The sequence below is a fragment of the Okeania sp. SIO3B5 genome (assembly GCF_010692555.1).
Lineage (GTDB): Bacteria > Cyanobacteriota > Cyanobacteriia > Cyanobacteriales > Microcoleaceae > Okeania.
In genome coordinates this window covers 1-57,671 of sequence record NZ_JAAHHG010000004.1, presented here as the reverse complement: position 1 = coordinate 57,671, position 57,671 = coordinate 1, and the positions used below count along the sequence as shown (strand labels likewise).

Below are 57,671 nucleotides of genomic sequence, written 5' to 3'. Positions count from 1 at the left end.
ATACTGTGGAAAAAGTCATTTTATGTCTACAAGAGCGCTATTGATGGTGTTCTTCCATGGATAGTGGCGGTTGAAACACCGGTTGCTTCCCATTTGGTCAAACTTGAGGGATTTTATACCAAAAGCTTCGCTATTCTGATAGCGATCGCTATCCTGGCACCTCTTTTAGCAAAACCCATTAGTAGCAGTCTAGTCAAACCTTTACTGCAACTTGCAAATCTCACCAGCAATTTACCGGATAAACTCACAGAACATCAATCTCTACAAATTCCAGGCAGTTCAATTACTGAAATTGAAACTCTGTCTAGTAATTTTCAACTCATGGCCAGTGTTCTGCAAGATAAATTTCAGGAAATTCAGGAAGCCAGTTTGGAACTTCAGCAAGCAAAAGAAAATGCTGACAGGGCCAACCAAGCCAAAAGTGAATTCCTTGCCAACATGAGTCACGAGTTACGCACTCCACTCAATGGTGTTCTTGGCTACGCCCAAATATTAAAACGCAGCGAACCTCTCACCCAAAAAGGGCAAAACGGCATCGATATTATCTACCAATCAGGTTATCACTTGCTGAACCTAATTAACGATATATTGGACCTCGCCAAAATCGAAGCCCGAAAATTGGAACTGCATCCTACAGCTATTCATCTGCCTTCCTTGTTGGAAAGTGTTGTCGAAATCATCCGCATTCGTGCTGAACAAAAAGGGATTACCTTTAATTTTCAAGTCAGCTCTCAATTACCTACGGGTGTTTGGGTTGATGAAAAACGTTTGCGTCAGGTTTTGATCAACCTTCTGGGCAATGCCATTAAATTTACTGATCGCGGTAGCGTGACTTTTCAGGTTGAATCCATCGGGGTTCAAGAAGGAGCCAGGAGTCAGGAGTCAGGAGTCAGGAGCGGTCAGACCCCGCGTCGCCGCCAGGCGCAAGCGGTCGGACCCCGCGACGACGCCAGTCGCAAGGGAACGCCGACCAAGAGAGGGAATGCTGACCAAGAGAGGGAAAATTGCATGGGGATTACTTCCCCAAACAATTTTGAGCACCGTGTAGACGGTGGGGTATTAAACCCGCAAAAAAAAGATAAAATTCGCTTTCAGATAGAAGATACTGGGGTGGGGATGACTCCAGAACAAATTGAAAAAATCTTCTTGCCTTTTGAGCAAGTTGGTGATAGTAAAAAGCAAGCAGAAGGCACAGGACTCGGACTAACGATTACCAATCAAATTGTGGCGTTGATGCAAAGTGAAATCCAGGTTCAAAGTGTTTTAGGTGAAGGTAGCACCTTCTGTTGGGAAGTAGAACTGCCTGAAGTGGAAAATTGGGCAGACACTTTGAGAGTCATGCAACAAGGCGTAATTCAGGGTTACGAAGGCGAAAAACGCAAAATCTTGATCATTGATGATCGTTGGGAAAATCGTTCCGTATTAATTAATCTTCTTGAACCCATCGGCTTTGAAATTATCGAAGCTAACAATGGAAAAGAGGGTATCGAACAGGTACTGAAAACATCGCCGGATTTAATTATTACTGATTTATCCATGCCTGTAATGAATGGGTTTGATTTTTTACATAAGTTGCGTTCAGGAACTGACTCCGAAGGGGTATCCCATCCCCAACTGCAAAACCAAACTGTTCTCGTCTCTTCCGCCAGTGTTTTTGATATTGATCGCCACAAAAGCCTAGATGCCGGGGGGAATGATTTCTTACCCAAACCAGTGCAAGCTGAAACTTTACTAGAACTCCTGCAAAAATATCTGCAATTAGATTGGATTTATGACACCAATAACACTGAAAAACAGAATCTTCAGGTTGTTGTCAGTGAAATTCAGCCACCTGAAACAGAAATATTGCAGCAAATCTGGGAATTAGCTCAAGATGGAGAACTTGATGGCATCATCGAAATCGCTGAACAACTTCAGGATACTAATACTACTGCCTTTAGCCAAGAATTGACCCGCCTGGCAGAAGCTTGCGAAATCAAACAACTGCGGGCATTTATCCAACGCTACCTAGGGGACTGACACACCTTAAATGGTGCATTAGGGAGTAGGGGAGTAGGGGAGTGGGGGAGTGGGGGAGTAGGGGAGTGGGGGAGTGGGGGAGTAGGGGAGTAGGGGAGATAAAGACACCTAGAAATAAAAATAAGAGTGCACAGTTTTAGCTGTGTCAGTCTACCTTAGAAAACCTTATGCCTCCTGCCTCCTGCCTCCTGCCTTCCTTAGAAAACCTTATGCCTCCTGCCTCCTGCCTCCTGCCTTCCTTAGAAAACCTTATGCCTCCTGCCTCCTGCCTCCTGCCTTCCTTAGAAAACCTTATGCCTCCTGCCTCCTGCCTCCTGCCTTCCTTCCACCAAAGTCTAATTATTCAACCGGACATGATATCAATGCTTTGATATTTAATCAGCAAGCCTTACCTAGTTTAATCAGGAACAGAAACCAATGCCAAATCCAACCCAACCATTTATTTTGATTGTGGATGACAACTCCACTAATTTGTCTGTGTTGTCAAAAGCCTTGAAAGCTGAGGGCTATAAAGTACGCATGGCAGCTGATGGTGAAGATGCTCTATCCCAAGTGCAACGCCACCATCCAGACCTGATATTGCTGGACATTGAGATGCCGAAAATAGATGGTTTTGAAACCTGTAGTCGTCTTCAGGCAAATCAAGCAACTAAAGGAATTCCAGTCATTTTTATGACGGCTCTAGCTGATACTGAAAGCAAAGTCAAAGGTTTGTCATTAGGTGCAGTCGATTACATCACCAAACCCTTTGAAGAAGCGGAAGTTTTAGCTCGCGTCAAAGTCCACTGGCGATTGAAGCGACTGACAGATACTTTAGAACAACAGGTCAATGAACGCACTCAGGCGCTGCAAAAAGCTCAAGTGCAATTGGTACAACAGGAAAAACTCTCGGCACTGGGACAATTAGTGGCTGGGGTAGCCCATGAAATTAATAATCCTATTGGTTCCATTGTCGGCAATGTCAGTTTCACACAAGATTACATTAACAATCTATTCGGTATAATAGATCTCTATCGCGATAAATTTCCTCAACCTGGTGCGGAAATTGAAGAGGAACTCGAAGCGAGCGACCTAGACTATATACGAGAAGATTTGCCCAAGTTAGTCAATTCCATGAAAGATGCTAGCGATCGCATTAAATCAATTAGCAAAAGTCTTCGCATTTTCTCCCGCGCTGATAGCGATACAAAAAGACCTTTTAACTTGCATGAAGGCATTAATAGTACCATCCTAATTTTACGCCATCGCCTCAAAGGTAACAAAAATCGTTCCGCCATTGAAATTTTTACCGACTACGGCAATATTCCGGAAATTACTTGTTTTCCTGGGCAACTCAATCAGGTGTTTATGAATATTCTAGCTAATGCCATTGATGCTTTAGATGAATCTGAAGGGGGAAGAGATACAGAAATTCAAGCCGCTCCTCATCGAATTACCATTAAGACACAATTGGTAGATGAACAGGTGCAAATTACGATCGCTGATAATGGCAAAGGAATGTCTGAAGAAGTAAAAGCCAAGATTTTTGAACATCTATTTACGACTAAAGGAATAGACAAAGGAACAGGATTAGGGTTAGCGATCGCTCGTCAAATTGTTGTAGAAAAACATGGTGGTATAATTAAAGTTAACTCTAAATGGGGAGAAGGAACAGAATTTATCATTACTTTACCAATTAAGGAAAAGTGAACTTTCCCATGGCCTTCAGACTCATCAAATCTCAAACCAAAATAGCCATGAATAACCCCACCCAAAACAATTATCTTAATCCCAAGCAGAAAATTCTTAACTATCAAATTAGACAAACAATTTATGATGGAACTCGCACTTTAGTTTATCAGGTAGTCTGTACTAATGACCAATTACCTGCGGTCATCAAACTAATGAAAAATGAGTATCCCACCTTCAGCGAGTTAGTACAATTTCGCAATCAGTATACCATTGCCAGAAATCTCAACTACTCTGAAATAATTAAAACCTATAGCCTAGAACCCTATCATAATAGCTATATCTTGGTGATGGAAGATTTTGGGGCAATTTCTCTAAAAGAATGGATTCAACAGAAAGATAGAAGCTATTTAGAAGATTTTTTAGAAATAGCGATCGCTCTGTGCAATGCCTTACATATTCTCTACCGCGAACGAATTATTCATAAAGATATCAAACCAGCCAATATTTTAATTAACCCTAAAACTAAACAAGTTAAATTAATCGACTTTAGCATTGCTTCTCTATTACCAAGAGAAACTCAAACCCTATTTAATCCTAACGTATTAGAAGGAACCCTAGCTTATATTTCTCCTGAACAAACTGGTCGAATGAATCGAGGCATTGACTCTCGGACAGATTTCTATTCCTTGGGCATAACATTTTATGAATTACTGACAGGAGAACTACCATTTCAGTCAGAAGAACCCATGGAATTGATACATTGTCATCTAGTCAAACAGCCAAAATTAGTTAATCAAATCAATCCAGAAATTTCCCCAGTTATCGCAGAAATTGTCCAGAAATTGATGGCGAAGAATGCAGAAGACCGCTATCAAAGTGCTTTGGGATTAAAATTTGATTTAGAAACTTGTTTGACTCAACTACAAGAAACAGGCAGTATTAAGAGTTTCCCTATTGCTCAAAGGGATTTGTGCGATCGCTTTACTATTCCTGAAAAACTGTACGGACGAGAAAATGAAGTTAAAACTTTATTAGCAGCATTTGAAAGAGTCAGTAATCCCCCCCAGTCCCTCCTTAGCAAGGGAAGAGCAGAAATGATGCTCGTCGCAGGTTTCTCTGGCATTGGTAAAACAGTAGTTATCAACGAAGTTCACAAACCAATTGTCCGAAAGCGTGGTTATTTCATTAAAGGTAAATTTGACCAATTTAATCGCAACATTCCCTTTTTTGCTTTTGTCCAAGCTTTCCGAGATTTAATAGGGCAGTTACTTAGTGAAAGTGATGCCCAGTTACAAACTTGGAAAACGCAGATTCTTAATGTAGTTGGTGATAATGGACAAGTCATTATTGATGTCATTCCCGAGTTAGAACGGATTATTGGAGTGCAACCTCCCGCCACAGAATTATCAGGAAATGCCGCCCAGAATCGGTTTAATTTGCTATTCCAAAAATTCATTCGATTATTTACGAAACCCGAACATCCCTTAGCGATATTTTTAGACGATCTTCAGTGGGCAGATTCAGCATCATTGAACCTCATGCAACTGCTGATGTCAGACTCAGAAATGGGTTATCTGCTACTCATTGGTGCTTACCGGGATAATGAAGTATTTGCTGCGCATCCGTTGATACTGACTTTGGATGCAGTGGAGAAAGCTGGAGCAACGATTAATACACTTACGCTACAACCTTTAAGTAAAGATAGTCTCAATCATTTGGTAGCGGATACCCTAAATTGTGCAGTTTTATTGGCGCAACCATTGACGGAGTTGGTAATTCAGAAAACTCAGGGAAATTCATTTTTTGCGACGCAGTTTCTCAACGCATTACATCAAGAAAAACTGATTACCTTCGATCTGCAAGCAGGGTATTGGCAGTGCGATATTGTCCGAGTAAGAGAAGCAGCGTTGACGGATGACGTGGTAGAATTTATGGGGTTGCAGTTACAGAAATTGCCAGTAAGTACGCAAAATATTCTCAAATTAGCTGCCTGTATTGGCAATCAGTTTGATTTAAATACCTTGGCGATCGTTTCTGAGCAGTTACAAACAGAGGTAGCAACATCTCTATGGAAAGCATTACAGTCAGGATTAATTTTGCCCCAAAGTGAAATTTATAAATTTTATCTAGGACAGTCAATTCAGGAGGCGGAACAAGAGTCACAAACTGTCAATTATAAATTCCTCCACGATCGCGTTCAGCAAGCAGCTTATTCTCTGATTCCTGAAGATAGAAAACAAATTACTCATCTGCAAATTGGGCAACTTCTTCTGCAAAATGCGTCACCAACTACGCGGGAAGAAAAACTTTTCGATATTGTCAATCATCTCAATGTTGGAAAATCCCTAATTACCTGTCCCAAAGAACGAACTGAACTGGCACAACTCAATTGTGAAGCAGGGCGTAAGGCTAAGTTGGCAACAGCTTATGGGGCAGCATTTAATTATTTCACAACAGGTATTAGCTTATTGTCTAATTCCTGTTGGCAAAGTCAATATAATCTAAGCTTATCACTTTATGAATCTGCCACAGAAACAGCCTACCTAAGTGGTCAATTTGAACAATTTGATTACTTCTTTGAAGTTGTTTCACAGCAATCTCAAACACCTCTAGAACGAGTAAAAACAATTGATGCTAAAATTCAAACTCATGGCGCACAAGGCAATGCTACGAAAGCGGTAGAGACTGCATTAGTTTTCTTAAAAGAACTAGGAGTAGAATTTCCCGATAATCCTGATGACAAATATGTAGAAGAGGCATTAGAAAAAACTAAAGAACTACTGGCAAACAAACCAATTGAATGTATAATTGACTTGCCAATAATGCAGAAAGAAGAACAGCTTTCCATCATGCTAATTTTGTCAAGCGTAATGACACTTGCCTATCAAAGTAACCCAAATTTATTTTTGCTCATGCCTTTGAAACAAATTGAATTATCTAATCAATATGGCAATGCTCCTTTATCTTCTTTTGCTTATGTAATCTATGGGTTTATTTTGTGTACTATCACAAAAGATATTGATTCTGGTTACCAGTTTGGCAAACTAAGCATTAATCTATTAGAAAAATTTTATACTAAAGAAGTGGCAGCTAAGGTTATTGAAACTTTCAACGGCAATGTTCGACACTGGAAAGAGCATACTAAAGAATCACTTGACCCCTTTTTAGAAACTTATTCTATTGCTTTAGAGTCAGGGGATTTAGAATTCGCATCTTTTTCATTATATTTTCATGGTTATTATTCATATTTTTTGGGGGCAAATTTATCAGATTTAAAACAACAACTTCAAACATCAACACTTACTTTAAAAAAAATAAATCAAAATAGATTTGTAGTTTATAATAATATATATTTAAAGTCTATATTGAATTTATTAGGACAAAAAGAAGAGAATCATCACTTTGTTTATACAACCTATAATGAGGATCAAATGTTATCAATTCATCTGAAAAATAAGGATGCTATTTCATTACTAAATATTGCAGTTATTAAACTTCAATCCTATTGTTTTTTTGACAGTCCCAGTCAAATATTTGACTATATTTATATGTCAGAAAAATATTTATATGCAGGTCTAGGTCAGTTAATTTTTCGGCAAAGTCACTTTTACAATTCTTTGGTCAGATTAGCTGTCTGTCACACTATTTCAGAGGAAAAACAAGCAGAATTCTTAGAAAAAGTGGTGGAAAATCAGAAGCAAATGCAGGTTTGGGCCGATCATGCCCCAATGAATGTATTGCATCAATATCAATTAGTTGAAGCGGAGCGTTGTCGAGTCATGGACTGTAAGTTGGAAGCAATTGACCTCTATGACCGCGCGATCGCCGGAGCAAAAGAAAATAGTTATATCCAAGAGGAAGCTCTAGCGAACGAACTAGCTGCTAAATTCTATCTGAATTGGGGGAAAGAAAAAGTTGCGGCTGGATATATGCAGGAAGCATACTATTGCTATGCCAAATGGGGAGCTAAAGCTAAAACTGCCGATCTAGAATATCGTTATCCCAATTTACTGCGCCCTATTCTCCAGTGCAACACCCAACCCTTGAATGTACTAGAAACTCTAGCAAGCATCTGTAATGCTAATAATTCAAGCTATACCTCAATGAAAACCAATTCATCCGGTACAAGCATCAATACAACTCTAGATTTTGCTGCGCTCCTCAAAGCTGCTCAAAGCATCTCCAGCACCATTGATTTTCACGATCTATTGCGTCAACTCACTCAAATTATTTTGCAAAACTCTGGTGGCGATCGCTGTGCCTTAGTATTACCTAATTCTAAGGGTGTATGGCAGATTGTCGCTACTGCAACATCGAATGTGACTGAGATTTGTGCAGATTCTCTGGATGCCAATACTAACTTGCCCATTCATCTAATTCGGTATGTCAAAAATAGCCAAGCAATGGTAGTCATTAATGATAGTAAAACCAATTTGCCCATAGTTGATGAATATTTGAACCAACAACAACCAAACAGTGTCTTGTGTTTACCTCTGATTAATCAGGTAAAATTGATTGGTATACTGTATTTGGAGAATCAATTTACCAGTAAGCTCTTTACGAGCGATCGTATTCTCATGCTTAACTTCCTTTGTACCCAAGCAGCTATATCCATTCAAAATTCTCATCTTTATCAAGAAGTCAAGGATTTTGCTACAGAACTGGAATGCTCGCTCCAAAATGCCCAGCAAAAATCTCAAGAGTTAGCAGAAATTATTGCCCTCTCCAATGGTCAAAAACGAATTTTGGAATTGATTACTCAAGAATTGCCTTTAAACAAAGTGTTAGAAGAAACTGCACTGTATATTGAAGAACAATCTCACCATCCAGCTTACTGTTCTTTTTTATTTCTTGATGCTGAAGGACGATTGCGAAATGCTGCGGCTCCTAGTCTCCCAAATGCCTACAACACTTTAGTAGATGGAATTAAAATAGGTCCAAATGTAGGTTCCTGCGGTACAGCTGCTTATTACAAAGCCTCTGTAATGGTTGAAGATATTGCTACCGACCCCCTGTGGGCAGACTATCGTGTGGCTCTAGACTACGGTTTGCGGTCTTGTACATCCACTCCAATTTTAGGTGCAGAGGGACAAGTATTAGCTACTTTGGCAATGTATCAAACTCAACCTAGTAGTCTGACTCCCCACGACCGCAAACTGATAGAAGTAGCAACCTATCTAGCTCGAATCGCCATTGAATGCCATCAAATTCAAGCTGAAAAAAAAGCTACGGAGGTCTACAATGCTCGCCTGTTCAACGAAGTTAAACAAGCAGAAATGGAATTACGGCAAAATAAAGCTTTCCTAGAAGCACAGCGGGAATCTTCTTTAGATGGAATTTTAGTAGTCAGTCATAACTACGAAATTAATTATTATAATCAGCGATTTCTAGATATATGGAAAATTCCACCAGAATTACAAAATGTTGGCGACTATCCTTCGATGCTTGCTTATTCAATGAATCAAACGGTAGAACCAGATGCTTTTTTAAATAGAGTTTTGTATCTATACGAACATATCAATGAATCCAGCCACTGCGAACTCCATCTTAAAGATAACAGAGTTATCCAAAGGACATCATCTCCAGTCAACTCATCTGATGGAGAATATTGGGGACGAATTTGGTATTTTCGAGACATCACCTGTCGCAAACGGTCTGAAACTGCCATCAAGCAAAAATCTCAAGCACTCGAACAAGCTCTTCAGGAATTGCAACAAGCACAGTTACAAATCGTGCAAAGTGAAAAAATGTCAGCATTGGGCAATTTAGTAGCAGGGGTTGCCCATGAGATTAATAATCCTCTGGGTTCCATTGTGGGTAATATTAGTACTGTCGAAGATTACAGCAAGGATCTGTTGGGGGCGATCGCTCTCTACGAAAATAAATTTCCCCATCCGGGGAAGGAAGTTCAGAAAGAACTAGAAGAGTTCGAGCTAGAATATGTACGAGAAGATTTACCCAAATTAGTCAGATCTATGAAAGATGCAGGCAATCGCATTAAATCAATTAGCAAAAGTCTCAGTACTTTCTCCCGTGCCGATAATAATCAAAAACAGAAATTTAACTTACATCAAGGGATTGAGAGCACCATCCTAATTTTACGCCATCGCCTCAAAGCTAACCAACATCGTCCGGCCATTGAAGTTGTCACAGACTACGAAAATCTGCCAGCTATTAATTGTTTTCCGGGGCAATTAAATCAGGTATTTATGAATATTCTCGCTAATGCTATTGATGCTTTGGATGAATCTAATCAAGGACGAGATTTTGCTGAGATTAAAACCAATCCTAATCGAATTACTATTAAGACGCAACTGGTAGATGAACAGGTGAAAATTACGATCGCTGATAATGGTAAGGGAATGTCAGAGGAAGTGAAAGCCAAGATTTTTGAGCATCTATTTACGACTAAAGAAATAGGAAAAGGGACAGGTTTAGGATTGGCGATCGTTCGTCAAATTGTGGTAGAAAAACATGGTGGTATAATTCAAGTTAATTCAACACTAGGAGAAGGAAGTGAATTCATCATCACCTTACCCGTGGGGGGGAGGTAGGGAGTAGGGGAGTGGGGGAGTGTGGGGAGTGTGGGGAGTGGGGGAGTGTGGGGAGTGTGGGAAGTGTGGGAAGTGTGGGGAGTGTGGGGAGTGTGGGGAGTGTGGGGAGTGTGGGAAGGGTGGGAAGGGTGGGAAGGGGGGGAAGTGTGGGGAGTGTGGGAAGGGTAAACTCACCATCCCCCCTTTGGAAGGGGGGAGACTGAGCAAGTATTTGAAGATTCAAAACTCAAGGGTTATGTAGAATTGAGGAATATTACATTTGGCTATTCACAGGTAGATCCACCTTTAGTCATAGATTTGAATTTGTCGTTGCAACCAGGGCAAAAGATAGCATTAGTTGGTGGCAGTGGTTCAGGAAAATCGACGATCGCTAAATTAATTTGTGGTTTGTATCAACCGTGGGAGGGAGAAATTTTGTTTGATGGTGTTCCCAGAGAGGATATTTCGCCTACAGTATTAACTAATTCTCTGTCGATGGTGGAACAAGAAATATTTTTATTTGGTGGCACGGTGCGGGATAATTTAACTTTGTGGAACCCGACAATATCAACGACTCAACTGATGAAAGCTTGTCAGGATGCTGTTATCCATGAAGCAGTGATGGCTATTCCTGGTGGATATGATGGTGAGTTATTGGAGGGAGGTGGAAACTTAAGTGGGGGTCAAAGACAGAGGTTAGAAATTGCTCGTGCTTTGGTAAATAATCCCACAATATTAGTAATGGATGAGGCAACGAGTGCTTTGGATGCGGAAACAGAGAAAATAATTGTTGATAATTTGCAGAGTCGGGGGTGTAGTTGTATTATTGTGGCGCATCGCTTGAGTACTATTCGTGATTGTGATGAGATTATTGTTTTGGAATATGGCGAGGTGGTGCAGCGCGGCACTCATGAGGAAATGTTGGAGGAAGAGGGAGTGTATCGGGAGTTGATTAGTTCTGAGGGGTAGTTTGGGGAGATGGGGGGATGGGGAGATGGGGGGATGGGGAGATGGGGGGATGGGAGGATGGGGGGATGGGGAGATGGGAGTATTAATGATATAGCGCTACGCATTAAGGTTAGGACATTTCTACAGCCTGAAACCCTTTAAAAGCCAAGGATTGAAATCCTTGGCTGATAGCTTAAGTCATCTAAAGATGACTAGGTTATCTATCACCGTCTTTTTGTATTATGGTTAATTAATGCGACCTAATATACAACGCTTCCCGTTGCCCATGAGGTACACCCCGAAGCGGGCAAGATGCCCGCACTACAATATTTTCATCATTTAATCTGGACCTCATTTGCCTGAAATATGCTGTCACTTCTGCCTTCTGCCTTCATTTTAATTAGCCATAATAAATCAGCTATCTTTAGTCATCTTTAGATGACTTCTGCTGTGAGCCAAGAAATTTATTTCTTGGCGGATTGGCGGATAACAAAGCCACACAACTTTATACCTGATGGCTCGCCAACCTCCCCAAGCCAAGGATTGAAATCCTTGACTAATAGCTTAAGTCATCTAAAGATGACTAGATTATCTATACTGTCTTTTTGTATTGTGGTTAATTACAGCGTTTTTCATTTCAGTAGATCATAGTAGGGGCGAATGGCATTTGCCCTTACAGGGCTAACTACTGAAGCCGAAAATCCTGAAACACAGCGATCGCTTTCTGTTCACAGTAATAACTATTGGACAATAGATCAATAGTAATAATCGCCAAACACAGCGATCGCTTTCTGTTCACAGTAATAACTATTGAACAATAGATAAAAGAATATCAATAATCGCGAATCGGCAGAGCAATAACTGTTGGACAATAGATAAATAAAATATCAATAATCGCGAAACACAGCCTTTTTCAGCAAACCCTAATTAATGCAACCTGATATACAGCGCTTCCCGTTGTTATGAGGTACACCCCGAAGCGGGCAAGATGCCTAAACGCAGGCAAGATGCCCACGCTACATGATTTTCATCATTTAATCTGTACCTCATTTGCCCGAAATATGCTGTAGCTTCTGCCTCCTGCCTCCTGCCTTCTGCCTCCAGCATAGCTGCCTTTTTCCCTAACCACGAACTAAACCACTGAAACCTGCTACCCAAAGGGATGTTAATATCCAACCAAAGATTATGTGAACCCATAAATACCATCTTAATAAGCGACCTGCTTTTACTTTGAATAATATTAATGGAATTTCTTGACCTTTTTGAGAATTTGGCAGCCAATATGTTTGTTGATGTAGGTCAACTATGGGGATAAATGTGTCTAATGAATATAACCAGAAGTTAAATTCTGGATAGTCTATATCAATGGTTTTATTGTTAGTTTCTTCAGTATATGGACTAATTTCTGAAGCTGGTGAAAATAGGCATTTATTATTGGATATTGAATTTAAACAATTCTCATAACCTGTACTAAATAAATAAAAACCAGTGAATATAAAAATACTACTCAAAAGCAAAGCTCTTGTAGGTTTATAGCCATAGACAATTGTGATATCTAAAAAGTAATTCCAAAATTTACTTAATCTGTTGAGTTTTGGTCTAATATCTCTTTCTTTATGGATTAATATTTCTGTAGCGGCATCTGGATCGCCTTCTTTTTTTAATACTTCGGCTAGTTGTTCATAGGTTTGAGGAAAAAAGTCTGGTTGCAGTCTCAGCCATTTGAGGCGGGTTTTTGCATCTTTAAGAACTTTAATATTATCGTCTGTTCCAAGTTTCTGATAAATGAAACCATCAAGGTTGAGATTGTTTTTTTGAGGCCAGCTTTGTTCGTCGTCTCTGAGGCGACCTATTCTGGCAAATTGTAGGTCTATTTTCATATAGTGAGATTCTATTCTTTGATATTCTTCTTGAAGTAGTGATGCAATTGTATTATTTTTTATATTTTTAATGAAAGGATGTAGGAGACGTAGATATAGGGGAAAAGTTACTTTTTTTTGTTTAATTTTGACCATACTTAATGTGTCGTCTACTCTGGCACTAACTAAGTGAATATTTCCTTCAAAAGTTCCTTTATCTAATAAAATATCTCCGTCAACATTGATTCCTTCGGCAGATAAAACATTACCTTTTTCGTTGGAAAAGTTGCCATTAGTGCAGTCAAGATTTCCTTTGATATTTGCTGCTGTTAAATCTACTTCACCCTCAGCTTTGAAGCCATTAGTTAGACTGATATTAGTTTTAACTTCTATATTCTGAGCATCGAGGGCATTTTTTTCTGGATTAGAGAAATGACCTTGATTACAATTAAGTTTACCCCCAATAGTAGCTCCAGATAGACTTACCTCACCCTCAGCCTTAAAGCCATACCCCAGAAAGACATTAGTTTTAACTTCTATATTATGAGCATCGAGGGCATTTTTTTCTGGATTAGAGAAATGACCTTGATTACAATTAAGTTTACCACCAATAGTAGCTCCAGATAGACTTACCTCACCCTCAGCCTTGAAGCCATACCCCAGAAAGACATTAGTTTTAACTTCTATATTCTCAGCATCGAGGGCATTTTTTTCTGGATTAGAGAAATGACCTTGATTACAATCTAGTTTACCACCAATAGTAGCTCCAGATAGACTTACCTCACCCTCAGCCTTGAAGTGGTAGCTCAGAATGACATCAGCTTTGACTTCTATATTCTCAGCATCGAGGGCATACTCTCCTGGATTAGAAAAATGACATTGACTACAATTAAGTTTACCACCAATAGTAGCTCCAGATAGACTTACCTCACCCTCAGCCTTGAAGCCATACCCCAGAAAGACATTAGTTTTAACTTCTATATTCTGAGCATTGAGTGCATATTTTCCTTTATTAGAGAAATGACATTGACTACAATAAAGTTCACCACCAATAGTAGCTTCAGATAGACTGACTCTACCCTCAGCCTTAAAGCCATACCCTAGAAAGACATCACCTTTGACTTCTATATTGTCAGCATTGAGCGCAGTTCCTTCTTTATTAGAGAAATAACCTTGACTACAATAAAGTTGACCAGCAATAGTAGCTTCTAATAGACTTACTATACCCTCAGCCTTGAAGTGGTAGCTCAGAATGACATCAGCTTTGACTTCTATAGCTTGAGCCAACAACGCATACTCTCCTGGATTAGAGAAATAACCTTGACTACAATTAAGTTGACCACCAATGGTAGCTCCAGATAGACTGACTCTACCCTCAGCCTTGAAGTGGTAGCTCAGAAAGACATCACCTTTGACTTCTATATTATTGGCATTGAGTGCAGTCTCTTCTTTATTAGAGAAATGACCTTGATTACAATTAAGTTCACCTCCAATAGTAGCTTCTAATAGACTTACCTCACCCTCAGCCTTGAAATCATTTCTCAGAAAGATAGAACCTTTGACTTCTATAGCTTGAGCAAACAGCGCATACTCTCCTGGATTAGAGAAATAACCTTGACTACAATTAAGTTGACCACCAATGGTAGCTCCAGATAGACTGACTTTACCCTCAGCCTTGAAGCCATCACTCAGGAAGACAGCACCTTTGACTTCTATATTATTGGCATTGAGTGCAGTTTCTTTTTTATTAGAGAAATGACCTTGATTACAATTAAGTTCACCTCCAATAGTAGCTTCTAATAGACTGACTATACCCTCAGCCTTGAAATCATTTCTCAGAAAGATAGAACCTTTGACTTCTATAGCTTGAGCAAAGAGTGCAGTTCCTTCTGGATTAGAGAAATAACCTTGACTACAATTAAGTTGACCACCAATGGTAGCTCCAGATAGACTGACTTCACCCTCAGCCTTGAAATCATTTCTCAGAAATACAGCACCTTTGACTTCTATACCTTGAGCAAAGAGTGCAGTTCCTTCTGGATTAGAGAAATGACCTTTAATACAAGAGAGTACACCACCAATAGTAGCTCCAGATAGACTGACTCTACCCTCAGCCTTGAAGCCATCACCCAGGAAGACAGAACCTTTGACTTCTATATTCTCAGCCTTGAGCGCAGTTCCTTTTTTATTAGATAAATAACTCTGACTAAAAGAAAGTTGACTACCAATAGTAGATCCAGATAGACTGACTCTACCCTCAGCTTTAAAACCATTTCTCAGAAAGACAGAACCTTTGACTTTTATTCTTTCAGCATTGAGCGCATCTCCTTCTTTATTAGAAAAAAGACACCTAATGCAAGAGAGTATACCACCAATAATAGCTCCAGATAACTTTACCTCACCCTTACTCTGAAAGCCATTTTCCAGATATAAACTGCCCCTAACTTCAATTAACTCAGCATCAATACCAACAACATGACTACCATTAAACTTGACTTCTTTTACCTTCGCTCCCTTCAGAATAATCTTTTCTACAAAAACACATTCTGTGAAATACAATAAAATTTCAAATTTAACAAACTCAAGATTTAATTTCCCCGAAATCTTAGCTCCACAAACCTGTAAACCATGATTAGTAAAATATTTAAAAGCTTCCACATCCGTACATAACCACTCAATAAACTTAGCCGATAATATCCGCTTTTCTCCCCATGATTCTGCTATAGCTGGATTATTAATTTCCTTTTCTTTAACGATCGCTGCTAATAACTGTTTTAACTGTTCTGGGTGTTCTAACTTTTCTAACTCTTTTAACTTTTCTAAGTCTAAATCTTCCAAATCTTCTAATTTTTCTACATCCTCTAACCCTTTTAACAGTTCTAAATCTAACTGTTCCTTCAGCAAAGTAAGTTCTGGGGATTTAACTTGATAATCAGCTACTTCTCCTTTAACAATAGCCTTTAATAACTGTTGCTCAACAGAAGTAAGTGTTATTCTGTACCTCTGCTTTGCTAGTGCAACAAAATTCTTAAATTTGTCAGTCATAGTTTTTCAGATTTTAGGAATGCAGTTGATACTATATACAGCATTTCTCATAAATATCAGGTACATTTATGCTCCCCCTCTTTAAGGAGACACGGAGACAGGGGGGCGCGGAGACACGGAGACAGGGAGACAGGGAGACACGGAGACAGGGGGGCGCGGGGATGCGGAGACGCAGAGACAGGGAGACACGGAGACAGGGAGACAGGGAGACACGGGGGCGTGGAGACGCGGAGACACGGAGACGCGGAGACACGGGGACGTGGAGACGCGGAGACACGGAGACGCGGAGATACAGAGATACGGAGACACGGAGACAGGGGGATGGAGACTTTTAATCATAAATTAAAAATCGTTTGTGCAAAAGTTAGGGAACGGGTAATATCATGTCCGGTTGAATAATTAGGGTTTGGCGGAAGGAAGGCAGGAGGCAGGAGGCAGGAGGCAGAAGGTTTTCTCAAGAGTGTCACCTTAATTTTATACACGCTCCGATGCTACCGGACATGATATTATCCATTGGACAATAGATAAATAGAATATTAATAATATCAAATCCGGTAGCATCGGTGTAATATAGCGCTTTTCACATGGATAGACTACAGTTAGTGTGGGCAACCCAAAAGTATTTTTCTACTCCCTACTCCCTACTCCCTACTCCCTACTCCCTAGCTAAAAAGAATATTGTGGTTCACTCATATGAAAAGCGCTGTAAGATAGTGAATCAGAATTTCCTACGGAATGCTCCGCAAACAGCAATTCTGCAATCCAGAATTCAGAATTTAGAAGGGAAGAGAAGTCAGAATTCTTTCCGCTCTGGGTGAAGATGGAATATTTTTTTATACCGAATTAAACGGATTTGATATAATCCCGAAACACAGCGATATAGCTGTCGCCACCATCCTCCGCCAACGCTTTCTCAGCACAGCAATAACTATTGGACAATAGATAAATAGAATATTAATAATCGCCAAACACAGCGATATAGCTGCCGCCACCATCCTCCGCCAACGCTTTCTCAGCACAGCAATAACTATTGGACAATAGATAATATCATGTTCGGATAATCAGTTATAAAAAAAACTTCTGGCCTTGAACCAATATTCCCTTCTGCCTTCTGCCTCCAGCATAGCTGCCTTTTTCCCTAACCACGAACTAAACCACTGAAACCTGCTACCCAGAGGGATGTTAATATCCAACCAAAGATTATGTGAACCCATAAGTACCATCTTAATAAGCGACCTGCTTTTACTTTGAATAATATTAATGGAATTTCTTTACCTTTTTGAGAATTTGGCAGCCAATATGTTTGTTGATGTAGGTCAACTATGGGGATGAATGTGTCTAATGAATATAACCAGAGGTTAAATTCTGGATAGTCTATATCAATGGTTTTATTGTTAGTTTCTTCGGTATATGGACTGATTTCTGAAGCTGGTGAAAATAGGCATTTATTATTGGATATTGAGTTGGAACAATTGTAATGGCCTAAAGCAAATGAAGTCCAACCAATGGATATAAAAATAGAACTCCAAACTAAGGCTTTTGTGGGTTTATAGCCATAGGCAATTGTGATGTCTAGAAAGTAATTCCAAAATTTACTTAATCTGTTGAGTTTTGGTCTAATGTCTCTTTCTTTATGGATTAATATTTCTGTAGCGGCATCTGGATCGCCTTCTTTTTTTAAGACTTCGGCTAGTTGTTCGTATGTTTGAGGGAAAAATTCTGGTTGCAGTCTCAGCCATTTGAGGCGGGTTTTGGCATCTTTAAGAACTTTAATATTATCGTCTGTTCCAAGTTTCTGATAAATAAATCCATCAAGGTTGATATTGTTCTTTTGAGGCCAGCTTTGTTCGTCGTCTTTGAGGCGACCTATTCTGGCAAATTGTAGGTCTATTTTCATGTAGTGAGATTCTATTCTTTGATATTCTTTTTGAAGTAGTGATGTAATTTGATTGTTATTTATATTTTTAATGAAAGGATTTAGGAGGCGTAGATATAGGGGGAAAGTTACTTTTTTTTGTTTAATTTTGACCATACTTAATGTGTCGTCAATTCTGGCACTAACTAAGTAAATATTCCCTTCAAAAGTTCCTTTGTCTAATAAAATATCTCCGTCAACATTGATTCCTTCGGCAGATAAAACAGTTCCTTTTTCGTTGGAAAAGTTGCCATTGGTGCAGTCAAGATTTCCTTTAATATTTGCTGCTGTTAAATCTACTTTGCCTTCTGCTTTGAAGCCATTAGTTAGACTGATGTTAGTTTTTACTTCTATATTCTGAGCATCGAGCGCGTATTTTTCTGGATTAGAGAAATGACCTCCACGACAAGAGAGTATACCACCAATAGTAGATCCAGCTAGGTTTACCTCACCTTTAGCCTTGAAATCATTACTGAGATAGACATCACCTTTGACTTCTATATTCTCAGCATTGAGTGCATTTTTTCCTTTATTGGAGAAATGACCTTGACTACAATCAAGTTGACTGCCAATAGTAGCTCCAGATAGACTAACTTCTCCCTCAGTCTTGAAATCATTTCTCAGAAAGACAGAACCTTTAACTTCTATACGTTGAGCAAAGAACGCATATTCTTCTTGATTAGAGAAATGGCATTTAAAACAATTGAGTATACCACCAATAGTAGCTCCAGATAGACTTACTGCACCCTCAGCCTTGAAATCATTACTGAGATAAACATCACCTTTAACTTCTATACTTGCAGCAAAAAGCGCACCTTTTCCTTTATTAGAGAAATGACCTCCACTGCAAGAAAGTTGACCACCAATAGTAGCCCCAGATAGACTTACTGCACCCTCAGCCTTGAAATCATTACTGAGATAAACATCACCTTTAACTTCTATGCTATGAGCATTGAGCGCATATTTTCCTGGATTAGAGAAATGACCTCCACTACAATTAAGTTGACCACCAATAGTAGCTCCTGATAGACTGACTTCTCCCTCAGCCTTGAAACCATTTCTCAGAAAAACAGAATCTTTGACTTCTATATTGTCAGCATTGAGCGCATTTCCTCCTTTATTAGAGAAATGACCTTGACTGCAAGAGAGTTGACCACCAATAGTAGCTCCTGATAGACTGACTTCTCCCTCAGCCTTGAAACCATTTCTCAGAAAAACAGAATCTTTGACTTCTATACTCTCAGCAAAGAGCGCAGTTCCTTCCTTATTAGAGAAATGGCATTTAAAACAATTGAGTATACCACCAATGGTAGCTCCTGATAGACTGACTCTACCTTCAGCCTTAAAATCATCACTCAGAAAGACATCAGCTTTGACTTCTATACTTGCAGCAAAAAGCGCAGTTCCTTCCTTATTAGAGAAATGACCTCCACTGCAAGAGAGTTGACCGCCAATAGTAGCTCCAGATAGGCTGACTTCTCCCTCAGCCTTGAAATCATTACTTAGAAAAACAGAACCTTTGACTTCTATATTATTAGCAATAAGTGCATCTTTTCCTTTATTAGAGAAATGACCTTGACTGCAAGAGAGTTGACCACCAATAGTAGCTCCTGATAGACTGACTCTACCTTCAGCCTTAAAATCATCACTCAGAAAGACATCAGCTTTGACTTCTATACTTTCAGCAAAAAGCGCAGTTCCTTCCTTATTAGAGAAATGACCTTGACTGCAAGAGAGTTGACCACCAATAGTAGCTCCTGATAGACTGACTCTACCCTCAGCTTTAAAACCATTTCTCAGAAAGACAGAACCTTTGACTTTTATTCTTTCAGCAAAGAGCGCAGTTCCTTCTTTATTAGAAAAAAGACACCTAATACAAGAGAGTACACCACCAATAGTAGCTCCAGATAGATTTACCTCACCCTTACTCTGAAAGCCATTTTCCAGATATAAACTGCCTCTCGCTTCAATCAATTCAGCATCAATACCAACAACATGACTACCATCAAACTTGACTTCTTCTACCTTCGCTCCCTTAAGAGTAACTTTTTCTGTAAAAACACATTCTGTGAAACACAATAAACTTTCAAATTTAACAAACTCAAGATTTAATTTCCCCGAAATCTTAGCTCCACAAACCTGTAAACCATGATTAGTAAAATATTTAAAAGCTTCCACATCCGTACATAACCACTCAATAAACTTAGCCGATAATATCCGCTTTTCTCCCCATGATTCTGCTGTAGATGGATTATTAAATTCCTTTTCTTTAGCGATCGCTGCTAATAACTGTTTTAACTGTTCTGGATGTTCTAACTTTTCTAACTCCTTTAACTTTTCTAAGTCTAAACCTTCCAAATCTTCTAATTTTTCTACATCCTCTAACTGTTTTAACTGTTCTTTTAACAGTTCTAAGTCTAACTGTTCCTTCAGCAAAGTAAGTTCTGGGGATTTAACTTGATAATCAGCTACCTCTCCTTTAACAATAGCCTTTAATAACTGTTGCTCAACAGAAGTAAGTGTTATTCTGTACCTCTGCTTTGCTAGTGCAATAAAACTCTTAAATTTGTTAGTCATAGTTTTTCAGATTTTAGGAATGCCGTTGATATTATATATATAGCCCTGTGCGCAGGCAACAGGCAACAGGCAAAAGGCAACCCACCCCTAACCCCTCCCAGGAGGGGAATAAAAAACCGTTTGCGCAAGCATTCCGTAGGAATAATTTCAGGCTTTTAACTATTGGACAGTTATTGTAATTTGTAAATATGCCAGCGCACATTGCTATACTTCAAGCCTTTAATCTCCCCCACTCCCCCACTCCCCTACTCCCCTACTCCTCCACTCCCCCCACTCCCCCACTCCCCTACTCCCCTACTCCCAACTATTTAGGGAACGGGCAAGATGCCCATTCCACAAAACTAAAACTATTGACAGATAATCAAATAAAGGAAAATATCAGGAACGGGTAATTTGTAAATATGCCAGCGCACATTGCTATACTTCAAGCCTTTAATCTCCCCCACTCCCCCACTCCCCTACTCCCCCACTCCCCCACTCCCCTACTCCCAACTATTTAGGGAACGGGCAAGATGCCCATTCCACTTTCACTTCCACTTTCACAAAACTATTGACAGAGAATCAAATAAACGTTACAATTTAGATAATTTATCTTTTCTGTAACAAGTTTAATACCCCACCATCAACAAGGGTGCTTCAAATTGTTTGGGGTTTATACACACAAAGTGGCTTGTCGAAGGCTATCCATAAGCATTTTTCTCTTCTGCCTTCTTCAACCTAGCTTCCCTGTGATAACTAAATTTTTATTTATCAAAATAATTGGGTTGCGCCACCCCGCCTTTTAAGGCGAAATATTTTTGGAGCAGGACTTAAATTCCCCACTTCCCCTCCTGGCTCCCCTCCTGGGAGGGGCGGGGGTGGGTTGGGGCGGGGGTGGGTTGGGGAGGGGCGGGGGTGGGTTAACTTCTGACTTCTGACTTCGTTAATTGTAGAGCTTGAACTAATTACCTATCGTAAACTATGCTGAACTTAACTAATTATCAACAAACCGACCAAATTTATATCGGAACTCGCACCCTTGTCTACAAAGCAATTAGAGAAACTGATACAACTGACTATTCCCTGCGCGACATGAAACGCCAACCTGTGATTATCAAAGTTTTACGGAACCCCTATCCCAATTTTAATGAGTTAGTTCAGTTCCGCAATCAATATGCGATCGCCCGTCATTTAGAACACCCTGCGGTGGTGCAACCCCTAGCCTTAGAAGATTATGGTCATGGTTATGCCTTGGTTATGCCCGATAATGAAGCAATTTCTCTCCCTAACTACTGGCAGTACTCAGACCGAAGTCTCACTAAATTTCTGATCGTTGCTATCCAACTAGCAGAAGCTCTACATTACCTCAATCAAAAACGCATCATCCACAAAGACATCAAACCAGGGAACATCTTGATTCACCCCGAAAGCTTCCAAGTCAAACTAATAGATTTCAGCATCTCCAGTTTACTGCCAAAAGAACAACAACAATTTATCAATCCCAATGTTCTCGAAGGAACCCTTGCCTACATCTCTCCAGAACAAACCGGACGGATGAACCGAGGTATCGACTATCGCACAGATTTTTATTCCCTTGGTGTGACATTTTTTGAACTCTTAACCGGGAAGTTACCTTTTGAAACTAACGATCCCATGGAATTAGTACATTGCCACATTGCGCAAGAAGTGGAGTTTCCCGCGAGCAGCGAGCAGTTGGAAATCCCGGAAGCCTTGAAGGCAGTGGTGCTTAGATTAATGAAAAAGAATCCAGAAGAACGTTATCAGAGTGCTTTGGGTTTAAAACGCGATCTAGAGCAATGCTTGACACAGTGGAAAACTAGGGGAGATATTATCCAATTTAAGTTGGGAGAGCAGGATATTTGCGATCGCTTCCTCATCCCAGAAAAACTCTATGGACGGGAACGGGAAGTTGCCCAATTATTAGCAGCATTTGAACGAGTTAGTCAAGGAGATGGGGAAAAGGGGAGACAGGAAGGCGTACAGAAAGCTGGCAACTCAGAACTTTTACTGGTGGCAGGATTTTCAGGGATTGGGAAAACAGCCGTTGTCAACGAGGTTCACAAACCTATAGTTAAGCAACGCGGCTATTTTATCAAAGGTAAATTTGACCAGTTTAACCGCAACATTCCCTTTTCCGCTTTCGTGCAAGCTTTCCGAAATTTGATGGGGCAATTGCTCGGCGAGTCGGATGCAGATTTAACCAATTGGCGGGCAAAAATCCTCAAAGCTGTCGGAGAAAGCGGACAAGTCATCATCGATGTCATTCCGGAACTCGAACGGATTATTGGCAAACAACCTCCAGTTCCCGAACTTTCTGGCAATGCAGGGCAAAATCGCTTTAACTTGTTGTTTGGTAAGTTTGTGCAAGTGTTCGCTACCAAAAAACATCCCCTGGTTATCTTTTTGGACGATCTACAGTGGGCGGATTCGGCTTCCTTAAACCTGTTGAAATTACTGATGGACGATTCGGAAACAGGTTATTTGCTGGTGTTGGGAGCTTATCGCGATAACGAGGTTTTCCCTGCTCATCCATTGATGCTGACTCTGGATGAAATTAGTAAACAGGGTGCGAAGATTGATACCCTAACTCTGGCTCCTTTGGATGAGGTGGATGTCACTCGTTTAGTTGCCGATACATTGCTGTGTTCTGTAGAAATTGCTGTACCTTTATCTGAGTTAGTGTATCAAAAGACTAAGGGAAACCCATTTTTTACAACTCAATTTTTGCGAGGTTTGCATGAGGATGGTTATATCACCTTCGAGGTGGAAACGGGATACTGGCAGTGTGATTTGACCGAGGTATGGCAGTTGGTGCTGACGGATGATGTAGTAACATTTATGGTAGGACGGTTAAAGAAACTACCACCAGCAACTCAAGCAGTATTGAAACTAGCAGCTTGTATTGGTAACCAATTTGATTTAGGAACTTTAGCAGTAGTATGCGAAAGCACTCAGGAACAAGTAGCAACAGATTTGTGGCGAGGACTGCAAGAAGGATTTATCATTCCCGAAAGTCAGAACTATAAATTTTTCCACCGAATACAGAACGAAAAAAAAGAACACCAAACAATTTCAGTAAACTATCGCTTTTTGCACGATCGCGTTCAACAAGCAGCTTATTCATTGATTTCTGAAGAGAAAAAACAAGCCACACATCTTGAAATTGGCACCTTACTTATGGAAAAATTATCAGCTACCGAACAGGAAGAGAGAATTTTTGAAATCGTCAACCATCTAAATATTGGTCGAACATTAATAACCAAACTACTACAACGAGAGGAGCTAGCTAAACTCAATTTAAGTGCAGGAACTAAAGCCAAAGCCTCCACAGCTTATGCGGGAGCTTTGAGCTACATCCAAGTAGGAATCGAACTTTTACCCGATGACTGCTGGCGACACAATTATCAACTCAGCTTTTCTCTATATAAAGAAAGAGCAGAAGTTGAATATTTGAATGGCAACATCGAAACCGCTGAAATGTGGATAGAACGCATATTGCAAAATGCTCATACTCCTATGGAAAAAGCTGAAATATATAATCTGTCAATTATCCAATACACCCTGCAAGCAAAATATCCAGAAGCTATTCAAGCAGGCCGCCGAGGTCTGGCATTAATTAATGTAGACCTTCCCGAAGACAATTTTGAACAAGTAATAAATGTAGAACTGGCGATCGCTACAGAAACCTTTAAAAATCTACCATTTACTTCCCTAACTGAATTGCCTGTAATGACTCAACCAGAACAAAAAATGGCAATCAAGCTGTTAATTACTTTGGGACCACCAACCTATCGTTCTCATCAAAGATTATGGTCTGTCATTTGCGCCAAAGCAGTTAACCTATGCTTGAACTACGGAAATACACCAGAAGTTGGATATATCTATCCTGCCTTTGGTGGTTTGCGAGGATATGCTCTGAATAATTATCAAAATACAGATAAGTTGCTAGATGCAACTATCAAGTTAACTCAAACCTTTAATAATAAATCTGCTGAGAGTGTTGCTTATTTGATGATTGGTAGTTCTCTCAGACATTGGTCTCATCCTCTCAAAGTAGCAACAGAAGATTATCTTTCATCTTATAGAGTCGGTTTAGAATCAAGCAACTTGCAATATGCAGCTTATGCTTTTGGTCATAATATGTATTGCCGCTTTTATCAAGGTATTCCCCTAGAAAAACTACAGAAAGAAATCAGCGAATCATTAGCCTTCACTCAAAAATACAAAAATCAGTGGGCGATCGACCTGTTCATGGGCGGTCAGATGCTCTTTTCGCAATTGATGGGAACAACAACCGAGTTAGTAGAATCTGAATATTTGCAAAAATGTAACCAGCATAAAAACTGGCAAGTCATTTGCATTTATAAGATATTGAAAACTCAAATTCTATTCATTGAAGAGCGATTAGAGGAAGCCTTAGAATGTTGCCTGGAGGCTGATGCAGAAATTATTAACGTTGCACCTCAAGGACTGCTTCCTTATGCCCATCATTTATTTATTTATGCACTACTGATGACATCACTTTATTCCAGTGCAACAGATAGTCAAAAATTAGAATATGGGGAAAAAATCTCGACTTATCAAAAACAACTTGCCATTTGGGCACAGAATTGTCCGGAAAATTTTCTGCATTTGTGTTGTTTGGTAGAAGCAGAAATTGCTCGAATTTCGGGAAAAACGTTAGAAGCTATAGAATTGTACGACCGCGCTATTGCCCTCGCTAAAGAAAACGAATATCTGCAACAAGAGGCATTAGGGAATGAATTGGCAGCCAAATTTTACCTGAATTGGGGGAAAGAAAAAATCGCTGCTACCTATATGCAGGAAGCATACTATTGTTATGCTCATTGGGGGGCTAAAGCTAAAACTGACCAACTAGAACAAATATATCCTCAACTACTTGCTCCTATTCTCAACAATCAAATTTCCCAATCAAAAGGTGAAACAATGATTCTGAAGACAACGCAAACCATCACCGATACCTCAAGCGGAATTTCTGACAATCTTGACCTGGCAACCATAATCAAAGCCTCTCATGCTCTTTCTGAGGAAATCGAACTCAATACCTTACTCTGTAAAATAATGCACATCGTCCTAGAAAACGCCGGAGCTGACACAGGAGCCTTAATTTTGAACAAATCCGACAATTTGGAAATAGCTGCCAAATGCGACCGGACAAAATGTGACCTATCAACTATTACCCTTGACAAAACCGACAACTTACCCATTAGCATCATTAATACCGTCAAACGAACTCAACATATCGCGATCGTCAACAATGTCAAACAAGACAAAACCTTCACCGCAGATCCTTACCTGATTCAACAGCCACCCAAAAGCCTCTGTTGTACTCCTATTATTAATCAAGGAAAACTGATTGGCATTCTCTACCTAGAAAATCATTTGAGCGCAGAAGCTTTCACCCCAGAACACATAGAAATTCTCAACCTCCTGACTGCCCAAGCTGCTATCTCCATAGAAAATGCCCAACTTTACAACCGACTAGAAAACTACAACCGCACTCTCGAACAACAAGTTACTGAACGCACAGAGGAATTGCAACAAAAAAATCAACAACTCACCCAAATTTTACAAGAACTCAAAACCACCCAAGATGAATTAATTCAGTCCGGAAAAATGGCAGCTCTAGGACAACTGGTAGCCGGAATTGCCCATGAAATTAACACCCCTTTGGGTGCCATTCGTGCCGCCATAGGTAACACCGACAAAGCGCTAGAAGAATCTTTCTCTGAATTACCTCAACTTTTACCCCTGCTCAACCCACAACAACAAACCAAATTTTTCAGTTTCCTACAACTTGCTGTGAGTAAGCAACCCAGTCTCAGTACCAGGGAAAAACGTCAAATTAAGCGCACAGTCACTAAACAACTTGAGTCTCATAATATTACCAATGCCAAACAACTATCTCACCTACTAACCGAAGCCGGATTACATCATAGTGTTGAATCTCAAATATCTTTGTTACAAACTCCCCAAGTCCACGAAATTGTACAAATTGCCTACGATATCGCTCGCCTCTACACCAACAGTCAAAATATCTCCAACGCTGTGGAAAGAGCCTCAAAAATTGTCTTTGCCCTCAAGAGTTACGCCCGTTACGATCACAGTGGAGAAAAACAACCAGCAGTGATTACTGACGGTATTGAAACCGTACTGGAGATTTACCACAACTATTTAAAAAAGGGTGTGAAAGTGATTCGCCACTATCAAAATATTCCAGAAATTCTTTGCTATGCTGATGAACTGGTGCAAGTATGGACAAACTTGATTCACAATGCAATTCAAGCGATGGATGGAAAGGGAAAAATAGATATTGAAGTGCGGGTGGAAAATCAAAATATTGTTGTGGGAATCACAGATTCTGGAGCTGGTATTGCCCTAGAGATTCAGGATAAAATCTTTCAGCCTTTCTTTACTACTAAACCTGCCGGAGAAGGTAGTGGTTTAGGGTTAGAGATTGTCAAAAATATTATCAATAAACATCAGGGAAAGATTGATTTTACATCTGTTCCAGGCAAAACCACTTTTACTGTAGCTATTCCTATTGAGTTATAGCGTTACGCGCAAGGCAACAGTTCATTAATGGATAATGGATAATGGATAATGGATAATTGATAATTGATAATGGATAATGGATAATGGATAATGGATAATTGATAATGGATAATTGATAATGGATAATTGATAATGGATAATGGATAATTGATAATTGATAATTAGGGTTTGCGCTCAAAAGTCTGATGGGTGAGGGTAGGAGTCAGGAGTCAGGAGTCATATCATGTCCGGATAATCAGTGATAAAAAACCTTTTCCCTTCTAACCTTTTCTTTCCTTCTGCCTCCTGCCTCCTGCCTCCTGCCTTCTGCCTTACCTCCAGTCTGATGGTGATGATAGGCAACAGCTCCGAAAGGCAACAGCGGTGCGACCCCGCGACGACGTTTCGCTGCGCGACATGAAAAGCTTTAGCTCCTCCGGAGGAGGCTAGTCACAAGGGAACGCGCACCAAGAGAGGCAAAAGTTTAGACTATCTGCTACGGCCAAATTTTCTGATTAGTTAGGGGAAAAATATTAACATTGGAGGGGAATAATTGATAATTTCTTTGGGATAATTGATATCATGTCCGCTAGTATTGTTTGTGTAAAACCAAGGGAGAATATCTACAGGAAGTTTAAGTTTTTTCAATCTTTTAAGCCTTCTTCCTTCTTCCTTCTTCCTTCTTCCCTCTTCCTTCTTCCTTCTTCCCTCTTCCTTCTTCCTTCTTCCCTCTTCCTTCTTCCTTCTTCCCTCTTCCTTCTTCCCTCTTCCCTCTTCCTTCTTCCTTACTTTCGCTATACAATACCGATGCTACCGGACATGATATGATTTTATTTTTTATTATTGGAGATGTCTATTAATTATTCGGTAACAGGTAACAGGTAACAGGCAACAGGCAACAGGCAACAGGGGGAACAAAAAATAGCCATATCATGTCCGGTAGTGTGGTATAATCTTGGTTGCAATGAACCTTACAGATAGAGTTGTTTCGTAAGTCCTATTATAGCGCTACACATTAAGGTTAGGACATTTCTAAACCCTTTAGTTAGCGGAGCTTTTCCGCAGGAAAAACCCTCTAAAAGTTTACTATTCCCTATTCCCTATTCCCTAGCGCGTAGCGCTATACTTATATAATTTAAAATTGTAGCATATTTAACTTCCTAAAAATTGGCCACTTACTCCTAGAATATAATATTATGACTGAGACAGCAATTCTGTGTGTTGATGATGAAACTGTTATCCTAGAAACCCTCCAGGAACAAATTAGCCGTCACTTTGGCGAGCGATTTGTGTACGAGGCTGCCGAAAGTGCCGAGGAAGCCCTAGAAATTATCGAAGAGCTAGATGAGGAAGGGGTCAAAATTGTGGTGATTGTCTCTGACTGGCTGATGCCTGGAATGCGAGGAGATGAGTTTTTAGTTCAAGTTTATCAGCGATTTGGTAATATTAAAACAATTATGTTAACTGGGCAAGCTGATGAGTCGGCGATTCAGCGAGCCAAGGAAGAAGCTAATCTTTACTCCTGTATCTATAAACCGTGGCTGGAAGAAGAGTTGATTAAAATCATTACAACAGCGATTGAGTCAGTATGAACTAACTAGCGATTGAGTCAGTATGAACGAAATAGCAATTCTTTTGGTCGATGACGAACCGATGGTTTTGGAAAGTCTCTCTGAAGAGTTACAACGAAACTTTGGTGACAATTATAGTATTGAAGCGGCTGAAAGTGGTGAAGAGGCACTCGAAATTTTAGAGGAATTGCAGACTGAAGGAATAGAAGTTGCTGTAGTGATTTCCGATCAATTAATGCCTGGTATCAAAGGAGATGAACTCCTGAGCCAGATTCATCTTCTGTATCCAGATATCTTGAAGATTATGCTGACGGGTCAGGCCGGAGTAGAGGCAGTGGGGAATTCTGTTAATTCAGCTAATCTCTACCGTTATATTACTAAACCCTGGGATACGACGGATCTCAATCTGACAATTAAGGAGGCACTCGGTAAGTACTTGCGGATGAAACAACTCGAACAACAAAATGCTCAACTGCGAGAAAACGAACGTCGCCTGACTCAGTTTTTGGAGGCAATACCAATTGGTGTCTCGGTTCACGATGTGACCGGGAAACTTACCTATGCCAATCATAAAGCTAAGGAATTACTCAAGTTAGAGGTTTTACCAGATTGCAAGATTGAGCAACTTTCGGATACTTTTAACGTTTATCAAGCAGAAACCAAGGAATTGTATCCTTCAGATCAACTGCCAATTGTGCGTTCGCTGGCGGGAGAAACAGTTCATTGTGAGGATATGGAAATTCATCACCCAGATCGGATTATCCCGCTCGAAGTCTTGACGACACCTATTCGAGATGAAACAGGCCAAATTTCTCAGGCGATCGCCACTTTCCAAGATATTAGCGGTCGTAAACAAGCTGAAGCTGAACGAGAGCAGTATACAAGAGAATTGTTTGAACTCAATGAAGCTTTATCCAGGTTTGTTCCCCGTCAATTTCTCCAATCCCTTGCTCACAAAAGTATTACTGAGATTCAGCTAGGGGAATCTGTTCAGAAGGAGATGTCAGTTTTGTTTGCCGATATCCGTGCTTTCACAACTCGTTCAGAACAGATGACTCCAGAAGATACCTTTAAGTTTATCAATAGCTATCTCCGACGTATGGAACCTGCAATTATTGAAAATGGTGGTTTTATTGATAAATATATTGGTGATGAAATTATGGCACTGTTTGAAGAAAGTGCCGATTCTGCAGTGAATGCAGCAGTGACTATGTTGAAAATCTTGGCTGAATATAACTTAACTCGACAACGACCAGACCGCCTACCTATCGAAATTGGCATTGGGATTAATACAGGGAAGTTAATGTTAGGAACGGTAGGTGGTAACTCTCGTATTGATACTACTGCCATTGGTGATACAGTTAATCTCGGTTCCCGCCTCCAGCATTTAACAAAAGCATATAATACTCCGCTTCTAATTTCTCATCACACTTTAGCTTGTCTGGAGGAACCGATGAAGTATGCTATGCGAGCGATCGCTCAAGTGCAAGTTCGGGGAAAATCTAGAAAGGTCGGGGTATTTGAGGTATTTGAGGCCGATCCTAATGACCAAAAGCAGGCCAAATTGGAAACGAAGCAAATTTTTGAAGCAGCTTTGATTCACTACTATGCAGGAGAAATTGAGTCAGCAAAATCTTTGTTCAATAACTGTTTACAAAAAAATCCTAGCGATCGCGTTGCTAAAATTTATCTGAAGAAGTGTGGTTAACTATAATTAATTTTTGATCGAGAGGTTTTGTGTCCTCTATAATTCCCCGTTCCTCCTGAATTCTGGATTCTGAATTCTGACTCCTACCCCTCATACTTTATTCAATAAACCCTAATATCATGTCCGGATAAGAGCGTGATAAAAAACTTTCTCCTTCAACTCCAGTTATTCTTCTTCCAACTTCAGTCTTCCCTCCTGGGAGGGGTTAGGGGTGGGTTGACTCCTGAGGACTGACTCCTAAGTCGTTATTTATTTATAACTGTTCAACCGGACATGATATAAGTACATTTTCTATTTGTCTTGGCCATTATACCATTTTGAAAAAAGAATGTTACGAATAATAAGTGCAATAAAAAAAAATTGCAGGAAATGTCCCTTTGACAAAAAAGAGAATTTATGACCTAAAAACTGGTATTAAATCTATTCCCATACGACTCCTGACTCCTGACTCCTGACTCCTAAGAAGTACCCTACCTATTTGTAGCAAACATTTATAAAATTGGTATTAGACATATCGGATGTTCATCTACATTGTTAAATATAAATATGGATGGATCTATTATTATACTCATTGCTAAATATTGTCGATAATCGACAAGAACTGAAAATATTTTCGTCGATCTTAGTATTCGTTGATGGTAATATCATGTCCGGATAATCAGTGATAAAAAAACCTTTTCCCTTCTAATCTTTTCTTTCCTCACAGGAGTGCGCATTCCCTTGCGTCTGACGCCGACGCGGGGTCGCACCACTTCTGCCTCCTGCCTCCAGCTCCCGCTGCCTTACCTCCTCCAAAGTGTAAGTATTCAACCGGACATGACATAAATAGCTTGCCCTGACTAATTTTGATGATTTTGTTATTTTTTCAAAAAAAATTGTCGATCGTGGATGTCGATAATCGACAACTCCCCTGCCAGGTAGTGCAATACTTGGAAATAGAAGTTATTAAACACTTTCAATATTCTCATACTCAGGATTTTTTCCTTGAAAAACCTAGAATGTGAGATAATAAATTTCTCAATGTCTAATAAAGATACAGGTCATTGGGGCCAATATCTTATAGGATCTTCGGTCTTGAGAATAATGGGTAGTATCACTGATACTATTTTTCGGGTGGATCTCAATTATGCAATAAGTAAAAATACTGAGATAAGTATTGATATCAGTACAACGATGTTTGAGAAAATTAGGGGCATTGCCTGGTAACTGCGCTCCCGGTAACTGCTGCCTCTGACTCGACAGAACTACCTGCTGCCTGTGGTGTCTGATAGTTTTTGATTGGGTATTTCTACTAATCGCATATCTGAGATGCACCCTATTTTTCGACGTGGATAACGAAAAGATAACCACGAAGTCCAGTTAAATACAAATTCTAAATTAACTTATTTCTAGGAGGATTTTATTATGCTAAAGGAATATACAAATTCCCAAGAGGTGCTTAACGCTATGCAGACTATTCTTGATTCTTGTGCGGAACTAAAAAATTATATTGATGGAATAGCATTTCTATTAAACGCTAGTAGTATAGCTAAATCTCAAGTACCTGGTGAAGGTGGAAGTATGGATACTAAAGTTATTGCTCCTATGATATCTAATTTTGAACAAACAGCTAAAGATACTTTTGGAGAAGATATAGCAGATCTTCAATACATTACATTTATGAAAAAAAACAAGGCCAACCAAGAATTAAGCGCTTGGAGTATAGTTTTTGTTCCTGATACAAATTATAAACTTGTTTTTACAGGAAATCTCCAAGGACAAAAAAGTAATTTACAAACACATCAAGCAACTGTACCAGAGTATGTAGAGGAGCTTTTGCCATTAATAGATGAATATAAACGTCTGACTTAAAAATACAAACCTTAAAAAACTCATACAAAAAGTATTTTGAGGTTTATATATTTTTATATTTTAATCCAAATAAATTATTTAGGGTTTGCTGAATAAAGTTTTTTGGTAAAGGCAGGAGCCAGAATTTCCTACAGAATGCTCCGCAAACAGGAGGAATGGGAATTATAGAAGAAGTAGTCAGAATAATCGTCCCAAAATACTAGCTTTATGCAGCTCTTTAGACCGAAAATATGCGCACTTTTTTCGACCCAAAAAGGCTGAAACCAATATCAGTCAATGCTTTAATATTTAATCAGCAAGCCCTATTTATTTAGGTTATCTATATTATTTGATTCAAGTTTATGATTAACTTGATTTTCTATGCTATCAATTAGCCAATTACCCCAAGATGAATTAATACATTTTAATAACTGAAAAAGTGTAAATTGATAATTCAAACCCTCAGCAATTTCAGCCGGAATTGGGTCAGGAAAAGGATAATAAGCCTTCCAATGTGGTGATTCTACTAAGGATGAAATTCCTCGCCAAACCTCCGCTTGTCTGAGACTTCCTTCTCTTTTATTAGTTGTAAACACAACTAACACTCCTTCTCGTTTTGGTAACTTAAATTGTCTAATTATTTGCACTAAAGACTGTTTTGTATCAGGAGATATTTGTGCGAGTTTGTTAAATTTTTCCTCTTGTTCTGTTAATTGTTGACTATCAACTTTATGTTGAATTTGACAGGATGCAATTAAACCTAATAATTTATTAAAATCGGCTTCAAAACCATAAATACCGCCTAAAGGTATAGCCTCAGCAATTTCCACAGTTAATTCTGGGTTTTCTTCATCGTCCAAAGCACGAGCTGCTAACAGGCGAAAAGCCTCTTCATTGTCAGCAGAATCTTCACCTATCCAACCGACAGAAATACGAATCTGTCGCTTATAGAAATCTCCTCTATCAGTAGGTTGAATAGCAGTAATAAGTAACAGTAATTTACTATTTCTACGAGATAAAACCACGGACGGTTTTTCACTATAAATTAAATTGGTAGATTCATCCTGAAACAAATCAGGAAAGTTATCAATAACTTCTTGGGTTGTTTCTGTAACTTCTACCCATGTATAATCTGTGTTAGCTTCAACTCCACGACTACGAACGAAAATATTCATCATTAATTTATTCCAGGTGTTTTATAAATTTTTGCCTATTATTATCTATTAAATTTTTAATAAATCATGACCTTGGATAATCTCAAATGGTGGAGTTTTAATTCGACCTTGAGAAAAACGACGTAAAGCTTCATATAGATCGTTATTTGCTTTCAAAAGATCGTTACAGGAATAAAAAGCTTGACCAAACAAACCTGTTCTTTGTTGTTTAATATATTGATGAATGAGAAAACGCATGATATAGCGTAGGGGTTGATCTTCCCATTGAGATTCCATTGGAGCATCAAATCTAGTCTTGTTTAAAAGCCATCCTTTCAACTCTCTAGTCTCAATATCAATATCTGGTCCTCCACAAACTACACAACCAACGGTTTGTATTGGAGTAATAACTACTGCTACATTTGTTTTCGGACGTAGAACATCATAAATTAATTTTGCATACCCTTTGTGAACTTCTTTAACTAATCGCTCCATATTTCTCTCAGTTTTGACATAAGTTTCGCATTTTACGGGAATAAAAAGTACTAATCTTTCTTCATCTTTTGGTAAATTATCATAAGCTCTGGCAATCATTTTAGTCACTGATTCAGGATCGTTTAGCTGTTGATGATATTTTCCGTCTTCCTCCATTAAAGCTAAGGTGTCAATAGGAATAATAACTGCACCACTATTTACTACTTGATCCAAATATTTTTGGTAATATTTGCTTGATGAATCTTTCTGTAACCATCCCCCAGAAATATCCAAAAACTCTAATCCTAAAGCATCTCTCGATCTCCATTTATCTCTAACAAGAATAAAGTTAATATTTTTTGCATCCTCAGTAGATGGTAGTCCTCGAGATACTGCATCAAAATCTTTGACTAAATCCTCCAGTCCTTCCTCATGCTCTTTGATGGTTGCAAAACTTTCTTGATCGATGATCACCTTAAAGTCAGTTCTGGTGAAATCACTTTGAAAATATTTGTTGATAACAGCTAAAATAGAGGTCTTACCCACTCCACTTGGTCCCAGCGAGGCCACGCTTAACTTTACCTTTGGTTTGGGTAGTTTTTCTTTGTCCGCGATTTCCAATTCCATAGTGATTTACCCTTGATTTAATTGATATAATTCTAATTCGATCAAACTTTCTCTAATGTACTAAGAGAAAAAGCCTTTTGAATCGAGTTTTCCCATTCTTGTTTCTCTTGACTAATTCCCTTCCCAAAGTGATCTGGGAAAACTTGTGAACTCCATTCCTGAAGTAGAACTAGCCAATCATTCCTTATCCCCTCAGAACGAATAACTTCATCTACAAAGCGATTGGCTCTACCATAGATAATTATACTAGGCATACCTTCTAGCTTTTCTAAAGCTTGTCTACATTTAGAAATTGTATTGCGATGTTTCACAACTAGAATCTTGTGAATTATCTGAATATTTTCTTCATCTGATTTTCCTGCAGGGTTAAATATAGGGTTAAATACATCACCAGGGTTAGGATTTAATTCTTCTTCTAAAGCTTGGAGAATCAGATATTCTAAATGATGTTCATAAGTCATTTTAAAAGAAACTAATTTTTCAAATGCTACTTTAAGAGTAGGAAGGTATTCAGGAATTTCTCTGGTCATAAATTCCAAAAAATCTATCCCTCTAGCAGTAGTTATATTGCCTAGATCGGTATCAGTTAAAGCATCAGCAATTTGGTTTTTTACTTGTTCTACATACATTTGAAAATCACTATCAAAAGAGTTAAATTTATTGCTAATATAAGTTCTTAATTCATCTATACAACGCTCTAAAACACTAATCCATCCTGTTCCTGATTCCATGTCAAAACGTATATAATCAATTTGCTCAGGTGAATGAACCCCTGTGTCTTCAAGACATTTTTTGATAATATTTTTGGTAGCTGTTTGAAAAAATTTCGTATCCTTTTTATTTTCTTCTACGATCAAAGTCTGAGGACGTATTTCCTGAGTTAATTTGTGTAAGTTTTTACTGATTTTGCGTGTTAGTTTGTCTGCAAGCTCGTAAAATAACATATTCTCATTTTGATATTTAGGAGCAACTCTGAATGCTTGACGTGCTTTTTCTAGGAAAGTTTTAATTTCTTTTTCTAATTGTTCAATAGATTTATTAACGATCGATACAGAGCGATCGTCTAACTCTAAAATATGAGTTTCTAAGTAATTTAAAACTTCCAATAATACATTAGAAGCTTCATTAGTATCTGCACAATCAGCAATCATACATTTAGCTACCTGAATTTGTCGTTCTTTGTCAATGCGACGTTTAGTTTCTTCACAAACTTGACGATTATCTGCTATACCTAACCCCGGTGGCGGATTTTTCACTTCATTTAAGATAAAAAATGACCATTTTTCAATTGGTAATTCAGGTAAAGCTTGATTAGCAGTATCAAAAAGTTCATAGTCTTCTTCCTGTAAAACTCTCCCTTTAGGCATATTAACAAAGAGAGCAAAATCTACATCTTGTCCTAGACTTCTCCGTAAAGTTTCCCTATATCCTAATACTGTATCCCCTAATCCCGGCAGATCGATTAAAGTAATTTGCCTCACATCTTCATGAGGAAATTGACAGTAAATTTTTACTTCTTTGACTGCTAAATAGCTAAAATTAGTTCTATCATTATTCTCATCAGTTTGAGCCACATATTTTCTGATTTCATCTTTACCAATAGGTTTAGGAGAATTTTCTTGGAGTAAAGCCTGATATTCAGAGTAATGATTCTTACATTTTTCTAAATATTCATAATAAACTTTAGCTCTGGCATCGGGATTTTTTAACTTAGGCAAAGGATGATTAATAAATTCATCTAATGTTGTTGGTGCCTTGCCTAAATTAAGCATTGGATAATAAGGAGCGATATTTTCTTGAATAAAAGATTCTGGAGTATGAAGATAAACTTCGCCACGAGTTTGATGATTAGTAGAATGAGCAATTATTACTTTGACCTCTGTACAGTTATGAATCGTTCCATCAGGAACTTCTGTTTTTGTTAATCCTGTTAAAGTTTGGATAAAACGACTTTTCCCTTGGCCTGCACTACCAACAAAAGTAATAGTCAAATTTTCACGAGAAAATCTCTTATCTAGTTTAGTTAATGTTTGTTTAACTTCTTGAATTTTTCTATTAATTCCCACAAAAATCTGAAATAATTCACGCAACTTTGTCGTAACTGATGGGTCATTAATGGTATTAATCAACCGACTATAAACTGTTTCCATATTCTCTAATTCAGATAGTAAGAAGTTAAGTTTTTTAATCAGCTTTCTCACTTTTTTAGTACGAGGATGACGTTGATTGAGAATATTAGTAATACGACTAGCTATATCTGTTTCTCCTATATTATTCTCCTGTTCTATGTACTTCTCATAGCCTAAAGTATTTTCTCTATTACTTATTAGATAATAATTCCTCTTTTGCTTTTGAGGGTATTTATTCATCATTAATTCATCAATTGTTTTTACTTTACTTTTATGACCAGTTGTACTGAGTAAATAGGCTATAGTATTGAGAACTTTTACTGTAAAATCATCTTCAAAATCAGCCCTTTGTTTTTCTTCCTGATCGCCAAATTGTAATAGTGCTTCAATTTCACATTTGTCTCTATTATTAAAGACATTAATAAAAACATCCTCCCAATATTTAATAATGAGAGTTAATAATTTTTGGTAATCAATAATTGTGATGGGAGATTTATCATCGGGAGGACGAACAATCATTCTAACTTCACGATGATTTCGCCAATTATTTCCTAAGTATTTATCCATTCTTTGCTTGACAAATGGCTTCAGTTCTTGCTGCAAAATTGTGAAGCATTTGTTAATCGCACCAAAGTTATCTAATTCCGCAATATTTAATTCTGTTTGTGCCGATCGATTTGCATTTGTTACACTAGCTAAATTCAAGATTTTACGAATTTCATCAGTCCATTCAGCGTTGAAAATATTTTCATAAATAGGATTAGCAACTTTCAGGAAATATTGATTGTTTTCAATCACCTTAACAACTAACCCAGACATTAATAAATCTTCTTGAAGAACATTTTTACTTTCCAACTTTTGTGGTCCATTAATTAAAATTCGATAATAATAATTTAAAAGTTGAAGTTGGCGATCAATTTGACTATCTTCAAATTTAACAAAGTAGTTTTCTATCCCTGTTAAATGAGACTGTTTATCTTTACTTCTCCAATTTTTTATATATTTATCTCGAATAAAACCATCAACCGCTTTTTCAAAATCTTGGCTAATATAAAAATAATCATCCAGTAATAAATAACACATATACTGAGTTAAAAAAGGTTGTCCACCTGTCCAAAACAAAACCCTTTTTATAACTTGACTGGGTTCTGTTGTAATAGCTTTTAACCCTTTTTGTAAAGGCAGACATTCACCTGATAAACCCTCTAACTCTATTTGTTTTCCATTAAATCTTATATCCGCATTAAGTGTAAACTCGGAAGGTTTAGCAACTCCAATTAAAACAAAATTTAGTTTATTTCTGATTTCATTATTGAATTCAGCAAAAGTTTTCAAAAATCTAATAAACTTATCTTGTAATTTTAATCTGACTAAAGATTGAACTTCATCAATAAAAATAATGAGTTTGACATTTTTTAATTTCGGATAAATTTTTACTGATAAAATATGTAAAAAACGTTCTGAGAAGATAATTCCTGGATACTTGTTCCAAGACTCTATTATTTCACTTTCAATATTTTTGAGCTGAGGTACTGCTGTTACTATTCTAAATAACAAAGTATTAAATAGTTCTTCTTCATTAATATAATCCCAAAGATGAACATTTATAGAAATAGTGGCTATTTTTTCCTCTTCTTCTAGTTGAGATATAATCTGGTTCATTAAAGTCGTTTTTCCCATTTGTCTAGGAGCTAGAAGGAAAAAAACGGGATTTCTTAGTTGAAAGTTTAAACAGTAATCTAACAATTCTCGGTCTGCTTTTCTTGATACATAATTATGTGGATTAGTTTCCCATCCACCTTCACAGTTAAAAAAGTTTTCAGTACTCATAATTCTAATTTAGGAATTTTGATTTAAAAATTGCTGCTTAAAATATTGTTCATAGAGCTGACAAGGTATTTTGGGTTGGATCATATTATTCTCATTTTCAAACTCAATTGCTCCTAATTTAGCTAATTGTATTTTCGATTTTTCATCAAGATATGAGTCTTGTTGTTGAAGCCAATTACAAAAAGTTTGTTCTAATTCTTTACATTTTTCAATCTTCTCTACAATCTTACGGAGATGTTTTAAGAAACGACTATTAGGAAACAATTTTTGTTGTTTAAAGGTTTCTAAATCAATATTTTTTCTACTTATTTCATAAAGAGCCATATTAATTAAATAAGGATTTCCACTTAAAAAATGTTTTAAGGAACTTGCACTTTCTGAGCCATCATGCCAAACTAAACCATATAATCCAGCTAAACTAAGGATCTGATCGTCTGTAAATTTAGGAAGTTCGATTTCTGTACCCACATTTTGCAAAGGAGACTCCCTATCAAAGTAAGATTCTGTTGAAAATGCAATAATAATATTAGGAAAAATAATAGAAGAACTATTTTTAAGTCTCTTCATTTTTTGCTCACACCAAGTTCTTAATATCCGAAGAAAAGGATCTTGTAGATGTGTTCCTAGAATTATATCAATACCATCTATGAGTAAAACTTTCGGTTTCTGTATAGGACTGAAAATTTTTTCTTCTAAATCTTCAGTAAATTTTTCTGCAAGAGAAATATTGCCCCATTTAGGCGAAGAAAAACCTGGTCTGTAAGAATTCAGGTGAGAATTAAACTCTTGTTCTACAACTCTTTTAAAAGTGTCTAAAAATTGCTGATATTTTTCTTTGTTTTCCTCATTGCTTTCACCATCTATAAATAGTTCATATGAAAATTGATGACCCTCTAAATCAATCAAACCCACTGCGGCATCTTTTTTCTTAGCAAATTCTCTTAAACGTATCAATAAAGAAGTTTTTCCTGTATATCGTGGTGATTTAATCTTTAAAAAAGCTCGGCTTTGATTGTTCATCATGCCAAAAGTTAAGTATTCTTCACAAATACTATCAGCATTTCTTTTGATATATAGAGGATTTTGCGCAGGAACAACACCTTCTAAAGTCTGTCCGCTATAAATATAGAAATTAAGAGTACATATATTGCCACTTCTACCTGAACAATGATCTATTGTAATTAATTTTTTTTTTTCTAAATTATCCAAAAATCTTCTTGCTGAATTTTTATCTGTCTCAACCGGTCCTTTTTCAATTAATCCATTGTTCTCCAATTCTTTTGTTAATGTAGCAGCAGATACTTTAGCAGTCCTTCCTCTAGAAATAAGAGACTCAGCAAAATCTTTAGCAGTATCTTCAGACATTGAACGAGTTCCCACTAATTTTGTTGTTAACTCAGTAATGGTTAGGGGAGTATTCTTTGCTTGATGAATAATATATTCAGCTAAAACTTTGTACCATTCCTGTTGTTGAGAAGTTAATTCTTTATTGAAGATATTCAGTAAATTAGAGTCCATGGCCTTTAATATATAGTCTATTTTTATTTTTCATTTTTACTAGGATAACATACTATTTAAAATTTTAATTAATCAAAAAATAACTGTTATTCATCTTAAAATCATCAAGAAAAATGAATAACTATTTTTGTTTTTTATAATTCCAAATATTTGATGACTAGATGATGAATTTAGTAGTAAATAATCCTCGTTAATAGCAATTAACAAAGATTATCGTAGTTAATAGAAACAAAACTCAGGTCAAGATTATAGGTTAGAAAAGCAATTTGCCTACTGACTTGAAAAAAATGAATCCATAAAAAGGACAAAATCAAATAGATCAAAGCGATGACTAGATGATGAATTTAGTAGTAAATAATCCTCGTTAATAGCAATTAACAAAGATTATCGTAGTTAATAGAAACAAAACTCAGGTCAAGATTATAGGTTAGAAAAGCAATTTGCCTACTGACTTGAAAAAAATGAATCCATAAAAAGGACAAAATCAAATAGATCAAAGCGATGACTAGATGATGAATTTAGTAGTAAATAATCCTCGTTAATAGCAATTAACAAAGATTATCGTAGTTAATAGGAACAAAACTCAAGTCAAGATTATAGGTTAGAAAAGCAATTTGCCTACTGACTTGAAAAAAATGAATCCACAAGAAGGACAAAATCAAATAAATCAAAGCTATGTTTACAGAAGAAACCAACCTAGACGTAACCCAGAACCCAGAATTAGACAATCAGTTCTCGATCCCGGAAACAAATTATATCACTACTTCAGGATTTCAACCACCCCCAAATGGAAACGACCCTAATGCCATAATACCTGATATTGATAACAATCATCCCTGGCAAGAAATCCTGAATCCGTTTGATAACATCCTGCTAAATCAGCAGTCATTCGACAACCCTATCCCCTCAGATAACGAGGCAAACATAGAACAATCTAGCATTGACCCCCTAACAGGTGAAACCTTTTTTGATTTCTTCTCCTCTATGTTTAGCTTTAACAGGCGTCCAGAAATTACCGCCTCCCTAGCTAACGACACCATTCTCAACGGAGGCACAAATACCGATGGCATCACCTCCGATCCCACTGTAAGTGGATTTGTCATTGACGACGGAAACCTCCAAGATATGAACCTCCAAGCCAGTCTAAACACTCCCCGTCGGAATAATTTCACAGATGTCAGTGATACACTCAACCCTGATGGTAGCTTCTCATTAGATATAGTAGATTTAGAACAACTCTATGGTGGAGCCTTAACAGAAGGAGAACACACCTTATATTTACGTTCTATAGACGATATAGGTAGGACATCTCAAGTTTTCAGCGTAGACTTCGAGCTTGACCGCACACTCTATGGTTTCGTAAATATGATGGAGCGAGAAGTAGGATTAATCAATACAAAAACAGACGAGCAAGTATTAGTACCTCTGGAAAACATCGAAAATTATCCTGGTGGGAGACCTCAGCACGTCTTAATACCTCCTGACGAACAAACAGTTTATGTCACAACTGATGCCTCAGATACCGACTCTGCTAATTTAGTTGCATTAGAAATAAACGGCATTGACTGGTCTAATAATACAGCCGACCTGACCGTATTAAATAGCTTAACATTAGAACCCGTGGGTACAACATCTGAATATAACGTTCCCATTCAAGTAGACCCCAGCCAACCTATCGGTAGTTGGACTCAACCTGCTTACACTCAAGCTCATGGCACGACGTGGCTACCAGGCTCACCTTACGGCTATCTCACTCAATGGACAGATAATAAAATTCGGGGATTTGATCGGAGTACAAACCAATTCTTACCAGGAGATAGCTTTGAATTTGGTGAAGCCACCAATCAAACTCATGGGGTCACTTTCAATCCTTCTGGCACCGTAGCCTTAGGCACAGGTTATTACTACGATGATGATGATATTGAAATCTATTCTGTAGATGGAAATGGTAATCTCAACCTCCGAAACTCCATAGAATTAACCTCTCCGGAAGGAAATGGCGCATTCACCCACTATACCGCTTGGGCAGACGATCGCTACGCCTTTACTGCATCGATGCAGTTTGGTCCGACTTCCTTAACTCCCTCCGGACAAAATATTGTCGGTCCGAGTTTGTGGTTACTTGATACCTTTGAGGGTACTGCCGAGCGAGTTGTGGGGACTGCCAACACTGCTGATGAAAGTGGTATTTTCCGCTCTCCATCAGACCTCGGAATTGCTGGTGACAAGCTCTATGTGGCAGAGGAAGATTCCCTGGATAACAGCTTTGGGGATGATGGCTATATCTCGGTCTATGATATTAGCGATATTAACGAACCTGAATTTATCAAGCGTTTCAAACCAGGTGAAGAGTTACCAGCAGATTTTGCCATTGCTCATGGTTTGAATGTCACACCTGACGAAGATTCTGTTTATGTTGCTAGTTATGCTTCTAACTACATCGTCAAGATTGATACTGAAACTGATCAGGTTGAGAAAGTATTTAGCTCATTGGATGGATTGAATATGCCTCACGGTGGTTTTACTGCAGGTCGATATCGTTAATAGACATCTCCTGAAAAGAGGGAGTAGGGAGATGGGGAGATGAGGGGATGGGGAGATGGGGAGATGGGGATATTTAATATTGAAGTGTGGATAGAATTATCAACATATACTGTATAACCAGATTCTATATGAACTGACACTAAAAATTTAGGTTGGGTATAATATCATGTCCGGTAGCATCGGAGCGTGTATAAAATTAAGGTGACACTCTTGAGAAAACCTTCTGCCTCCTGCCTCCTGCCTCCAGCATAGCTGCCTCCCTTCCACCAAAGTCTAATTATTTAACCGGACATGATATAACAAAGCGTTGATGTTGGGTTTATCCTACGGATAAGCTGCGCTAACATTCTGATACCTAACCTACACTTATCACCTTTTTTTGAGTGCATCTATGTTCAAAAACACACTTCAATTAACTGACCACAATAGATAAGGAGAATTAACCATGACTATAGTAATAAGAAACCAAAAATCTACTACTCCAACTCAAGAAATTTCTCATAGTCGCAAACTACTCAACAAAATGGTGCATAATTGGTCGCGTCGCGCTCAAGTTGTACAAGCCAAAAGTCATAACCTAGACTTAAATAACCCTGAGCTAGCATTTGACACAACTAGAGATGACTTCCGAAGTGACCTGTTACCCTTTAAAGACCATCCTGCATTCTTGGGAGCACCATTCAATATACAGCAAAAAATTCTCTCCTGTGGTTGGATAGCTTACAACGAGAAAACTGTTGATATTGAATCAAAAGTTGTTTCTCCTGCTTGTAACCACATCATCTATCAGGAAGTACCAGGAGTTGATAATGGAGTCGGGCGACAAATTGCTAGCGATACTCTTGTAGATGAAGCTTACCATATATTGCTGGTAATGCAAGCTTGTCGAATTACACGAGAGCAGCGCGGACTTCAGTCACTCAAGTTGCCTAGCTTTAACTTAGTCAAACAGATGATCCTCGAACAAGGGAAATATTCTGAACCTTGGCAAAAAATCTTAGTTCAAATTGCTACTGCTACTGTTTCGGAAGTGTTCATTAGCGACTACTTAAATTTATTAGCTAAGGATACTGATATTCAACCAATGAACCGTTTAGTAGTTGATACTCACAGAAAGGATGAAATGGCTCATCATAGTATTTTTACAAATCTAGCTCAGTGTATTTACACTGAGTTGAGTCCCCAACAGCAAGAATTTTTTGCTGATGTGTTTCCCTTACCAGTGCGCTGGTTTGCTAACTCAGAATTGGAGGTTTGGCAAACAATGCTTGAATATATTGGCTTCCCCAAAACTCGCGAAGTCATTGCTGACTGTGCTGTGACGGACGAGGTCAATTTAAGCCGCATTGACTATTCTGGTGTGATTTCACTGGCTGAAGAGTTAGGTGTTCTCAACTCACAACAGGGTATTGACAGTTTTGCCAGACAAGGTTTGCTAAAATAAGTAGGGAGGTTTTCTAGCTAGAAAAATTCCAGTTCATCTCATATCGTGAGATGATTCTTACCCTGCAAAATTCGATTTCATTGCACGTTGTCATATCAAATCCGTTTAATTCGGTATAGAACCCCCGATCGTATCTTTTAGCTCTCTCCAGAAAAGAGGGAGTAGGGAGTAGGGGCGAATCGCGATTCGCCCGTACAGGAGTAGGGAACCCACCCCTAGCCCCTCCCCCTCCCCCTCCCAGGAGGGGAAGAATTGATGACACGCTCTACAATAATTGATTTGATTTTTGATGATTGGAAATGTCTTTCTCCGAAAAGATATATGCTTAAGTTAAGTAATAGGAGCGTACGCCTAAATTTTTAGAGATGTCACTCAGGGGTTCTATAAAAAAATATTCCATCTTCACCCAGAGCGGAAAGAATTCTGAGTTCTCTTCCCTTCTGAGTTCTGAATTCTGTTTGCGGAGCATTCCGTAGGAAATTCTGAATTCTGGATTCTGAATTCTGGATTCTGAATTCTGGATTCTGAATTCTGGATTCTGGATTCTGAATTCTAAATTCTGGATTCTGAATTCAGATTCACTATCTTATTACACCGATGCTACCGGATTTGATATCACACTTGAACCTATCAAAAATTATGACCATGAAAAACGCTATCGTAATTAGACACATTGCTTTTGAAAATCTCGGCAGTCTCCATGCTATACTTAAAGAAAAAGGATATGCGATTGAGTATCTAGAAGCTGCCCCCGGTTTTCTAGATAAAATCAACCCATTAACTCCAGACTTAGTAATAATTCTGGGGGGTCCAATTGGAGCTGATGACGAACAAGATTATCCTTTTGTCAGTGATGAGTTAGATTTACTTAAACAACGTCTGGCTAATAATAAACCGACATTAGGAATTTGTCTGGGAGCGCAACTGATGGCGCGAGCCTTGGGGGGAAAAGTTTATCAAGGAAATGGTAAAGAAATTGGTTGGTTTCCCATACAATTAACTAAGTTTGGTCAAAGTTCTCCACTCCAATATCTAGCTCCAGAGGAAACAGCAGTATTACATTGGCACGGTGATACTTTTGATTTGCCTGAAGGTGCGGTGCATTTAGCTGCTAGTGCTGCTTATCAAAATCAAGCTTTTGCCTGGGGAAAGTCTGCTCTAGCACTACAGTTTCATCCTGAAGTAACAACTTCTGGATTAGAACATTGGTTTATTGGCCATGCTTGTGAGATTGCTGCTACACCTGATGTGAATGTCAGCAAGTTACGTCTCAATACTGGGAAATATAGCCAGAAGTTGGAAACTCAGGCGAAATTATTTTGGCAAGCTTGGTTAACTCAGGTAGAAAATGAACAGGTATTAACAGAGCATTCTCCTGTGTTGGTATAATTCACTTGTTGTGTATGTGGTAGTTGCTGTTGTCAAACTACCACTACAGATTTTCGGCGTTGCTGATTCTGGGTATGATGCAAGCCCCCCTAACCCCCCAATGCGTGGGGGGAATAAAACTCTAAAAGTCCCCCAAATTTGGGGGATTTAGGGGGTTTACCAGAACCAAAAAATCGCGCATTCATACTTCAATTCAGCAACGCCCAGATTTTCTTTCTTCTTTTGTAATTTTGTAACTTTGGGAAATTAACATGAACATCAAAAAAATCCTTCGTCTCGTCTGTGTTCTCGCTCTAGGATTAACTTTAGCTCTATCTACAAGTGCTAAAGCACAACCTCAACATCAAGTTACACCTATTGCCAGTTCTGCTGATGTCGAAATTAGTTCCACCAATGTTAAATACATCAAAGATTTAAACCTTTTAGTTTTTGAACAACAGGTTAAAGGTACTATTGGCGAAACAATGCCAACATCTGTAGGTCAATTAGACGGTGCGCCTGTTTTAGGTTATGTTTTTCCAACCACGCTTTCACCTGAAGATGTAGGCTTTAATAAAACAGAGGGAGTTGTTGCTTTAGCTGTTACTACTCATCCCGATTTTGATGACACCCCTCTTTGGGATGAAAATAATGATGGTAACTTCAAAAATGATGGTCGCATTTTTCATACTCACTGGGTAGTATTAGCTCCTAATGATCAAGTAGCAGGTGGACTTGCAGTCAAGGAATTTCGCAAAGAAGATGCTAGTGTAGTTTTGCCTCCGACTAATCCAGGAATGCCGATGTATATGGACTCCCCTGGTTTTGAGGTTGTTGCTAATAGCAATTCTCTCAAAGTTTTGATTCCACTGGGGAGAGTCAATGGTAAAACAGATTTTCAGTTTGATGCTGTTACCGCTTATATGGAGGTTAATACTTCTGATAAAAACAGACCAATGCTTGGGGTTTACAAGGTTTATAGTGTAAGTTCAGGAGATTTGAGTCTTCCTTATTCTGTAGCACAACAGTAAAATTATTGGTGGGTGGTAGCTAGTTTGTGATGTCTTGGTGCGCGTTCCGCAAGCGAGTTGAGGTCATCGCGGGGTCGCACCGCTTTTTAAGTATTTTCACTAATACAAGTTGCTAACCCCCAGTTATAGGCATGACGCGCAACTCCTGCGTGTTTGGCAAGTATTGTTTTTTGTTGATTGTTTTTAGCTTATATCAAATCCGGTTAAATAACCTCACAATCAATAGAAATCTCTAGTAGGGAGTAGGGGGAAATAATTGATAATTTATCAGGACTTACGCATTAGCGCTATTTGTAGGGTGTGTTAGCGGTAGCGTAACTGAGCAATACCCTATATATAGTGCCTTTGCGTAAGTTCTGTTTATGTAGGATAATTGATTTGATTTTTTATTATTGGAGATGTCTAATAGCTTAAAATTCTGATTATGACGTTATTGTATCTATGTGCAATTAGGCGGATTTGATATTAGTCTTAAAAGATTTCATTTGATTGTTTTTGTTGACACTCCTAGCAGCCCTTCTGTTTCAGATATAGTTAATAAGTTAGATATAAATCTAGTATATCACAGTAAATGTCTAATTGTGTTGCACTTTGTCCAATTATTTTAATACTGTTGATAGCCCCTGATTAATTTTATTAATAAACCACATTGGCATTAACCCAATCCATTTTTCTTGAATAACTCCATCTTTCAAAACAACCGCTGTAGGTACTACCTCTATCTTCAATTTTTTATAAAACCTTTTATCTACTGCAACAACAGGAAAATTCAAAAAATAACGATCTACAAAATCTTGACCTTCTTGAATATTTTCAGTATCTATTAATCCTACTATTGCTGGTAAATCATCTTGCCATTGCACTAACTTCAACACACCTAACCAATGTTTACATTGAGAACATTCAGGACTCATAAATACCACAATTACAGACCCAAACATAAGAGATTCTGAATCTTCTCCCAGCCATTCTAATTGCCATTTTCTGTTTTCTTGTAAAGGGGTAAAGTCAACATACGGACGACCATTTTCTTGCATATATTCTAGGGAGCCAGCAGCTAAAGAATAGCTAATTATAAAAGTTATTAATACTACCAGCCATTGCCACAACACAGTAGGTTTAAATTGACCAAAAAATTCAGCAAATATTAGCAGAAAAATATAAATAACATTGAGAATTAAACTTTGGGTAGGAGTAATTTCTAACCAACCATTATAACAGCCACAATCTTCAGTTTTACCAGTTGATGTACTCCAGTAAGTAAGCATTGATAAACTAAGTAATAATAAAATACTTACAGGCATAATTACTGTTGGTAAAACTCTAAAGATTAAAGCAACTCCTAAAGCTGATTCAATAGCAGTAAATGTGAGGGAAGTCGGTATAATTAATTGAGGATTTATTAAATCTAGTTTGGCAATATGTTGGATAAATTTCCAAGGTTCTATAATTTTGGCAATACCAGTCAATAAGAAAATACTACCAACTATAATTGAGGTTGTAGAAGCTAAGGTGAATAATATCATGTTCTAGATTTTTTCTGCTAATAAGGTTGATGGTTGACTAAAATTAAAGTAGGGGAAGGTCTTGGCCATTAACTTGAGCGGAGTGGGCTGCCCAAAAATCGGGTTTCATGTTTATGAACCCATAAAAATTAGTCTCTCAAGTCCAGCTATTGGAAATTTTTAGTATCTCAATTATGCCGGGATGCCACAAGTTGAGTTGGCCTATTGTTATTTGGGCTAAGGTTTCTGTTGAGTCCATGGTCTTCTACATAGGGCTTGCTGAATAAAGCTAAAAGTCAGGAACGCTAAGACTTAGGAGCTTTTTATATTTAGTTTATCTCTACTTATTGGCTCTTATTTGGATCAATTTACTGAAATTTTCTTGAATTTCAGCAGAAAATTTCTTCAGATAAAATGGTCGAAACCCTTGCCTGTTAACCCCCTTATCCCCGTCCCTGCGTCCCCGTGTCCTACCCCCACCAACCAATTTTTTCACCCACCCCTACATATATATTGGTGTGGGTTGACGATAAAATACCGACCGCTGAGGTAGCGATCGGCATTCCTGACTGGTTTATTCTTGTTTCAACTGAGTGAGCATCTCCTCAACTTCTGAGATTTGAGCATCAGCTATAGATATCTGCTTCGTAAAACTGATACAAAGCGTCACATCGATGCGACAAGTTGATGTTTACTTCCTGCTTCTTATGAGGCCGTCGGCGGTTACTCATCCACAGGCATTTTCATGTCGGCGACAGCCGAAACGGTCAAGCCAACCGCATCTCTACACTCTATACTTACATTTAAGTCTTTGTCAATTAACATAACTAAAAAAGTCCTCAAACCCTTACTACGCCGTTCCTAGTAGGAAGCTGGATTTCAGGATAGGTCTACGCCTATATAGATAGACTGCCAGAAATGCGAATAGCAGGGATTAGTACAGAAGATACAAATTTCACCCTCGTTACTACTTCCCGGTGAGAACTAGCGTATTATGTCGATAAATTGCGCAAATTGTTAACTAAGTCGAAACTCTTTTTCACATTTCCGTCCTTAGAAACCTATGATAATCTATATAAATCTATGATTATCTGTTCTATTCCTGCTTCTACCTGGCAACGTCGGCGTTATCCAGTCCACAAGCTGTCACGGACGTTTGCTTTTGCTTTTGCTTTTGCTTCGCAAAGCTGGCGCAACGCAAAGCTGGCGCAACGCAAAACTGGCGTAACGCAACGCTGACGCGAAACGCGTTAGCGTTGCGGAGCAAACTGCCCGCCATAGCTAAATTTCATGCTGCATTCAAGTCTCGTTCGCGCTAGCGTTGCGGAGCAATCACAGCTAAAATTGCAGTGTTCACAATTGAAAACACGCTCTGATAACAACAGAGACTCTTTAACAGTTCCACACCTACTGCAAGTCTTAGAACTAGGAAACCATCTATCCACAATGATTAACTCTGAACCATATAACTCACACTTGTACTCTAACTGTCTACGGAACTCATAAAAACCCATGTCACCAACTGCCTTAGCTAGCTTGTGATTTGCCATCATGCCTGATACATTTAAGTCTTCACCCACCCCTCTAGCTCCCCTCCCGGGAGGGGATGGGGGTGGGTTGTGGTTTTTAGCCAAATAAGTAGTTAGCTTGTGCAATGTATCTTTTCTCATGTTGGCTATGCATGCTATGGAGTTGAGCTATCTTAAGTTGAGCCTTTTTCCAATTGCTAGAGAACTTAGTTTTATGTCGGTTTAAATATTGCAACCGAGAGAGTTTAGCTTCTAACTTTCTTAAAGATTTAGCACCAGGGAATACCTCACCAGTTGAGAGTGAAGAAGCGTGATTTTACACCCAAATCTACACCTACTACATCTACTGATTTCTCAGTAATTTTGGAAGCTGAGTCTACTTTAAAGCTGACAAACCAACGACTTGCTTTTCTGCTAATAGTTACAGATTTAGGAATAACATTATCTGGCAAGATTTCAAAGGTTTTTATCCATCCAATTCTCGGTAATTTTATGCGATTAAAGCCTACCGATATTGAACCATCTAAAGTGTTTGCGTAGCATTCCGTAGGAAAACTATCATCCCTACCTTTTTTCTTGAATTTAGGTTGGCCAGACACTCTGTTAAAGCAGCGTTTCCAAGCAACGGACAAGTACCTCAAAGCATATTGAGGCGCTGTTTTAGAAACCTCGTAGTACCAATAGTTTTGAGGTTTAACCATTGCTACCAAAAGTTTATGCAGGTCGATAGATGTGGGAAATTTAAGTTTATTATTAGGGTTGCCAGCATTATGATTAAGGATGTTTTTAGTTAACCACAAGCCCCAATTATAAGCATGACGGGCTACAAAGCGCGTGTTTAGCCAGTAGCGTTTTTTGCTGATTATTTGGGTGCAGTTCAGTTTTGAATCCTAGCAGCATAAAATCAAATATAGATTATAACAGATAATACCAGATCATCATAGATTATGTCAAGCTGTTAATTACCCTATTCCCTGCTATACTATGAATCAAGACCTAAACCGACAAAAGACACAAGAAGCACTAATAGAATTAGCATCAGTGCTGCAACCGGAATTCAGTCAAATACCCCAAACAGGTACTCCCCTATTAATTGCTTTCGGTATAGTCGCCAGAGCATTAGGCATAACTGTTAATTATACACCAAAAATAGAAACCGAAGAAACAGAACCAGGATGGGAAGACCCCATCGAAGCGATCGCTAGTGCCTCCCACATTCGCACCCGTCGCGTCACCCTCACAAATAAATGGTGGCAACAAGACTGTGGACCTCTGTTAGCATATAACGAAGTCAAAAATCGACCAGTTGCCTTACTCAAAGCAACAAACTATGAAATTTTTGACCCCATAGAATTTACCCGCATTCCACTCAACCAGGATACAGCTCAAGAATTAGCATCAATAGCTTACACCTTTTACCGCCCTTTTCCCAATAGAGACATTTTAGCCTTCGACATCTTCAAATTAGCTTTTAGAGGTCGATTTAAAGATTTACTAATAGTTGCTACCACTGGAATCATAGCTACCTTATTAGGAATGTTGACACCAGTAGCTACAGCCATCATTATTGATAACGCTATTCCCGATGCAAACGAAAAATTATTAATAGAAATAGGTTTAGGTTTGTTAGCAGCAAGTTTTGGAGTAACAATATTTCAATTAACTCGCGGTTTTGTCACTCTCAGATTAAAAACCATATCTAGCTCCACCATTCAAGCAGCAATATGGGACCGACTCCTCAAACTCACACCAGCCTTTTTTCGCGAATATTCCACAGGAGACTTAGAAAACCGCGTTTCTGCCATCAGTCAAATTCGCGATCGACTCACTAGCACTATCCTCACAACAATATTCACCAGTTTTTTCTCCCTACTGAATTTAATATTACTATTCATCTATAGTTTTCCCCTTGCTCTCATCGCTTTTGCCATCGCTTGTCTCACCAGTCTTGTCACCTTATGGTCAGGAGCGATCGCCCGTCGCAAATTACGCTCCTTTCAAGAAAGATCGGGAGAAATATTCGGTTTGACAGTGCAACTCATAGGTGGAGTCTCAAAACTACGAGTTGCTGGTGCCGAAGAACGTGCTTTTGCTTATTGGGCAAAAAAATACAGCCAACAAGTAAGACTAATGCTCGGCAACCAACTTATTGAAGACCTAGTTACTGCCTTCAACACAGCTCTACCAACAGTAAGCTCTATTTTACTGTTTACATTAACTGTTTATTTAATTCAAACACAGGAAACAGGTTTATCCATAGGAAAATTTCTAGCTTTTAATACTGCATTCGGTACATTTATTAGTGGAGCGACAAACTTAAGTAAAGCGATCGTCAATATTATAGAAATCACAATATTATGGGAACGCGCTCAACCCATTTTAGCAGAAACACCGGAAGTAGACATCAACAAATCTGATCCAGGGCAACTTTCCGGTAGGATAAAACTAGATCGTCTTAGTTTTAGATATCGTCCAGACAGTCCACTTGTTGTTGATGATATTACTATTGAAGCAGAAGCAGAAGAATTTATTGCTATTGTCGGACCTTCTGGCAGTGGAAAATCAACTATTGTACGGTTACTATTAGGATTTGAAACACCAGAAGCAGGAACTATTTATTATGATGGGCGCGACTTATCAACTTTGGATGTATCAAGAGTGCGACGACAGTTAGGGGTGGTGTTGCAGAATGTACGACTCAATAGTGCTTCTATTTTTGAGAATATTGCTTGCGGGGCGTTAATAACGGTGGATGATGCTTGGGAAGCAGCTGAAATGGCAGGTTTTGCAGATGATATCGAAGAAATGCCAATGGAAATGAATACTATTGTGTCTGAGGGAGGGGGAAATTTATCGGGTGGGCAAAGGCAACGGTTATTAATTGCGCGAGCGTTGGTGTTGAAGCCCAGAATTTTGATTTTTGATGAGGCGACAAGTGCTTTAGATAATCGTACTCAAGCTATAGTAACTGAGAGTTTAGAGCAGTTGGGGGTAACTAGGATAGTTATTGCTCATAGGTTGAGTACGATTCGTAATGCTAACCGAATTTATGTTTTGCAAGGGGGAAAAATATTACAGCATGGCAGTTTTGAAGAGTTGGCAGATCAGGAGGGGTTGTTTGCTAATTTGATGGCGCGACAGATGTAATTAGGGTCTGCTGAAAAAGTCTTTTCTAAGGAGTAGGGGAGCGGGGGAGTAGGGGAGTAGGGGAGTAGGGGAGTAGGGGAGTAATTTTTTTTGCCCAACTCTTGCTATAAATGCTAACTTTTTGAGCATGAAGAGTTGAAAACCACGTACTTTTTAAAGACCTAAAAAGGCTAAAACCTTTATCTGTAAATGCTTTAAGATTTAATCAGCAAGCCCTAATTAAGGAAACATAATAATTACTATATTCAAGTCATTGCGACTGTAACGGAGTGGAAGGAAGCAATCTCAGGGGTTTAAGAGATTGCGTCCTATCGTCGCAATGACGATTCCGGATAATTACTATATTCAAGTCATTGCGACTGTAACGGAGTGGAAGGAAGCAATGTCCTAAACTTCTGAGATTGCTTCCTCTCGTCGCAATAACGATTATTCAACCGGATTCTATATAATTCAGCTTTATTGCAATAGAAGAAAGAGACAATTTTTACAAAACAATAGAAAAAATTTAAAACGTTTTAACCAGTTTAATCTATAAATATTAGTTTCTATTTTTAAGGATTCTATATCTTGAATGGCATTTAGTGAAGAGTTTAAATCGTTTAAATAATAACGTTTTTGGATAACTGTGGATGATTCTGGTGGAATAGTAAAGACTATTAATGATTCAACGATTTTTTCATATTTATTGAGAGATGCGAGAGTATCTGTACGAAATTTAGATAAATAGTTATAAGCAGCAGTTTTATAAGCTTGCCATTTTTTTCTTTCATATTCTTTATCCAATTTTCTTCGATTTGCTCCACCATTAAAAATATCGCCAAACCATTGACCAAAGTCTCTCTCTTGACGCTTAGGTAAAGAGACATCAGGACAACTAGGAAATGATATTTTAATCCTATTAGGTCTGCTTTTATGGAACTCATCACAGGATTGATTTGCCAAATTTTCAATTGATTGAGTATAACTAAGAATAGTTGATTTAAATTTGCTATTTTGCCAGTTATTAAACGACCCTGTTTCTAAAGCTTCTGCTGCGTTTGCTTGATAAGTTCCGACAAGGGTATCTAAAGATAACCAATTTCGATAAGTTTTTACTCTTGTTTTGAATTCTTTTCTCAAATATTCTTCTCGCTGTTTTCCTTTTTCAATCACAGCATTTCTGATATCTTCAGCATCTTTAATTTCCTTAGTTAAATTATTCGCTTTTTTTTGTAAAACAGACTTTACTTGAGATGCTATGGCAGTTACCCTAAGTAATCTAGTTTGATTGGTCTTTTCTTTTTGAACAGAAATTATAGTAAATAAGGTTGATTCAAAAGTTATGATGCCACTTGTAATAATTTTCCAAATGTTTCTTTCTTGTTGTGCTTTAATAGCAGGGAGTGCATCAACACGGTAGAGTTTTTTAAACCCTTGAGGTAAATCAGATTCAAAAGTCTTGGTAGTTGAATAAACGTCATTATAAACTTCATTTTTATCCTCTATACTTTCTAATTCATTCATCCGATTCAGAACAAAAATAATCGTTTTAATACCTCTATTAAATAACCAATTATGAAGTGTTTCTTTTTCTCCTTGTGTAAAAGGTTGTCTAGCATTAAGTATTTGAATAACTAAATCTACCTGTAATAATTTATCGCGGACTAAAGTATCTTGTTCTTCGCGATCGTTTGTTCCGGGTAAGTCAAAAAGTTCTACCCCATTTTTGAGCAATCTATGAGGATAGAAAACTTCTACAGAAATTACATCTTCTCTACGTTGTCCTTTCCGATTCAAAACAGCAAATTCTTTCAGTATTTCTGTGTCGTTACTTTTGATTACTCTACCTGAATTTAGGGTAATAATAGTTTTTAAGGTTTTGCCATATTTGACACTAATTACTGCTCCAGTAGTTCTAATCATTTTTGTGGGCATGATTTCTCTACCTAATAGGGCATTAATTAGAGTAGATTTGCCAAAATTAAATGGAGCAACTACAGCTATTCCAAAGTGAGGATTAACTAATTGTTGGCAGACTAATTCCACATCTTTTGCAAGTTGCTGATTTTCTTGAGCATCAATAAATTGACACGCAGTTTGAAGGGATTTTGAAATTGTGAGAGAGGATTTCATCTTGAACAAAATAATTTGCAAGTTTCATCAGTTAATATCAAATCTGGATAATTACTATACCCAAGTCATTGCGACTGGAACGGATTTAGATCCCCCCTAACCACCCTTAGTAAGGGGGGATCCGCTTAAAAATAAAAAGGGGGGAGCCTTCAAAGTCCCCCTTTTTAAGGGGGATTTAGGGGGATCGTAAATGTACCTCATAACTGTGGGAATTGCTATAGCAAACTATGCTTAGAAAAGAATTAAACATACAATATTTAACTTGATTTAGATTGGACTGAAGCTATCTCATTGTATTTTGCTTCTATTGTTTGAAATTGATCGGAAATATTATGTACGAAAGTTTGTAAACGTGTTTTTTCAGCTTCAGTATTAACTGAAGTTTTTCTTTTCTTTTCCAACAGATTCTCAAGAGATTTTTCTAGAGATTCAACATCCTCTCTCATTAATTTAACTGACTTTTCATAGGGGTTAAATAATTCTCCGACTTGCTTTTTAATATCTGAAACTTTATCTTCTTCTAGTAATTTTTTAAACTCTTCTTTGACTCTTTCCTGCATTTTTTTCTGAAAATCTTTAACTTCTTTGTCTCTTCCCCACCATGCTCCTACCACTAAGGCAATAGCACCACCACCCATTAAAGCCCATCCTACAGGGGTGAAAGCTAAACCAGCAAAGACTATATGTGCTCCTAAACCATTGGCTAATAGCACTCCCCCAAATCCTGCTCCGGCAGCACCTGCTGCTCCTACAGCACCTCCCACAATCATTTTTTGTGCTGCATTTGCATCAGCTGTACTTAATGATGATTTTTCTGATGAACTACTTTGATTGATAGATAAACTTGTCTGGTTTTTAACATTAAGACTTCCTTGATTAAGAATTTCTCTAATCTTATCTCTTTGTTGACTGTAGTCATTAATTTCTGTGGTAAATGAATCTCTTAAAGCATTAGTAGTTTCTGACACGATACCCGTACTTATTTTATTCCAATTTTCCAGCTTTTCTTGCCGATATTTTGTTAATTTATTCTCTAAATCTTTGGTATATTGTTCACGCTCATTATCTTTCAGACCAGATACTGAAGGCATTGTAAAATCGGTTTCAAATTTGAATACTAATTGAGAAAAATATTTTGTATATTCTTCTGCCACTTCTGCAATACAAGCTTTTCTGTCGCTTATAATAGACTTTTCTAAAGTTTGGACGCTTTTTTTCATAACAGCAATGCAAGGCTTAGTTTTCTCAATTTTTGCTTCCAATGTTTTTACATCATCTTCAAGTGTAAATAATCTTTCTTCAACTTTCGACAGCACCTCAATTGTAACAACTTTTGCTGTATTAACAACTTGCTCTAATTCTGTTATTAATCGCTCATTAGTCAAAAAATAATTGAGCCGTTTTTGAAATTCCTTAAGTCCAGTACCATCAAGAGATTTTCCTTGCTTTAAATTTTCTAAAGCTGTTTTAGCATAGACATTAAATACTGTATCTCCCCACATTTTTGTGGCTTCATCTTCACTTATATCTAAACATTCACAGAATTTATCAATAAAAACTTCATGGATTTCTTCCTTTTCATCTTCTTCAACAGTTTCCCATTTATTAATCAAGTAAAAAATCGGTCTGACTTGCTTTGTATTTCTGCTTTCTGGAAGTATATTTTCACTTTGTATTAATTGTGGCTGGTTTTCGCTATCCTCAATCTCTTTCTTAATTCCAAGTAACCTTTTTAGGTATTTTTGTTCTTCCTTAGTAAATTGTTGATCTACGGCTAAAACGAAAAGAATTGCATGAGATTGTTCAATATACGAAAATGTCTTTTTATTTTCTTCTTCTGTATGATTTAATCCTGCTGTATCAATAAATTCTACTCCTCTTGATAAAACTTCAATCGGACAATAAAATTCAGCATAGTCTAGAGGATTTAGCCAGTTTCCTATAAAATTATCATATGCCTTCTTTATTAGACTTTTTACTTCTTTTGAGTTGAGCGTGTATTTCTTCTTATATTGTTCCAAATTCAAAAGTTCTTCTTTACCATCTTTCTTATGAACTACTACTTTTTCCTGTTTACCATATTTAACAAAAGTAGGAATTGCAGTAGTAGCAGTTACTCCCATAGGTAGCAAACTTTTTTCAAAAAAAGCGTTAAGAATCGTACTCTTACCACGATTAAAATCTCCAATAATCAAGAAGCGAAATTTTCCATTTTTTAGTCTTTCGATTTCTTTATCTAAATCCTTTATGAAGGCAGATAATGCTAATTTTCCCGATGCTCCTTTATCTATTGCTTGCTGTTCAGATTGAGCAATTATTTGAGCCATTCCTTCAAGTTTATCAGCAAACCAAGGACGAACTTTTGTTACTTCTAAGTTGAATCCAGTATTTTGATTTTGCATTGTTGTTAACCTCAATTATTGTTTAATTTTGATTACTTTCATTTTGAGAAAGTATAGATTTTTAATTTTCTGTAGAACAAAATATAGCAATTTTTTAATCTGTGAGGTACAGATATTAGATCCCCCCTAACCCCCCTTAAGAAGGGGGGAACTTCAAAGTCCCCCTTTTCAAGGGGGATTTAGGGGGATCGTAGGTGTAACTCATCGATTGGATAATTGCCATAAATTGATAGGACAGAAAGTTTAGTCTAACTTTAGATTCAGTCAAATCTACTTACTGTTTCATTATTAAGACTTACGCATAAACTGGATTTATCGGTGAAATTTCATGGTTTAAAAAACAATAATTCGGGCAATAAACCCGGTTTCTTGTTTAGCTGCTTATTTACTATTTCATTATACTTAGCCTCAATTATTTCCACTTGAACAGAAATATTATTTTGTAAGGCTTGTAAATGTTTGATCTTTGCTTCATGGTAAACCTCAGTATGTTTATGCGAAACTAATTTATCACTGACTTTTGAAGCAATTTCAGCTTTAACAATTTCTGCTATTTGAACAGCTTGTAATAATTTAGTTTTTAATCCTTCATTACTTAAAAAATCATCAAGCCGTTTTTAGATTTC

The 57,671-nt window shown here is 38.0% G+C and carries 29 protein-coding genes and 1 pseudogene (1 of these 30 running past the window's edge); 14 read left to right on the top strand and 16 right to left on the bottom strand.

What is annotated here, in order from left to right; genetic code table 11:
• From F6K54_RS01095 to F6K54_RS01075, 5 genes are all read left to right on the top strand, one after another.
• Nucleotides 1-2,019, top strand: partial view of a hybrid sensor histidine kinase/response regulator gene (locus F6K54_RS01095; protein ID WP_293073271.1) — the 3' portion only. The gene continues 1,284 nt to the left of window position 1, outside the view; only the last 2,019 of its 3,303 coding nucleotides appear in the window; the start codon falls outside the window, past its left edge; its stop codon occupies nucleotides 2,017-2,019.
• A gap of 417 nt (nucleotides 2,020-2,436) precedes the next feature.
• The gene (locus F6K54_RS01090) at nucleotides 2,437-3,708 is read left to right on the top strand and encodes a sensor histidine kinase (protein ID WP_293073269.1); all 1,272 of its coding nucleotides are present in this window, start codon (nucleotides 2,437-2,439) and stop codon (nucleotides 3,706-3,708) included.
• 47 nt (nucleotides 3,709-3,755) lie between these two features.
• Nucleotides 3,756-10,244, top strand: a complete 6,489-nt coding sequence (locus F6K54_RS01085; RefSeq protein WP_293073267.1) for an AAA family ATPase — start codon at nucleotides 3,756-3,758, stop codon at nucleotides 10,242-10,244.
• 21 nt (nucleotides 10,245-10,265) lie between these two features.
• Nucleotides 10,266-10,412 (top strand): hypothetical protein, encoded by a 147-nt coding sequence (locus F6K54_RS01080; protein WP_293073265.1) that lies wholly within the window; start codon nucleotides 10,266-10,268, stop codon nucleotides 10,410-10,412.
• A 75-nt stretch (nucleotides 10,413-10,487) separates the two neighbouring features.
• Nucleotides 10,488-11,192 carry an ATP-binding cassette domain-containing protein gene (locus tag F6K54_RS01075; RefSeq protein ID WP_366558012.1) on the top strand — a complete coding sequence of 235 codons (705 nt, stop codon included), beginning with the start codon at nucleotides 10,488-10,490 and terminating at the stop codon, nucleotides 11,190-11,192.
• Nucleotides 11,193-12,131: 939 nt separating this feature from the next.
• Here the strand turns inward: F6K54_RS01075 and F6K54_RS01070 are convergent.
• The 3 genes from F6K54_RS01070 to F6K54_RS01060 all read right to left on the bottom strand — a co-directional run bounded on the left by F6K54_RS01070 (nucleotide 12,132) and on the right by F6K54_RS01060 (nucleotide 20,567).
• The gene (locus tag F6K54_RS01070) at nucleotides 12,132-12,278 is read right to left on the bottom strand and encodes a hypothetical protein (RefSeq protein WP_293073263.1); all 147 of its coding nucleotides are present in this window, start codon (nucleotides 12,276-12,278) and stop codon (nucleotides 12,132-12,134) included.
• A gap of 14 nt (nucleotides 12,279-12,292) precedes the next feature.
• Nucleotides 12,293-16,075 (bottom strand): hypothetical protein, encoded by a 3,783-nt coding sequence (locus tag F6K54_RS01065; RefSeq protein WP_293073261.1) that lies wholly within the window; start codon nucleotides 16,073-16,075, stop codon nucleotides 12,293-12,295.
• A gap of 1,138 nt (nucleotides 16,076-17,213) precedes the next feature.
• Nucleotides 17,214-20,567: a hypothetical protein gene (locus F6K54_RS01060; RefSeq protein WP_293073260.1), complete on the bottom strand. Its 3,354-nt coding sequence runs from the start codon at nucleotides 20,565-20,567 to the stop codon at nucleotides 17,214-17,216.
• Between the two features lie 960 nt (nucleotides 20,568-21,527).
• Between F6K54_RS01060 and F6K54_RS01055 the strand changes: the two genes are divergently transcribed.
• Complete coding sequence (locus tag F6K54_RS01055) at nucleotides 21,528-27,143, top strand: trifunctional serine/threonine-protein kinase/ATP-binding protein/sensor histidine kinase (RefSeq protein ID WP_293073258.1); 5,616 nt, start codon at nucleotides 21,528-21,530, stop codon at nucleotides 27,141-27,143.
• A gap of 235 nt (nucleotides 27,144-27,378) precedes the next feature.
• Here the strand turns inward: F6K54_RS01055 and F6K54_RS01050 are convergent, their stop codons facing one another.
• A complete protein-coding gene (locus F6K54_RS01050) occupies nucleotides 27,379-27,501 on the bottom strand; it encodes a hypothetical protein (protein ID WP_293073256.1) in 123 nt (40 codons plus the stop codon).
• Nucleotides 27,502-27,774: 273 nt separating this feature from the next.
• Nucleotides 27,775-27,924 carry a hypothetical protein gene (locus F6K54_RS01045; RefSeq protein ID WP_293073254.1) on the bottom strand — a complete coding sequence of 50 codons (150 nt, stop codon included), beginning with the start codon at nucleotides 27,922-27,924 and terminating at the stop codon, nucleotides 27,775-27,777.
• Nucleotides 27,925-28,318: 394 nt separating this feature from the next.
• Here F6K54_RS01045 and F6K54_RS01040 point away from each other — a divergent pair, with 394 nt between their 5' ends.
• From F6K54_RS01040 to F6K54_RS01030, 3 genes are all read left to right on the top strand, one after another.
• Nucleotides 28,319-28,714 carry a response regulator gene (locus F6K54_RS01040; protein WP_293073252.1) on the top strand — a complete coding sequence of 132 codons (396 nt, stop codon included), beginning with the start codon at nucleotides 28,319-28,321 and terminating at the stop codon, nucleotides 28,712-28,714.
• A gap of 22 nt (nucleotides 28,715-28,736) precedes the next feature.
• Nucleotides 28,737-30,401 carry an adenylate/guanylate cyclase domain-containing protein gene (locus F6K54_RS01035; protein ID WP_293073251.1) on the top strand — a complete coding sequence of 555 codons (1,665 nt, stop codon included), beginning with the start codon at nucleotides 28,737-28,739 and terminating at the stop codon, nucleotides 30,399-30,401.
• 1,404 nt (nucleotides 30,402-31,805) lie between these two features.
• Entirely contained in the window at nucleotides 31,806-32,252 is a 447-nt protein-coding gene (locus F6K54_RS01030; RefSeq protein WP_293073249.1) for a hypothetical protein, read from the top strand.
• Nucleotides 32,253-32,554: 302 nt separating this feature from the next.
• Here the strand turns inward: F6K54_RS01030 and F6K54_RS01025 are convergent, their stop codons facing one another.
• Genes F6K54_RS01025 through F6K54_RS01010 form a run of 4 tightly spaced genes read right to left on the bottom strand, consistent with a single transcriptional unit; the run spans nucleotide 32,555 to nucleotide 39,963 of the window.
• Entirely contained in the window at nucleotides 32,555-33,409 is an 855-nt protein-coding gene (locus F6K54_RS01025) for a hypothetical protein (protein ID WP_293073247.1), read from the bottom strand.
• A 45-nt stretch (nucleotides 33,410-33,454) separates the two neighbouring features.
• The gene (locus tag F6K54_RS01020) at nucleotides 33,455-34,486 is read right to left on the bottom strand and encodes a hypothetical protein (RefSeq protein WP_293073245.1); all 1,032 of its coding nucleotides are present in this window, start codon (nucleotides 34,484-34,486) and stop codon (nucleotides 33,455-33,457) included.
• Between the two features lie 41 nt (nucleotides 34,487-34,527).
• Nucleotides 34,528-38,445, bottom strand: a complete 3,918-nt coding sequence (locus F6K54_RS01015) for an AAA-like domain-containing protein (RefSeq protein ID WP_293073243.1) — start codon at nucleotides 38,443-38,445, stop codon at nucleotides 34,528-34,530.
• Nucleotides 38,446-38,454: 9 nt separating this feature from the next.
• Nucleotides 38,455-39,963, bottom strand: a complete 1,509-nt coding sequence (locus tag F6K54_RS01010; protein WP_293073241.1) for an AAA-like domain-containing protein — start codon at nucleotides 39,961-39,963, stop codon at nucleotides 38,455-38,457.
• A gap of 675 nt (nucleotides 39,964-40,638) precedes the next feature.
• On the opposite strand from F6K54_RS01010, the gene F6K54_RS01005 reads away from it, so the two are divergent.
• From F6K54_RS01005 to F6K54_RS00990, 4 genes are all read left to right on the top strand, one after another.
• Complete coding sequence (locus F6K54_RS01005) at nucleotides 40,639-42,507, top strand: hypothetical protein (RefSeq protein ID WP_293073239.1); 1,869 nt, start codon at nucleotides 40,639-40,641, stop codon at nucleotides 42,505-42,507.
• Between the two features lie 445 nt (nucleotides 42,508-42,952).
• Nucleotides 42,953-43,951, top strand: coding sequence for a diiron oxygenase (locus F6K54_RS01000; protein ID WP_293073238.1), 999 nt, complete (start codon nucleotides 42,953-42,955; stop codon nucleotides 43,949-43,951).
• A 639-nt stretch (nucleotides 43,952-44,590) separates the two neighbouring features.
• The gene (locus F6K54_RS00995) at nucleotides 44,591-45,340 is read left to right on the top strand and encodes a glutamine amidotransferase (RefSeq protein ID WP_293073236.1); all 750 of its coding nucleotides are present in this window, start codon (nucleotides 44,591-44,593) and stop codon (nucleotides 45,338-45,340) included.
• A gap of 251 nt (nucleotides 45,341-45,591) precedes the next feature.
• On the top strand, nucleotides 45,592-46,350 hold the full coding sequence (locus F6K54_RS00990; protein ID WP_293073234.1) for a hypothetical protein: 759 nt from the start codon (nucleotides 45,592-45,594) through the stop codon (nucleotides 46,348-46,350).
• Between the two features lie 86 nt (nucleotides 46,351-46,436).
• On the opposite strand, the pseudogene F6K54_RS42550 reads toward F6K54_RS00990, so the two are convergent.
• From F6K54_RS42550 to F6K54_RS00970, 5 genes and pseudogenes are all read right to left on the bottom strand, one after another.
• Nucleotides 46,437-46,520: pseudogene (locus tag F6K54_RS42550) on the bottom strand (helix-turn-helix domain-containing protein); the annotation flags it as partial.
• Between the two features lie 429 nt (nucleotides 46,521-46,949).
• On the bottom strand, nucleotides 46,950-47,876 hold the full coding sequence (locus F6K54_RS00985) for a MauE/DoxX family redox-associated membrane protein (RefSeq protein WP_293073232.1): 927 nt from the start codon (nucleotides 47,874-47,876) through the stop codon (nucleotides 46,950-46,952).
• Nucleotides 47,877-49,105: 1,229 nt separating this feature from the next.
• A complete protein-coding gene (locus F6K54_RS00980; RefSeq protein WP_293073229.1) occupies nucleotides 49,106-49,525 on the bottom strand; it encodes a transposase in 420 nt (139 codons plus the stop codon).
• A 146-nt stretch (nucleotides 49,526-49,671) separates the two neighbouring features.
• Complete coding sequence (locus F6K54_RS00975) at nucleotides 49,672-50,184, bottom strand: hypothetical protein (RefSeq protein WP_293073226.1); 513 nt, start codon at nucleotides 50,182-50,184, stop codon at nucleotides 49,672-49,674.
• A gap of 7 nt (nucleotides 50,185-50,191) precedes the next feature.
• Complete coding sequence (locus tag F6K54_RS00970) at nucleotides 50,192-50,284, bottom strand: helix-turn-helix domain-containing protein (protein WP_293073223.1); 93 nt, start codon at nucleotides 50,282-50,284, stop codon at nucleotides 50,192-50,194.
• Between the two features lie 84 nt (nucleotides 50,285-50,368).
• On the opposite strand from F6K54_RS00970, the gene F6K54_RS00965 reads away from it, so the two are divergent.
• Nucleotides 50,369-52,531 (top strand): NHLP bacteriocin export ABC transporter permease/ATPase subunit, encoded by a 2,163-nt coding sequence (locus tag F6K54_RS00965; protein WP_293073220.1) that lies wholly within the window; start codon nucleotides 50,369-50,371, stop codon nucleotides 52,529-52,531.
• A gap of 456 nt (nucleotides 52,532-52,987) precedes the next feature.
• On the opposite strand, the gene F6K54_RS00960 is transcribed toward F6K54_RS00965, so the two are convergent.
• Nucleotides 52,988-54,643, bottom strand: coding sequence for a dynamin family protein (locus F6K54_RS00960; RefSeq protein ID WP_293073218.1), 1,656 nt, complete (start codon nucleotides 54,641-54,643; stop codon nucleotides 52,988-52,990).
• Nucleotides 54,644-54,900: 257 nt separating this feature from the next.
• Entirely contained in the window at nucleotides 54,901-57,045 is a 2,145-nt protein-coding gene (locus F6K54_RS00955) for a dynamin family protein (protein ID WP_293073215.1), read from the bottom strand.
• Nucleotides 57,046-57,671: the final 626 nt, after the last annotated feature.

Bases quoted from the DNA above. Each gene is read 5' to 3' on its own strand.
- F6K54_RS01020 (WP_293073245.1), bottom strand. From the start codon at position 34,486: ATGGAATTGGAAATCGCGGACAAAGAAAAACTACCCAAACCAAAGGTA.
- F6K54_RS00965 (WP_293073220.1), top strand. From the start codon at position 50,369: ATGAATCAAGACCTAAACCGACAAAAGACACAAGAAGCACTAATAGAA.
- F6K54_RS00995 (WP_293073236.1), top strand. From the start codon at position 44,591: ATGACCATGAAAAACGCTATCGTAATTAGACACATTGCTTTTGAAAAT.
- F6K54_RS01085 (WP_293073267.1), top strand. From the start codon at position 3,756: ATGAATAACCCCACCCAAAACAATTATCTTAATCCCAAGCAGAAAATT.
- F6K54_RS00990 (WP_293073234.1), top strand. From the start codon at position 45,592: ATGAACATCAAAAAAATCCTTCGTCTCGTCTGTGTTCTCGCTCTAGGA.
- F6K54_RS01000 (WP_293073238.1), top strand. From the start codon at position 42,953: ATGACTATAGTAATAAGAAACCAAAAATCTACTACTCCAACTCAAGAA.
- F6K54_RS01055 (WP_293073258.1), top strand. From the start codon at position 21,528: ATGCTGAACTTAACTAATTATCAACAAACCGACCAAATTTATATCGGA.
- F6K54_RS01005 (WP_293073239.1), top strand. From the start codon at position 40,639: ATGTTTACAGAAGAAACCAACCTAGACGTAACCCAGAACCCAGAATTA.
- F6K54_RS01070 (WP_293073263.1), bottom strand. From the start codon at position 12,278: ATGCTGGAGGCAGAAGGCAGGAGGCAGGAGGCAGAAGCTACAGCATAT.
- F6K54_RS01025 (WP_293073247.1), bottom strand. From the start codon at position 33,409: ATGATGAATATTTTCGTTCGTAGTCGTGGAGTTGAAGCTAACACAGAT.
- F6K54_RS01010 (WP_293073241.1), bottom strand. From the start codon at position 39,963: ATGGACTCTAATTTACTGAATATCTTCAATAAAGAATTAACTTCTCAA.
- F6K54_RS01060 (WP_293073260.1), bottom strand. From the start codon at position 20,567: ATGACTAACAAATTTAAGAGTTTTATTGCACTAGCAAAGCAGAGGTAC.
- F6K54_RS00985 (WP_293073232.1), bottom strand. From the start codon at position 47,876: ATGATATTATTCACCTTAGCTTCTACAACCTCAATTATAGTTGGTAGT.
- F6K54_RS01040 (WP_293073252.1), top strand. From the start codon at position 28,319: ATGACTGAGACAGCAATTCTGTGTGTTGATGATGAAACTGTTATCCTA.
- F6K54_RS00960 (WP_293073218.1), bottom strand. From the start codon at position 54,643: ATGAAATCCTCTCTCACAATTTCAAAATCCCTTCAAACTGCGTGTCAA.
- F6K54_RS00980 (WP_293073229.1), bottom strand. From the start codon at position 49,525: ATGAGAAAAGATACATTGCACAAGCTAACTACTTATTTGGCTAAAAAC.
- F6K54_RS01030 (WP_293073249.1), top strand. From the start codon at position 31,806: ATGCTAAAGGAATATACAAATTCCCAAGAGGTGCTTAACGCTATGCAG.
- F6K54_RS01035 (WP_293073251.1), top strand. From the start codon at position 28,737: ATGAACGAAATAGCAATTCTTTTGGTCGATGACGAACCGATGGTTTTG.
- F6K54_RS00970 (WP_293073223.1), bottom strand. From the start codon at position 50,284: ATGCTGCTAGGATTCAAAACTGAACTGCACCCAAATAATCAGCAAAAA.
- F6K54_RS01065 (WP_293073261.1), bottom strand. From the start codon at position 16,075: ATGACTGACAAATTTAAGAATTTTGTTGCACTAGCAAAGCAGAGGTAC.
- F6K54_RS01090 (WP_293073269.1), top strand. From the start codon at position 2,437: ATGCCAAATCCAACCCAACCATTTATTTTGATTGTGGATGACAACTCC.
- F6K54_RS01015 (WP_293073243.1), bottom strand. From the start codon at position 38,445: ATGAGTACTGAAAACTTTTTTAACTGTGAAGGTGGATGGGAAACTAAT.
- F6K54_RS00955 (WP_293073215.1), bottom strand. From the start codon at position 57,045: ATGCAAAATCAAAATACTGGATTCAACTTAGAAGTAACAAAAGTTCGT.